Annotated in this window: 54 protein-coding genes and 2 tRNA genes (1 of these 56 cut by a window edge); 18 read left to right on the top strand and 38 right to left on the bottom strand. The window is 65.3% G+C overall.

All coding sequences use genetic code 11. The features are described 5' to 3' along the window. On the bottom strand, nt 1-480 hold the 5' portion of the coding sequence (locus FHG09_RS11120) for a DinB family protein (RefSeq protein ID WP_152347742.1). Its footprint begins 108 nt before the window's first position; 480 of the gene's 588 nt are visible here — the first part of the coding sequence; its start codon is at nt 478-480; its stop codon lies beyond the left edge, outside the window. 51 nt (nt 481-531) lie between these two features. Here FHG09_RS11120 and FHG09_RS11115 point away from each other — a divergent pair, with 51 nt between their 5' ends. The 5 genes from FHG09_RS11115 (at nt 532) to FHG09_RS11095 (ending at nt 4115) form a co-directional block, all read left to right on the top strand. Continuing rightward, complete coding sequence (locus FHG09_RS11115; protein WP_152347741.1) at nt 532-924, top strand: YidH family protein; 393 nt, start codon at nt 532-534, stop codon at nt 922-924. After that, a complete protein-coding gene (locus FHG09_RS11110) occupies nt 924-1337 on the top strand; it encodes a DUF202 domain-containing protein (protein ID WP_227492709.1) in 414 nt (137 codons plus the stop codon). Before FHG09_RS11115 ends, FHG09_RS11110 begins: the two co-directional genes overlap by 1 nt. Before the next feature lie 118 nt (nt 1338-1455). Next, complete coding sequence (locus FHG09_RS11105; RefSeq protein WP_227492708.1) at nt 1456-1773, top strand: hypothetical protein; 318 nt, start codon at nt 1456-1458, stop codon at nt 1771-1773. Between the two features lie 78 nt (nt 1774-1851). Beyond that, complete coding sequence (locus FHG09_RS11100) at nt 1852-2778, top strand: AEC family transporter (protein ID WP_152347739.1); 927 nt, start codon at nt 1852-1854, stop codon at nt 2776-2778. A 161-nt stretch (nt 2779-2939) separates the two neighbouring features. Then, complete coding sequence (locus FHG09_RS11095) at nt 2940-4115, top strand: TIGR01906 family membrane protein (protein WP_152347738.1); 1176 nt, start codon at nt 2940-2942, stop codon at nt 4113-4115. A 182-nt stretch (nt 4116-4297) separates the two neighbouring features. Here the strand turns inward: FHG09_RS11095 and ppk2 are convergent, their stop codons facing one another. Both ppk2 and FHG09_RS11085 read right to left on the bottom strand, forming a co-directional pair. After that, a complete protein-coding gene (gene ppk2 / locus FHG09_RS11090) occupies nt 4298-5200 on the bottom strand; it encodes a polyphosphate kinase 2 (RefSeq protein ID WP_152347737.1) in 903 nt (300 codons plus the stop codon). Between the two features lie 67 nt (nt 5201-5267). Then, nucleotides 5268-6587, bottom strand: coding sequence for an MFS transporter (locus FHG09_RS11085; RefSeq protein ID WP_152347736.1), 1320 nt, complete (start codon nt 6585-6587; stop codon nt 5268-5270). 90 nt (nt 6588-6677) lie between these two features. On the opposite strand from FHG09_RS11085, the gene FHG09_RS11080 reads away from it, so the two are divergent. Continuing rightward, nucleotides 6678-6754 (top strand) — tRNA-Leu (locus FHG09_RS11080). Between the two features lie 124 nt (nt 6755-6878). Continuing rightward, a complete protein-coding gene (locus FHG09_RS11075; RefSeq protein WP_152347735.1) occupies nt 6879-7322 on the top strand; it encodes a hypothetical protein in 444 nt (147 codons plus the stop codon). Between the two features lie 120 nt (nt 7323-7442). Here the strand turns inward: FHG09_RS11075 and FHG09_RS11070 are convergent, their stop codons facing one another. Next, nucleotides 7443-7826: a winged helix-turn-helix transcriptional regulator gene (locus FHG09_RS11070; RefSeq protein WP_152348026.1), complete on the bottom strand. Its 384-nt coding sequence runs from the start codon at nt 7824-7826 to the stop codon at nt 7443-7445. Between the two features lie 55 nt (nt 7827-7881). Here FHG09_RS11070 and FHG09_RS11065 point away from each other — a divergent pair, with 55 nt between their 5' ends. Continuing rightward, the gene (locus FHG09_RS11065; protein ID WP_227492707.1) at nt 7882-8553 is read left to right on the top strand and encodes an NAD(P)-dependent oxidoreductase; all 672 of its coding nucleotides are present in this window, start codon (nt 7882-7884) and stop codon (nt 8551-8553) included. 88 nt (nt 8554-8641) lie between these two features. Here FHG09_RS11065 and FHG09_RS11060 read toward each other — a convergent pair whose 3' ends face one another. The 5 genes from FHG09_RS11060 to FHG09_RS11040 form a co-directional block, all read right to left on the bottom strand. Beyond that, on the bottom strand, nt 8642-10015 hold the full coding sequence (locus FHG09_RS11060; protein WP_152347734.1) for an NAD(P)/FAD-dependent oxidoreductase: 1374 nt from the start codon (nt 10013-10015) through the stop codon (nt 8642-8644). Nucleotides 10016-10106: 91 nt separating this feature from the next. Continuing rightward, nucleotides 10107-11351: a S8 family peptidase gene (locus tag FHG09_RS11055; protein ID WP_227492706.1), complete on the bottom strand. Its 1245-nt coding sequence runs from the start codon at nt 11349-11351 to the stop codon at nt 10107-10109. Continuing rightward, nucleotides 11348-12295 (bottom strand): Ppx/GppA phosphatase family protein, encoded by a 948-nt coding sequence (locus tag FHG09_RS11050; RefSeq protein ID WP_152347733.1) that lies wholly within the window; start codon nt 12293-12295, stop codon nt 11348-11350. Before FHG09_RS11050 ends, FHG09_RS11055 begins: the two co-directional genes overlap by 4 nt. Nucleotides 12296-12303: 8 nt before the next feature. Next, nucleotides 12304-12831, bottom strand: a complete 528-nt coding sequence (locus tag FHG09_RS11045; protein WP_152347732.1) for a DUF501 domain-containing protein — start codon at nt 12829-12831, stop codon at nt 12304-12306. After that, a complete protein-coding gene (locus FHG09_RS11040; protein ID WP_152347731.1) occupies nt 12831-13325 on the bottom strand; it encodes an FtsB family cell division protein in 495 nt (164 codons plus the stop codon). Before FHG09_RS11040 ends, FHG09_RS11045 begins: the two co-directional genes overlap by 1 nt. A 416-nt stretch (nt 13326-13741) precedes the next feature. On the opposite strand from FHG09_RS11040, the gene FHG09_RS11035 reads away from it, so the two are divergent. Then, entirely contained in the window at nt 13742-14749 is a 1008-nt protein-coding gene (locus FHG09_RS11035) for a DUF559 domain-containing protein (RefSeq protein ID WP_152347730.1), read from the top strand. Between the two features lie 492 nt (nt 14750-15241). On the opposite strand, the gene eno is transcribed toward FHG09_RS11035, so the two are convergent. The 5 genes from eno to mfd form a co-directional block, all read right to left on the bottom strand. Continuing rightward, the gene (eno, locus tag FHG09_RS11030) at nt 15242-16522 is read right to left on the bottom strand and encodes a phosphopyruvate hydratase (RefSeq protein ID WP_152347729.1); all 1281 of its coding nucleotides are present in this window, start codon (nt 16520-16522) and stop codon (nt 15242-15244) included. A 76-nt stretch (nt 16523-16598) separates the two neighbouring features. Then, nucleotides 16599-17429, bottom strand: a complete 831-nt coding sequence (locus tag FHG09_RS11025) for a tyrosine-protein phosphatase (protein ID WP_152347728.1) — start codon at nt 17427-17429, stop codon at nt 16599-16601. Then, the gene (locus FHG09_RS11020; RefSeq protein ID WP_227492705.1) at nt 17426-17953 is read right to left on the bottom strand and encodes a MazG nucleotide pyrophosphohydrolase domain-containing protein; all 528 of its coding nucleotides are present in this window, start codon (nt 17951-17953) and stop codon (nt 17426-17428) included. The genes FHG09_RS11025 and FHG09_RS11020 overlap by 4 nt, the downstream gene beginning before the upstream one ends. A gap of 63 nt (nt 17954-18016) precedes the next feature. Next, nucleotides 18017-18211, bottom strand: coding sequence for a CsbD family protein (locus FHG09_RS11015; protein ID WP_152347727.1), 195 nt, complete (start codon nt 18209-18211; stop codon nt 18017-18019). A gap of 120 nt (nt 18212-18331) precedes the next feature. Further along, nucleotides 18332-21934 carry a transcription-repair coupling factor gene (gene mfd / locus FHG09_RS11010; RefSeq protein ID WP_152347726.1) on the bottom strand — a complete coding sequence of 1201 codons (3603 nt, stop codon included), beginning with the start codon at nt 21932-21934 and terminating at the stop codon, nt 18332-18334. A gap of 103 nt (nt 21935-22037) precedes the next feature. Between mfd and FHG09_RS11005 the strand changes: the two genes are divergently transcribed. Both FHG09_RS11005 and FHG09_RS11000 read left to right on the top strand, forming a co-directional pair. Next, nucleotides 22038-23510 carry an arylsulfotransferase family protein gene (locus FHG09_RS11005; RefSeq protein WP_193627363.1) on the top strand — a complete coding sequence of 491 codons (1473 nt, stop codon included), beginning with the start codon at nt 22038-22040 and terminating at the stop codon, nt 23508-23510. Between the two features lie 166 nt (nt 23511-23676). Then, nucleotides 23677-24393, top strand: coding sequence for a rhomboid family intramembrane serine protease (locus FHG09_RS11000; protein WP_152347724.1), 717 nt, complete (start codon nt 23677-23679; stop codon nt 24391-24393). A 7-nt stretch (nt 24394-24400) separates the two neighbouring features. Here the strand turns inward: FHG09_RS11000 and pth are convergent, their stop codons facing one another. The 6 genes from pth to FHG09_RS10970 all read right to left on the bottom strand — a co-directional run bounded on the left by pth (nt 24401) and on the right by FHG09_RS10970 (nt 29750). Then, the gene (gene pth, locus FHG09_RS10995; RefSeq protein WP_152347723.1) at nt 24401-25000 is read right to left on the bottom strand and encodes an aminoacyl-tRNA hydrolase; all 600 of its coding nucleotides are present in this window, start codon (nt 24998-25000) and stop codon (nt 24401-24403) included. A gap of 190 nt (nt 25001-25190) precedes the next feature. After that, nucleotides 25191-25835 (bottom strand): 50S ribosomal protein L25/general stress protein Ctc, encoded by a 645-nt coding sequence (locus FHG09_RS10990; protein ID WP_152347722.1) that lies wholly within the window; start codon nt 25833-25835, stop codon nt 25191-25193. A gap of 149 nt (nt 25836-25984) precedes the next feature. After that, the gene (locus FHG09_RS10985) at nt 25985-27001 is read right to left on the bottom strand and encodes an alpha/beta hydrolase (protein ID WP_152347721.1); all 1017 of its coding nucleotides are present in this window, start codon (nt 26999-27001) and stop codon (nt 25985-25987) included. 223 nt (nt 27002-27224) lie between these two features. After that, nucleotides 27225-28196 (bottom strand): ribose-phosphate diphosphokinase, encoded by a 972-nt coding sequence (locus FHG09_RS10980; protein WP_152347720.1) that lies wholly within the window; start codon nt 28194-28196, stop codon nt 27225-27227. Further along, a complete protein-coding gene (gene glmU, locus FHG09_RS10975) occupies nt 28189-29646 on the bottom strand; it encodes a bifunctional UDP-N-acetylglucosamine diphosphorylase/glucosamine-1-phosphate N-acetyltransferase GlmU (RefSeq protein ID WP_152347719.1) in 1458 nt (485 codons plus the stop codon). Before glmU ends, FHG09_RS10980 begins: the two co-directional genes overlap by 8 nt. Nucleotides 29647-29678: 32 nt before the next feature. Further along, a tRNA-Gln gene (locus FHG09_RS10970) sits at nt 29679-29750 on the bottom strand. A gap of 64 nt (nt 29751-29814) precedes the next feature. Here FHG09_RS10970 and FHG09_RS10965 point away from each other — a divergent pair. Together FHG09_RS10965 and FHG09_RS10960 are read left to right on the top strand one after the other, a co-directional pair. Continuing rightward, complete coding sequence (locus tag FHG09_RS10965) at nt 29815-30204, top strand: hypothetical protein (RefSeq protein WP_152347718.1); 390 nt, start codon at nt 29815-29817, stop codon at nt 30202-30204. A gap of 141 nt (nt 30205-30345) precedes the next feature. Further along, nucleotides 30346-32901: a UvrD-helicase domain-containing protein gene (locus tag FHG09_RS10960; protein WP_152347717.1), complete on the top strand. Its 2556-nt coding sequence runs from the start codon at nt 30346-30348 to the stop codon at nt 32899-32901. Nucleotides 32902-33030: 129 nt separating this feature from the next. Here FHG09_RS10960 and FHG09_RS10955 read toward each other — a convergent pair whose 3' ends face one another. From FHG09_RS10955 to purN, 4 genes are all read right to left on the bottom strand, one after another. Further along, nucleotides 33031-33213, bottom strand: a complete 183-nt coding sequence (locus tag FHG09_RS10955) for an Rv0909 family putative TA system antitoxin (RefSeq protein WP_152347716.1) — start codon at nt 33211-33213, stop codon at nt 33031-33033. A 137-nt stretch (nt 33214-33350) separates the two neighbouring features. Continuing rightward, entirely contained in the window at nt 33351-33692 is a 342-nt protein-coding gene (locus FHG09_RS10950; RefSeq protein ID WP_152347715.1) for a hypothetical protein, read from the bottom strand. A gap of 1 nt (nt 33693) precedes the next feature. Beyond that, complete coding sequence (purH, locus tag FHG09_RS10945; protein WP_152347714.1) at nt 33694-35238, bottom strand: bifunctional phosphoribosylaminoimidazolecarboxamide formyltransferase/IMP cyclohydrolase; 1545 nt, start codon at nt 35236-35238, stop codon at nt 33694-33696. A 48-nt stretch (nt 35239-35286) separates the two neighbouring features. Beyond that, the gene (gene purN / locus FHG09_RS10940) at nt 35287-35910 is read right to left on the bottom strand and encodes a phosphoribosylglycinamide formyltransferase (protein ID WP_152347713.1); all 624 of its coding nucleotides are present in this window, start codon (nt 35908-35910) and stop codon (nt 35287-35289) included. 102 nt (nt 35911-36012) lie between these two features. Here purN and FHG09_RS10935 point away from each other — a divergent pair, with 102 nt between their 5' ends. Further along, nucleotides 36013-36465, top strand: coding sequence for a hypothetical protein (locus tag FHG09_RS10935; RefSeq protein ID WP_152347712.1), 453 nt, complete (start codon nt 36013-36015; stop codon nt 36463-36465). A 158-nt stretch (nt 36466-36623) separates the two neighbouring features. Here the strand turns inward: FHG09_RS10935 and FHG09_RS10930 are convergent, their stop codons facing one another. After that, on the bottom strand, nt 36624-37931 hold the full coding sequence (locus FHG09_RS10930) for a DUF6350 family protein (protein ID WP_152347711.1): 1308 nt from the start codon (nt 37929-37931) through the stop codon (nt 36624-36626). Between the two features lie 115 nt (nt 37932-38046). Here FHG09_RS10930 and FHG09_RS10925 point away from each other — a divergent pair, with 115 nt between their 5' ends. After that, complete coding sequence (locus FHG09_RS10925) at nt 38047-39822, top strand: hypothetical protein (RefSeq protein ID WP_152347710.1); 1776 nt, start codon at nt 38047-38049, stop codon at nt 39820-39822. Nucleotides 39823-39963: 141 nt separating this feature from the next. Here FHG09_RS10925 and FHG09_RS10920 read toward each other — a convergent pair whose 3' ends face one another. From FHG09_RS10920 to clpS, 10 genes are all read right to left on the bottom strand, one after another. Next, complete coding sequence (locus FHG09_RS10920; protein ID WP_152347709.1) at nt 39964-41382, bottom strand: amidase; 1419 nt, start codon at nt 41380-41382, stop codon at nt 39964-39966. Nucleotides 41383-41433: 51 nt separating this feature from the next. After that, entirely contained in the window at nt 41434-43296 is a 1863-nt protein-coding gene (locus tag FHG09_RS10915) for a dipeptide ABC transporter ATP-binding protein (RefSeq protein WP_413773150.1), read from the bottom strand. Continuing rightward, on the bottom strand, nt 43247-44185 hold the full coding sequence (locus FHG09_RS10910; RefSeq protein ID WP_193627362.1) for an ABC transporter permease: 939 nt from the start codon (nt 44183-44185) through the stop codon (nt 43247-43249). Before FHG09_RS10910 ends, FHG09_RS10915 begins: the two co-directional genes overlap by 50 nt. Beyond that, a complete protein-coding gene (locus FHG09_RS10905; RefSeq protein WP_152347707.1) occupies nt 44182-45129 on the bottom strand; it encodes an ABC transporter permease in 948 nt (315 codons plus the stop codon). Before FHG09_RS10905 ends, FHG09_RS10910 begins: the two co-directional genes overlap by 4 nt. Nucleotides 45130-45141: 12 nt before the next feature. Next, the gene (locus tag FHG09_RS10900) at nt 45142-46647 is read right to left on the bottom strand and encodes an ABC transporter substrate-binding protein (RefSeq protein ID WP_152347706.1); all 1506 of its coding nucleotides are present in this window, start codon (nt 46645-46647) and stop codon (nt 45142-45144) included. Between the two features lie 126 nt (nt 46648-46773). Next, entirely contained in the window at nt 46774-47379 is a 606-nt protein-coding gene (gene rdgB / locus FHG09_RS10895) for an RdgB/HAM1 family non-canonical purine NTP pyrophosphatase (RefSeq protein WP_152347705.1), read from the bottom strand. Continuing rightward, nucleotides 47376-48098, bottom strand: a complete 723-nt coding sequence (gene rph, locus FHG09_RS10890) for a ribonuclease PH (protein ID WP_152347704.1) — start codon at nt 48096-48098, stop codon at nt 47376-47378. Before rph ends, rdgB begins: the two co-directional genes overlap by 4 nt. A gap of 138 nt (nt 48099-48236) precedes the next feature. Continuing rightward, nucleotides 48237-49058 carry an MBL fold metallo-hydrolase gene (locus FHG09_RS10885; RefSeq protein WP_152347703.1) on the bottom strand — a complete coding sequence of 274 codons (822 nt, stop codon included), beginning with the start codon at nt 49056-49058 and terminating at the stop codon, nt 48237-48239. Beyond that, nucleotides 49055-49633 carry a DUF2017 family protein gene (locus FHG09_RS10880; protein ID WP_152347702.1) on the bottom strand — a complete coding sequence of 193 codons (579 nt, stop codon included), beginning with the start codon at nt 49631-49633 and terminating at the stop codon, nt 49055-49057. Before FHG09_RS10880 ends, FHG09_RS10885 begins: the two co-directional genes overlap by 4 nt. 3 nt (nt 49634-49636) lie before the next feature. Continuing rightward, nucleotides 49637-49942, bottom strand: a complete 306-nt coding sequence (gene clpS, locus FHG09_RS10875) for an ATP-dependent Clp protease adapter ClpS (protein ID WP_025779886.1) — start codon at nt 49940-49942, stop codon at nt 49637-49639. Nucleotides 49943-49994: 52 nt separating this feature from the next. Between clpS and FHG09_RS10870 the strand changes: the two genes are divergently transcribed. After that, the gene (locus FHG09_RS10870; protein WP_152347701.1) at nt 49995-51314 is read left to right on the top strand and encodes a nicotinate phosphoribosyltransferase; all 1320 of its coding nucleotides are present in this window, start codon (nt 49995-49997) and stop codon (nt 51312-51314) included. A 122-nt stretch (nt 51315-51436) separates the two neighbouring features. Here FHG09_RS10870 and FHG09_RS10865 read toward each other — a convergent pair whose 3' ends face one another. Beyond that, complete coding sequence (locus FHG09_RS10865; protein ID WP_152347700.1) at nt 51437-53230, bottom strand: DEAD/DEAH box helicase; 1794 nt, start codon at nt 53228-53230, stop codon at nt 51437-51439. After that, nucleotides 53231-53485, bottom strand: a complete 255-nt coding sequence (locus FHG09_RS10860) for a DUF3039 domain-containing protein (RefSeq protein WP_152347699.1) — start codon at nt 53483-53485, stop codon at nt 53231-53233. A gap of 31 nt (nt 53486-53516) precedes the next feature. Between FHG09_RS10860 and FHG09_RS10855 the strand changes: the two genes are divergently transcribed. Next, nucleotides 53517-54032, top strand: a complete 516-nt coding sequence (locus FHG09_RS10855; RefSeq protein ID WP_152347698.1) for a flavin reductase family protein — start codon at nt 53517-53519, stop codon at nt 54030-54032. Nucleotides 54033-54257: 225 nt separating this feature from the next. On the opposite strand, the gene gdhA is transcribed toward FHG09_RS10855, so the two are convergent. Then, the gene (gdhA, locus tag FHG09_RS10850) at nt 54258-55604 is read right to left on the bottom strand and encodes an NADP-specific glutamate dehydrogenase (RefSeq protein ID WP_152347697.1); all 1347 of its coding nucleotides are present in this window, start codon (nt 55602-55604) and stop codon (nt 54258-54260) included. 141 nt (nt 55605-55745) lie between these two features. Here gdhA and FHG09_RS10845 point away from each other — a divergent pair, with 141 nt between their 5' ends. Next, the gene (locus tag FHG09_RS10845) at nt 55746-56402 is read left to right on the top strand and encodes a GNAT family N-acetyltransferase (RefSeq protein WP_152347696.1); all 657 of its coding nucleotides are present in this window, start codon (nt 55746-55748) and stop codon (nt 56400-56402) included. Nucleotides 56403-56473 lie beyond the last annotated feature (71 nt).

Here is a 56473-nt window from a genome sequence, read left to right as displayed (position 1 = left end):
TTCGCGGACGATGTCGATCTGGCCCAGATGGCGAGTGAGGTCGACGAGGACGTGGACCGTGATCTGCCCCAGGGTGGTCTCGTCACGACCGTCCGGCCAGTGCGGCACCCGTCCCGGAGCATCGAGGCTGAGGGCGTCGATGGTCTCGTCGGCGAAGTCGGCGACGCGGGTGTAGAGGTCGAGCAGATCCTCGGTCGTCTCTGACTCGGCCGCACACCAGTCGGCCTGCGGGTCCTGGTCGATATCGGCGTCGGTGACGACCTCCTCGGGGTTCGGCCAGGTCCGGCCGAAGGTGTCGCCGAAGTAGACGATCTCGACCTGCGCCATATGTTTGAGTGCGCCGAGGAGGTTGAATCCGGTCGGGGTGCGCGGCCACCTCAGCGACCTCTCGTCGAGCCCGGACAGCTTCCATCGCAGGTCATCGCGACCCCGGTGCAGGGACCGTCGAAGCAGGGACTTCATCGTCTCGTCGTCGCTCATGAGCTCAGGGTTCCACACCCGCCCCGCACCGTCTACCGTTATCCTCGAAGGGTGAGTGACGACAATTCTTCGCAGGACTCCCGCAGCCGCCTCGCCCGTCGGGTCTTCCCCGACGGCGTCGACCCCGATCCCCGCTTCACCTTGGCCAATGAGCGGACGTTCCTGTCCTGGATCCGCACCGCTCTGGCGTTCATCGGCGGCGGAATCGCCGTCGAGGCCTTCACCTCGGAGATCTTCACCGCCGGTCTGCGCGCGACCCTGTCGATCGTGCTCATGGTCATCGGGTTCATCCTCGCGGCCGGTGCCGCCGTCCGCTGGTATCGCATCGAATCGGCGATGCGCCGCAAGACCTCGCTGCCGCTGCCGCTCATCATCCCCATCGTCAGCCTCGCCTCGGCGCTGGGCGCCGGTCTGCTCGTCCTGGTGTTCGCCGACCTGCTGTGATGTCGGAGTCAACCGGGCCCCAGGCGCCAGAGCCCTCACCGCATCGGCGCCCCCGACTGCCCCGGCCCGCTCAGCGCAGTCCCCGCCCGCAGCCGCATGCCGATCCCGCGCTGCAGCCGGAACGCACCGTTCAGTCATGGCTGCGCACGAGCCTGACGATGACGGTCGTCAGCCTCGTCTTCATGCGCTTCATCAACGTATTCCAAGGCTGGTCCGTGGCGATCTTCGTCGTCTGCATGGGCATGGCCATCGTCGCGATCGCGATGCAGGTCAGGCGCTACCGGCTCGGCTCGGTCTCGATCCGGGCCGAACGCGGCCACCCGACCCCGTGGGCCGTCGCCTTCCTCACCACCTCGGTGTGCCTCATCGCGATCCTGAGCATCGCCTCGGTCATCAAGATCAGCCTGCTCTGAGCCTCCACACCCGCGCACCCACGCAGGCTCCCTGACCCGCACCTTTCCCACCCGCTGCGCGTTCCTCCTCATGAGACCGCCGTCCGAGCCGCGGACCTGCACGCCTAAACTGGTGCGCATGAAGGATGCACGCGAAGTCTCCACCGCCCCACTCGTCGCCGTCGGCCTCATCGGCGGCTTCCTCACCGCCCGCGAAACCGGGATCCGCCCTCTCGGCGGAGTCGTCCTCGCCGCGGCCGGCGCCTACGCCGCCCGCTCCTGGTATGCGAAGAAGGGGTGGCCGGCCGCAACCGGGCTGAGTCTGGCCTACCTCGGCGGGTTCGGCGCCTCCCACCCGCTGGCAAAGAAGATCGGCGCCTGGCCGGCCGTCTTCGCCGTCAGCGCGGTCAGCGCCGCCGCGTCCTATGTCGTCTCCGATACCGCCGAGGCGGACTGACACACAGCCCTGGGCTGATCCCGCCCCGGACCGACCCCGACCGTCGCAGACGCAGGAAGCGAGGAGCCCGAGTAGCCCATGCTGGCCGTATTCGAAGGTTTCGCCGTCATCGCCGGAGTCATTCTGGTCGGGTTCGTCCTCGGCCGCTCCGGCGTTCTCGGACCCCACGGCCAGCAGGTCATCGCGAAGCTCGTCTTCTACGCGGGCACCCCGACCCTGCTCTATGTCACGGTCGCCGAGACCGATCTCGGGCTGATCTTCAACACCGCCCTCTTCGCCACCGGCGGTTCGGCGCTCATCGTCGGCGCCGCCCTCTTCGTCCTCACCAAGTGGATCCGGCGGCGCAGCACCGGTGAAGCGATGTTCTCCGCCTGGGCGACCAGCTACGTCAACATCGGCAACCTCGGCATCCCGATCGCCGCCTACGTGCTGCGCGACATCGGATATGTCGCCCCCGTCCTGCTCTTCCAGCTGCTCGTCCTCGCTCCCATCGGCATGGCCGTGCTCGACGGGGCCGGCAAGAAGCAGCATGATTCGCACTGGTATTCCGCGGTCCTCCAAGTGCTCAAGAACCCCATCGTCCTCGGCGCGGCGGCCGGAGTGGCCGCCTCGGCGACGAGCTTCGAACTGCCGCGGTTCATCTTCGAGCCCATCGACATGATCGGCGCGACCGCGGTCCCCGGCGCCCTGCTGGCCTTCGGAATCTCGCTCAAGGACGGGTGGGGCATCCCCGTGAAGGGCAGCCGCGCACAGCTGAGCTTCATCACCGGCGCCAAACTCATCGCCCAGCCGCTCATCTCCTGGGCCATCGGCGGTCCCCTGCTCGGCTACGACGGGATCGACCACTTCGCCATCGTCGTCACCTCCGCCCTGCCGACCGCGCAGAACGTCTACATCTACTCGATGCAGTACCGACAGTCCGAGGCGCTCATGCGCGATGCCGTCTTCATCACCACAGTCCTGTCCGTCCCAGCACTGGTCGTCATCGCCGCCCTCCTCGGCTGACCCGCCAAGTCCCACACCGACACGGCGGGCCCCACCCCGGCCCCGCCCTCACCGTCACGGTGAGGATCACCGCAGCCCCGCCTCGGCGAGGGCTCCGGTGAAATCCGCCGCCGTGGCGTGTCCTCCCCGGCTTGGGCCCCGTGGTCACTGACAATGGGGATGTGTCCAGAGACGAGAAGAACGAGACCGAAGACCTCCTGAGCAGGCGGATGAGTTCAGGGTCTGCCAGTGCTGCCGATAAGCAGTCGCAGGCCCCTCTGGAGGCGGCCAATGATCCCTCGACCGACACCGAGGCGTTCGATCCGATCACGGATCCCATCGCCGAGGATGCCCCCAAGCATTCCGCGGACGCGAAGCCCCAGACGGGCCCGGTGAGGGTGACTCCCGCCCATTCGACGAATCCGCACTCCCAGCCCGCGACCGCGAGCACGCGCGCCGCCGAACAGAACGCCGCGCAGAAGACCGCCGGTGCGGATTCGGCCGCCGCGACCTCAGCTTCGACGGATACCGGAGCCACGCGTGAGGTGCCGCAGAACGCTCGCACCGCGGTGATGAGCGAAGCCGATTGGGCCGCTGTGTCGAAGGCGGCGACGTCGACCGATGCCCGCGACCCCGAGGTGCCCGAGCGACGCCGGTCCGTCCTCGATGTCATCGGCACGATCTGGATCATGCTCGCCACTCCATTCGTCCTGTTGGCCCTGGCGGTGCGCTTCATCGCCTCCGGGATCTTCCTCAAATTCGAGTACTTCCGGCCCGGGTTCCCGGCCGATCAGTTCGGCTTCAGTGCTGCCGATCGTGAGCACTACGGGACCTATGTCGTCGACTATCTGCACAACTTCGATTCCCGGCGCTACCTCGCCGATATCGTCATGCCCAATGGGGAGCCGATCTTCATCTCCGAAGAGCTCAGCCATATGGCTGACGTCAAGGGCCTGATCTCGCTGCTCTACCTCGTGGCGCTCGTCGGCATCATCGGATCTGTGCTCTTCGGGCTCTACATGTGCCGCAAGGGCGGCTCGGGCATCCACACAGGCGTGCGGTTGGGTTCGATCTTCAGCATCATCTTCATGGCAGCTGTCGCCGTTGTCGCTGTGCTCGGCTGGGACAGCTTCTTCCGCGGATTCCACAAGGTGTTCTTCGCGGATGGGACCTGGGAGTTCTACGCCGATGATTCGCTCATCCGCCTCTTCCCGCCCCAGTTCTGGGTCGATGCGGGCATCGCAGGCGGAGGACTGTTCGTGCTCCTGGCGATCCTCCTCTTCCTGTTCAGCTTCGCCGGGCACAGGAAGCGCCGGGCGCTGCGTCAGGCGCGCAAGGACGCCGAAGCAGAAGCCTGATTCACTGCGACTGAGTTGAGTCTCTGCGATCGAATGCGGGTGAGAGTCCCGCTCCACGGTTCCGGCCGGGTGGTCTTTCCCCTTCCACCCGGCCGAATTCCTCCCCTGTGCAGCCGTCGACGGCTGCGGCAGTGCTCCCGGCCGACGTCGGGCCGCCTCGGTGACGGTGGAAGACCGCCGAACTAGTCGTCGACGGCGTCGCGGCCCCGGCGGACGAGCAGCGGGTCGGCGTCAAAGACGACCGAGGGGTCTTTGTCCTCGTAGTCGAACTGGTTGAGGAAGTAGCGCATCGCATTGAGGCGGGCGCGTTTCTTGTCATTGCTCTTGATCGTGATCCACGGTGCGTGGTCGGTGTCCGTGCGGCGGAACGTCTCTTCCTTGGCCTTCGTGTAGTCGTCCCACAGGTCGAGGGACTCGAGGTCCATCGGTGAGAGTTTCCACCGCCGCACCGGGTCGATCTGGCGGATCGCGAACCGGGTGCGCTGCTCTCGTTGGGTCACGGAGAACCAGAACTTGGTGACGTGGACCCCGGAGTCGATGAGCATCTTCTCGAATACGGGGGCCTGTTCCATGAAGGTCTCGTATTCGTCGTCGGTGCAGAATCCCATGACTCTCTCGACGTTGCCCCGGTTGTACCAGGAGCGGTCGAACATGACGATCTCCCCGCTCGTGGGCAGGTGGGCGATGTAGCGCTGGAAGTACCATTGGCCGGCTTCGCGGTCCGAGGGTTTGTTCAGGGCGACGACGCGGGCGGCACGCGGGTTGAGGTGTTCGGTGAAGCGTTTGATCGTCCCGCCCTTGCCGGCGGCGTCACGGCCTTCGAAGACGATGACGTGTTTGGCACCGGTGTCCTGGCCCCAGTATTGGAACTTCAGGAGTTCCACCTGCAGCTTGTACTTCTCGAGTTCGTACTCTTCGCGGTCCATCTGTTCGTCGTACGGATATCCCTCGCGCCACGTTTCGACGGCCCGGCCCATGGGGTCGATGAGATGTGGATCCGTGGTCTGGCTGTCCTCGACGGCGTAGCCTTCGAGGCGGAGTTTGTCGATGTACTCCCGCAGATTCTCTTGGAACAGATTGTTCACGAGACCCTTCCCTTTCGATGACGACACGGTGGCGTGCCTCGTGCACGCTAGCGTGCCCAGGTGAATATCAGGTTATGCGATCGATGTCCCGTCTGGGAATGATGCCGATGCTCAGCAGCGGGGCGAGTGCGATGATGCCGAAGGACAGCGGATAGCCGAAGGCGGTCACCAGGGCACCGAATCCGGGACCGAGCAGAGCCGACATGACGAACTGCCCCGTGTTCTGGGCTCCCAATGCTTTGCCCGACCAGCGAGTCCCGGCGGCCTCTGCCACGGAGGCGAAGGCCAGACCGTTGTCGGCCACGGACACGGCCGATGCGAGGACGAACACGACGGCGGCAAGAGCCGGCAGCTGTGTCAGTGACAGAACAGCGATGGCTGCGACGGAGATCACCGCGGCGACGGCGACGAGGCGCATAAGGCCGACACGGGAGCTGGTGCGGTCGGACAGCCCGCCGACGACCATGCGGCCGACCGCGCCGACGATCTGCGCGACCGCGACGATCGCTCCGGCGGTTGCCGCTCCGATCCCTTGGACGGCGATGAGCCAGACGAGGCCGTAGGTGGAGAACGCGAACTGCGGAACCACGAGGAACGCGGAGACCGCGTGGATCCGCCACAGGAAGGAGTCGCTGCGGTAGGGATTGATCGCCGACGCGGGACTGGGCTTCTCCTCCCCCGCAGAGACGGTTCCCGGTTCGGACTGTCCTTGACCCGCCCCAGCCGGATCGGCTGGGTCGGTTGCGGCTGCGCTGTCAGGTGCATGGGCGTGGTCGAGGTCGGCCACCTCGGCGCGGGTGGGAGCCTGTTCCGGTGGATTGCGGATGAGGGCGAAGCAGATGAGGGCGAGCGCCCCGGTCACGGCGGCGACGAACCACAGGTAGGCGGGGAATCCGCCGGCCGCGGCGATCGCCGGGATGGTCACGGCGGCCACGCTCGTGCCCAGGGGTTGGGACATCTGGCGGATGCCCATGGCCAGTCCGCGGCGGTGGCGGGGGAACCAGCCCATGACGACGCGTCCGCTCGCCGAGTTCACCGAGGCGGCGGCGGCACCGGAGGCGGCGATGACGATGACCATCCAGATCGGCGAGTCGACGACGAGGATCGCGGCGGCCGAGAACACGGCGGTCAGCCCGATCCCCAAGGTCATGGCCAACCGTTCCCCGTACCGGTCGGCGAACGCGCCCCAGGCAATGAGGGTGAGGATGAGTCCGAAGCTCGGGGCAGCTGCGACGGTGCCGGCTTGGGTGAGTGTGAACCCGAGATCGGAGTGCATATACGGGATGAGGAAGGCAGGTCCGGCGATCGCGATGGTCGCCGCCATCTGCGTGAGGACCCCGACGACGAGGATCACCCAGGCCTGCCGGATCGGTCCGTTCGACGTCATCGCTCCAGGTTAACCGTGAGGCCGCATTGTTCGCGGAATGTCTCAGATCGCGGTGGCCCCGGTTTGCCGATAAGGTGTCTTCTGAGCATTCCCCCTATAGCCCAATCGGCAGAGGCAGTCGACTTAAAATCGATTCAGTGTGGGTTCGAGTCCCACTGGGGGGACCATTCTTTTCCGATGCTGAGCGATGACCGGCCACGGACCTTCTGCAATACTCCCCCGAGGAGTCTTCGCCTCGACTGCGTACCGACCGAGATCGCCGAATTTCACCGTTTGCGGCATGATCGTCCTATGCCGTTCCTTCTTTTCAGCCCCGGTCAGGCCACGCAGCCGATCGCCACCGTCGACGACGAACTCGCCCGCGCACAGCAGGGCCCCGCCGTCATCATCGCCTCCCCCGAGGCGGCTTCCCCCACTGGGGCCGACGAGTCCACCACGACCGAAGTCCCGTTGCATGGCCGTCCGGCCGCTTTTCGCGAGGCCGGAGGGAACTGGACGGAGGTCGACTTCGAGGCTGCCGATCATTGGGTGCAGATGGGATCGGAGCTGCGTGGCCGCCTCGTCGCCGATCATCTGGCGACGCTCGACGTCGCCGAGTTCAAGACCGCGACGAACGGCGGCAGCGCCTCGATCATCACGAACAATTGGGTGTACTCCGGGTCGCCTCGGGCCTATCGCGTCGCCGGAACGTTGCGCGACTTCGTCACCGTGCTCGGAGAACTCACCCGAGCCTGACCATCCTCTCGCTGAGCTGCCTCGGCGATCCGGAAGGCGAAGGCACTCTGCGTATTGCGGAGGAGTCACACGACTTCGCCTTCAACGGCTGAACATTCGACGTTGCGTTCACGGGAACACTCACTTGGGTGCGGACATATGTGCCCCATCGTGGCGATCCCGGTTCTCGGCGATCTCAGCGACGTTGGCCTCTGCCCACTTCCGGAGTGCGGCCACAGGCTCCTGCAGCGACCGCCCGAGGCCGGTGAGCGAGTACTCCACACGCGGCGGCACCTCAGCGAACACCTCCCTGTCGACGAGCCCGTCGGCAACGAGGGAGCGCAGGGTCGAGGTCAGCACCTTCGGGGTGATCCCGCCGATAGCCAGACGGATCTCATTGAACCGCTTCGGACCCGAATCGAGGATGTTGACGATGAGCACCGTCCACTTGTCCCCGACTCGGTCGAGAACCACTCGCGTCGGGCACTCGGGATCGAAGGCGTCGCCTTCCCAGTGAACTCTCATGGCCATACCCCAATAGTATCTTTGAGGTACTCGATATCCCAAAGATACCTTAGGAATGTCAGACTACGACTTCCACCGTGCATCGCTGCTGCGCCGCACGAAGAACGAAGGGACTCTTATGAAGATCGCACTCTTTGGGGCATCGGGAATGATCGGCTCTCGCGTCGTCGCCGAGGCGGCCGCCCGCGGGATCGAGGTCACCGCCATCACCCGTTCCGGCACCGAGGTGGCAGGAGCCAGCCGCTCGCTCACCGGCGATATGGCCGACGCCGATCTCGCTGCGCGCATGGCTGCCGAGCATGATGTCATCGTCTCGACCACCGGCCCCAGCCGGACCGGCGGAGACCACCAAGAATGGCTCGACGCACTCGACACCTTGGCCGAGATCAGCGGCGACACCCGCCTATTCATCGTCGGCGGCGCCGGTTCCCTGTTCGCCGGGAACACGATGCTCAAGGACACCGAGGGCTTCCCCGACGCCTACAAGGCAGAGGCCGAGACCGGCACGAAGGCCCTCGAACTGCTGCGTGCGAAAAACCCCTCACCGTGGACGCTCATCTCCCCCGCCCCGGAGATCGGCCCGGGTGAGCGAACCGGGAAGTACAGCTCAGAACTCGAGGTGCCTGCGGGCGACTTCATCTCTGCCGAGGATTTCGCCGTGGCCATGGTCGACGAGATCGCCGACCCCATACACATCGACGCCCGATTCACCGTGGCGAACCGCTGAGACGAGACTGACGCCGGGGATGCATCTGCATCCCCGGCGTCAGTCGTCTCATCAGGGCTTGTCGCCGGATGGCGCCGGCTGCCTCGAATCAGGCCTTAGCAGGTTCCTTCTTCGGAGCCGGCTTCGAGTTGGCGGCCTCGACGAAGTTCTTGCGCGGGACGTCGAGGTCTGCCAGGGGCATGACGTCGCGGCCGAGGACGGCGTTGAGGAACCAGTTGCCGAAGACCTTGACCTTGCGGTCCACGGTCGGGATGGCGTAGCCGTGGTACGCCCGGTGCATGAGCCAGGCGAGGATTCCGCGGGCTTCGAAGTCGCCCATCTGCGAGACGCCCTTGTACACACCCAGACCGGCAACCGTCCCGATGGTCTTGTGGAAGTACTGCTTGAACTCGGTCTCACCGCGCAGGGCTGCGAGCACGTTGGCGGCCAGCACGGGAGCCTGACGCACGGCGTGCTGGGCGTTGGGCACGCAGAAGCCTGCCACGCCGCCGCCGGACAGGTCGGGAACCGCAGCGTTGTCGCCGGCTGCCCACGCACCCTCGACGACTCCGTCTTCACCCTCGACCCGCAGGTCGGCACGAACCGTGACATTTCCGCGCTCGTTGATCGGCAGGTCGGAGTCGATGAGCATCGGGTTGGCCTTGACGCCGGCGGACCAGACGATGGTGTCGGCGTCGAACTCTTCACCGTTCGAGAGCTTGATGTGCTTGTCGGTGCAGTCCTGGAGGAAGGTCTCGAGGTAGACGTCGATTCCGCGTTCGCGCATGTGCTCGACGACCCAGCGGGCCTGAGCCTCGCCGACCTCGGGCATGACGCGCTCGAGGGCTTCGACGAGGACGAAGCGGACATCGGCTTCAGTCAGCGTCTCGTACTGGGCGATGGCCGAACGGACCATGTCCTCAAGCTCTGTGAGAGTTTCGATGCCGGCGAAGCCGCCGCCGACGAAGACGAAGGTCAGAGCCTTGCGCCGCTCCTCATCATCTTCCATGAGAGCGGCATCGGCCAGGCGGGAGAGGAGGTGGTCGCGCAGGGCGACGGCCTCTTCGATGCGCTTGAGCGCGATCGCGTTCTCCTTCAGGCCCGGGATCGGCAACGCACGCGCGACCGAACCGGAGGCGAGGATGATGTGGTCGTAGTCGAGTTCGAAGGCCTCATCGTTCTCGGGTTCGATGGTGGCGAACTTCTCGGCGTGGTTGATCGAGGTGACCTTCGCGGTGATGACCTCGGCACCCGGCAGATTGCGGCGCAGCGGCACGACGGCGTGACGGGGCTCGATCGAACCGGCTGCCACCTCGGGGAGGAACGGCAGGTAGGTCATGTACGGGTTGGGGTCGACCACGGTGACGGTGGCTTCGCCCCGACCGAGGTTCTTCAGCAGATTCTGAGCGGCGAGGAGACCGACGGAGCCCCCACCGACGACGAGGATACGTGGACGCAGTTTTGAGTTTCTGATGAGTGCCATATTCCCATGCTAGACCCTTGTGAAAACTTTCACTAATTGTCTGTCACGCGGACGCGAACGCCCCAGATCAGAGCCGATCCGAGCCTAGGATTCAGCGGCGACGACGGGCGAAGAAGACGATCGAGGTGATCACGAGAATGAGAGCGATCAGGGCACCGGTGCCGAGGAGGGAGAAGCCGAGGATCGGTCTCGACTGCGTGGCGGCGATATCAGTCGGCGCGAGAGCCTTCGGACTCTCGGTCTCATCCGGGGCGGCCGTTTCGGTCTCTTTGGCCTTCGCATCCCCGCGGCGATGCATCTTCACCCAATCCGCCAGCTCATCCTCGGCGGAGGACACGTCCTTGGGCATCTTCGCCTTGACGGCGGCCTGCGGGTCGACGCGACCCCAACCGACGATCGGGTCGGGTTCGTCCTTCTTGCTCACGCCCTTGTGGCCGTCCACCGGCTCGGCGCTCGACTGCAGCTTGGCTCGGACCTCATCGGCGCTGAGCTTCGGATTCTCGGCGCGGATGAGTGCTGCGACACCGGAGACGACCGGTGAGGCGAAGGAGCACCCCTGGCCTTCGGCGTAGCCGCCGCTGTAGTACGGAATGGGGATGTCCTTGGCCGGGCCCATGAGGTCGACGGCGGTGCCGGGTGCGGTGGAGTCGTTGAGGACCTTGCCGTTCTTGTCGAGTCCGCCCACTCCGATGACGCCGGGCACCGTCGACGGCGACCACGCCTGGGTCGCCCCCTGTGAGGCATTGCCGACGCAGGCGACGACGAGGACGTCCTTCTCGTAGGCATAGGCGAAGGATTCGTCCCAGCTCTCCGGCCAGCCCGGATCGTCCCAGCCCAAGGACATGTTGATGACCTCGGCGCCGGAGTCGACGGCCCACCGGATGGCTTCGTCGGCCTGTTCGCGAGTCGATCCGGATTCCTTCGGACGGTCGGGGCCGAGCCACATCGACGCCGATAGGATCTCTGCGTCCGGGGCGACTCCGGTCGGGCCTGCGCCGACTCCTCGCCCGGCGATGACTCCGGCTACGGCGGTTCCATGGTGGATCGTGGTCTTCCCGCCGATCGGGGTCTTTCCGTCCTTGCCCAGTCCGCTGAAGTCCTTGGACTTCTTCACCACGCCCTTGAGGTCTTCATGGTCGGTGTTGACCCCTGAGTCGATGACAGCGACCTTGACACCCTTGCCGGTGGACTTCTTCCAGACCTTGTCGATTCCGTAGTCCTTGATGAACCACTGGCCTGGCCCGGCCTTCGGAGCGGCCATGACCGGTTGTGTGGTGCCGACGACCAGGCCGAGGACGACGGTCGTGACAGCGAGGAGTCTGGCGGCGGCTCTCACGAGCTCGTCAGCGCAAGGTCGAGCGCGGTTCCATCGAGGATGTCGGTTTCGGAGATCCGAATGTCGAGCGTCCCTCCGGCGGCGGCCACAGCGTGGTCGAAGCGGGCGGCGATCCGGGCGAAGAGGAGGGATCCGGCTCCGATGACGTCGACGCGCCCCGGATGCATATACGGCAGGTCCGTGCGTGCCTGACGGTCCATGGCCAGGAGTCTGCGGGATTCGGCTTCGACATCGGCGACGCTGATATGTGCTCCGTGGATGCGTTCTCTCTGATAGCTCTCGAGCCCGAGGATGCCCGCGGTGATGGTGGTGACGGTTCCGGCGACTCCGATGAACGTCTGCGGGGCGGAGAAGTCGACGATCTGGGCAGCCTGGTCGAGCTGAGCGTCGATATCGGCGATCGCTGCCTGGATCTGGTCCTCGCTGGGAGTTTCGACCGGCATGTGCCGTTCGGTCAGGCGCACCGAACCGATGTCCATGCTCACTGCCGCGTCGACCTCGTCCTGCCCGAGGACGAGTTCGGTCGATCCGCCGCCGAGGTCCATGACGACGAACGGACCGTCTGCGGCACCAAGATCGGCGGTGGCGCCGAGGAAGGACAGTCGGGCCTCTTCCTCACCGGCGATGACGTCGGGGACGACGCCGAGGATCGAGAAGATCCCAGCGAAGAACTCATCGCGGTTCTTCACGTCACGGCTGGCCGAGGTCGCGACGAATCGCAGTCTCTCCGGCTGGTACTCCGCGGCCACCTCGGCGAATTCCTTCGTCACGGCGAAGGTGCGCTCCAGTGCTTCGGGGGCGAACTCGCCGGTGGCGTCGACGCCTTGGCCGAGGCGGACGATCCGGGTTTCGCGGCGCAGATCCGTCAGGGTGCCGTCGGCGGCGACATCGGCGATGAGCAGGCGCAGGGAGTTCGTCCCGCAGTCGAAGGCAGCAACTCGCATGGCAGGTCCTAGTCGGTCGGTTCGGTGGTGACGGCGGCTTCGGCGAGGGGCGGCACATCGTTCATGAACGACAGCGCACGGTCACCGATCGGGTTGACGCCGGGCCCGGCGGACAGCGAATGGCCGACGAGGGCGTGCAGACATTTGACCCGGGTCGGCATTCCGCCGGCGGAGTAGTCCTTGATCTCTTCGACTTCGCCAAGGCCCCCTGCAGAGCCGATCTCCGAGCGGACGTCGAGGTAGGCCCTGTGCGCGGAGGCATAGGCGGCGGCGAGCTCTTTGTCCTCGCTGAGCTCAGCGGTCCATTCGGCCATGATCCCCGATGCTTCCAGTCGTGAGCATTCGGCCACGTAGGCGGGGTGGGTGAGGTAGAAGGTCGTCGGGAACGGCGTACCGTCCTCGAGGCGCGGAGCCGTGGCCACGACGAGGGGTTCACCGGAGGTGCTGCGGGCGGCGATGCCGACGACGCCTCGGGGAACGCGTCCGAGTTGGTCTCGGAGGACAGCGAAATCCGCCTCGGTGCACTCTGTGATCATCAGCTCTTCTCCACGGTGTTCCCGGTTTCCTGAATGGACTCCAGCAACTCAAGGTACCAGGCCTGCTTGCGAACCGGCCGTTCGGACTCGGATTCTTCGTCCACGGCCTCTTGGTTCGTGACGATGACCGCGTTCTTGCCCTTTTCCACGTAGTACTGGTCCTCGCGGGCCTTGCGCTTGATGTAGTCGGGGTCTTTGAGGTTCTCGTTCTTCTCTTCGAGGCTGTTGACCTCGGCTTTCGTCGTCTCGATCTCATCATTGAGGGCCGCGATCTGCTGGGCCTGCTTGAGCGCGGAGTTCAAGGGCGAGAGGAATGCGAAGAGGACGATGGCGATGACGAGAAGGAACAGGCCCGTGCGCCAGGACATACGACGTCCCCGCGCCTCGGCGTCCAGATCGGCGTCGGCTTCGATGACCGGCTTCGGGCGTCGACGAGGGGCGGCCTTGCCAGGAGCCGATTTCGGGGCGCTTCTTCTGGGCTTGCTCGGGACCATGCTTCTTTCCTCTGCGACTGGGGATCGGGGAAGAGTGTCGCAACATCTCCAAGTGTGCCGTGTTCGCATTCTCGGCGCGAGGATTTCGAGCCCGTGGCGTGTTCGAATCTCAGGTCTGCTCCGTCACGTCTGCTCCCCTCGCCCGACCTTCCGCAGGGCATCACTCACCCGTACGGCCGTTTACTCCACGCAGCCGTTTCTCCTACATCTGCTGACGCATCTCTCACCTATTGCGACAATCCACCCCGCTCCTGCAGGGCGTTTTGCCGCGACCAGTGACCGATGCCCCGGAAGCCTCGACATCTGCTCCCGATTCACGCCCCAATCCACGCTCGAAGCGACTTCTTTCCACAGGCTTATCCACAACTTGACCGTGCTCTATTGCCTTTAATGTGCGTTTACTGCATTTTATATGCATGTACAAACTCTTGAGCACTGATGACATCATTCGACTCGGATTCAATCATGGCGACATCAGACGCGCCCGCCAATGCTGTCTGCGTCGGCTGTCGCGTGGCACATATCTCGTCCGGCGTGTCTGCGAGCAGGACTTCCATCGCCCGCTGTGGGCGAGCATCGACGAGCAGATCCACCAAGTCTTCATCGAACACGGAGACATCCGCGACGAGATCAACAACCTCAACGCCTCGGTGATGGCTCATTTCGCCCGACGTGCCGATCAGAGAACCGACGAGGCGAAGACGAATCCACCGCCGGAGGTCTTCTCGCACATCTCTGCGGCTCTCATCCACAATCTGCCCATCTCCCACCCTGTCACGCACCAGGTCGAGGTCGTGCGACCAGGCACAAATCGCAAGTTCAAAAGCATCCACGTCCGCGGCAATCTCATCCCGAAAGAACATCGCGCAACGATCAACGGCGCCGAAGTGACCACGCTCGAGCGCACACTCATCGACGTCGCCCGCAGCTACAACCTCGACGTCTCGGTGCCTATGATCGACGATGCACTGCACCGACAGCTGACGACCAGAGAGAAGATCCTCGCGACCCTCGCCCAATGCCTGGAAAAACGCAACGCCGCGAAAGTGAGGTTGGCCATCGATCTCGCTGATTCCCGTCGCGAATCCCCCGCCGAGGCGGTCGCCGCTGTGCGATTCTACGAACATGGGATCACGGGATTGGAACCGCAGGTCACGTTCCGTGCCGACAGCGTGAACCGCGAGATCCGCGTCGACTTCTGTCACCGCCAGGCTCGACTCATCATCGAGATCGACGGCATCGGCAAGCTCTATCTCGGCTCAGGTGTCCCCCGCCAAGAGCTCGAAGAGGAACGCCGCCGCGAGCAGTGGCTGCGCGACCAGGGCTGGCGGGTGATTCGGATCAGCTGGAAGGAACTGTTCCAGGAGGCGAAGTTCTATGACATCCTCCGCGCCATCCGCCGCACGCAGAACGCCACCGCCTGACCTCGCTGCGAGCATTTTCACCGTTGGCGCGTCCGTCACGATAGCCGCCTCCGGCACCGCCTCCGCCTCTGGCACCGCAGCCGCACCCGAACCGCTGGCGCACACTGCATCCCACACGGTTGCTGTCACACACTCTCGTTGCGTCGAGCACACCGTCGCGAATGGCGCGATATTCGAAGTTTCATCCCGCCTCGTTGCTGGCAGTTCCTACAGTTGCTCAGCCATCCCTCACCGATAGCGGCTCGTCAGAGTGGTGCATCGGTGTCACATGCGGGGAACGCGCGGGTCCGCCGCTCATGGGCCGAATTGAGACGACTGGTGACAGATGGTGACGACAACAATCCGAGAGTCGCCGAGGCGGGGCCGGGCGATCGATGATGATCGTCCGGCCCCGCCTCGTGGAGTTCGGTGGCTGCCGGCCTGCGGTCAGTCCGGGTGCCTCCGGATTGAAGCAACCCTGATGAAGCAACCGGTCCCGCTGTCCGGCGTGCCTCAGGCTTCGAAGCGCGGGAAGGCGCTGCGTCCGGCGTAGCGCGCGGCGTCGCCGAGCTGCTCTTCGATGCGCAGCAGCTGGTTGTACTTCGCGACGCGTTCGGAGCGTGCCGGGGCTCCGGCCTTGATCTGACCGGCGTTGGTGGCCACGGCCAGGTCGGCGATGGTCGTGTCCTCGGTCTCACCCGAACGGTGCGAGATCATCGTGGTGTAGCCGTTGGTCTGTGCCAGCGACACAGCGTCGAGGGTCTCGGTCAGGGTGCCGATCTGGTTGACCTTGACCAGCAGAGAGTTCGCGGTGGCGTTGTCGATTCCGCGCTGCAGACGCTCGGGGTTGGTCACGAACAGGTCGTCGCCGACGAGCTGGACCTTCGAACCGATCGTCTCGGTCAGGGTCGCCCAGCCGTCCCAGTCGTTCTCGTCGAGGGGGTCCTCGATCGACACGAGCGGGTACTTCGCCAGCAGCTCTTCGTAGTAGGCGGCCATCTCCTCGGCCGTCTTCTTGCCGCCTTCGAACTCGTAGGCTCCGTCGGTGTAGAACTCCGAGGAGGCCACGTCGAGGGCCACGGCGATATCGCGTCCGGGGCGGTGCCCGGCGATGTCGATGGCCTCGATGATGAGGTCGAGTGCGGCGGCGTTCGAGTCGAGGTTCGGAGCGAATCCGCCCTCATCGCCGAGTCCTGTCGACAGTCCGCGTTCCTTGAGCACTCCCTTGAGCGCGTGGTAGACCTCGACGCTCCACTGCAGTGCTTCGTGGAAGCTGGCGGCGCCGATCGGGGCGATCATGAATTCCTGGATGTCGACGTTCGAGTCGGCATGGGAGCCGCCGTTGAGGATATTCATCATCGGCACGGGCATGACGTGGGCGTTCGGTCCGCCGAGGTAGCGGTAGAGGGGCAGATCTGCCGAGACCGCTGCCGCGCGGGCCACGGCCAGAGAGGTGCCGAGCATCGCGTTCGCGCCGAGGCGGGACTTGTTGTCGGTGCCGTCGAGTTCGATGAGCGCCTGGTCGACGAGACGCTGATCGTCGCTTTCGAGCCCGACGATGACTTCGTGGATCTCGTCGACGACGGCGTCGACGGCCTGGGTGACACCCTTGCCCAAGTAGCGCTCCGGATCTCCGTCGCGCAGCTCCACGGCTTCGAACTCACCGGTGGAGGCGCCGGAGGGAACACCGGCACGACCGACGGATTCATCGGCCAACAGCACTTCCACCTCGACGGTGGGATTTCCCCGGGAATCCAGGATTTCACGGGCGTTTGCGGCAACGATCTCGGCCACTGAGTACTCCTTAGCGTTTGGTTTCACATGGGGAACATGTGCCTGCACGACAGCTTAATGCACCGCGGGGCCAGGCTCACCCTCTGTCCGAGGCGGACTCGAGCAGGCATTCGCGCAGTCGCTCGGGCGTTGCCGGGTCCATCCCGTGCGCGAGCAGATAGGCTTCCACTCCCCCGGGCTGTTCTCCGTCCTTCGCCGAGGCGGTCCCGTGCTCGGCGTCGATCCGGTCGAGGATCTCGTGCATGAGTCCGGGAGGAGCGGCTGTGGCGGTCTCGGCGAGGTTGCCGGAGATCCCGGCATCGGAGAAGTTCCGGGTGATCGCTTCGAGGAATCCCCCAGACAGGTGGGTGGAGGTGATCGCGTATTCGTCGACGATCTCCTGCCGACCCACACCGAGGAGGTCGAGCAGGAAGGCTCCGATCACACCGGTGCGGTCTTTTCCGGCCGAGCAGTGGAAGACCACACCGTCGGTGCAGTGTTCGGCGATCAAGTCGACGGCGGCGGCCAGCCGGTGGCCGAAGTGAGTGATCATGAGTTCGTAGATGCGGTTGAGGCTCCGGTCGCTGAGGTCCATTCCGGTCGCCTCGGCGGCGGCCTTCATCTCTTTGCGGCTCATCGGTCGGCTGGGGAAGAAATGGTCGTCGAAGACAGGCAGCTCGATGTGACGGACGGCGAGGCCCTCGAGCGCATCGGGCAGCTTCGCCCGTTCGCCGATATCGCGCAGATCGATGACCGTGCCGATGCCGAGTTCGCCGATGTCGGCGCGCGCCCGATCGCTCAGCTGGGCCAGCCCGTCGGCGCGGAACACCTTTCCGGATCGCACGAGACGATCCCCCGCCTCGGTGGCGGGTCCTCCGATGTCTCGGAAGTTGAAGGTGCCGTCGATCTCGAGCCGCTCCAGACTCATTCTGCGCTGTCCTCTCCCCGCACCGTGGTCTTCTCCTCTGCTTTGATCCGGTGGTATTCGCGTTCGACGTCTTCCAGCGACGCCTTCTCGTCCCCGGAATCGTCGGTGAAAGCCAGGGGGTGGCGGCGGATGAGCTTGGCCTCCAGACCGTCGACGATGGCGCCGAGGCTGTGACCGTAGGCGTGCCCGCTGCTCTCATCGAGCAGCGCGGAGTGGAAGAGCACTTGGTAGAACACATCGCCGAGTTCTTCAACGACGGCCGCCCGGTGATCTGCGGTGGGTGTCGTGGTGAAGTCTTCGAGAGCGACGATGAGTTCGTCGGTCTCTTCCCGAGCGTACTTCTCGAGGCTCCGGTGGTCCTGTCGGCTCGACCAGGGACAGCGTCGCCGCAGGGTCGCCATGGCGTCGATCACCGGTTGCAGCCGAGGTTCGACCTGCTCCGCTCCAGTTTCGGCGTGCTCCGCTCCAGTTTCGACCTGGTCTGCTCCCCGTTCGACCGCACTCTGCTCGTCACGTTCACCCACGAAATATCCTCCTGCCGGCACGAAAGACCCCCACCGCAGAAACGGTGAGGGCCGATTCGTCGGTCACTTCGAGAATTTGTCCTTGACCGATGAGCCGAGGTCCTTGACCGACTCGCCGACATCCTTGGCCTTGGCCTTGAGCTGGTCGGTGGCGCCTTCGGCCTTGAGCTTGTCGTCATCGGTCGCATCGCCGATGGTCTCCTTGGCCCGACCGCTGAGGTCCTCGGCCTTGTTCTCGAACTTGTCGTCAACGCCCATGGGGATTCTCCTTAGCAGATAGCTGAGTGATGTGCACTTGCTGCGGATGCCTCCGCGCTTCGCACTCTACGCCACTGCCCTGGCCCGTGGGCCGGTCAGCGATGAACAGTCGGGGAGTTCTCAACCGTTCTTCGCAACTCCGGCCTCGCTGTCCTCCGTGACTTCGGACCCGATGACGGGCAGGATGGCGTCGAGGAACTGGTGTGCCCACCGCAGGATGTCCGAATCGGTCATCTCCTTGGAGTCGAATCCGCTGCCGGCCATCGGTTTGGGAACGAGGACCGAGCGCAGCGCCGGTTTGAGCAGCGACTTCGGGTACAGGCGTTTGAGCCTGACCACCTGGGAGTCGGAGAGTTCGACGGGTCCGAAGCGGATGAAGTTGCCCTGCATGACGATGTCGTTGACCCCGGAGGCCCGGGCGCGAATGCGCAGCCTGGCCACGTCGGCGAGGACGCCGACGGGTTCCGGATAGGGGCCGTAGCGGTCGGTGAGTTCGTCGAGGACTTCCTGCAGCTGCGCTTCGTCGGCCGCCGCCGCAAGCTTTCGGTAGGCCTCGAGACGCAGCCGTTCGTGGTCGACGTAGTCGGCCGGCAGGTGGGCGTCGACGGGCAGTTCGATGCGCATGTCCGCCTCGGGTTCGGTCTCCTCACCGCGGAACTTCGCCACGGCCTCACCGACGAGGCGGACGTAGAGGTCGAAGCCGACGCCTTCGATATGCCCGGACTGCTGACCGCCGAGCAGATTGCCGGCTCCGCGGATCTCGAGGTCCTTCATCGCCACCTGCATTCCGGCACCCAGTTCGGTGTGCGCGGCCAGGGTCGTCAGACGGTCATGTGCGGTCTCGGTCAGCTGTGTGTCCGGCGGGTAGAGGAAGTAGGCGTAGGCGCGTTCGCGTCCTCGTCCCACACGTCCGCGCAGCTGGTGGAGCTGGGAGAGTCCGTAGCGGTCGGCGTTGTCGATGATGAGGGTGTTCGCGTTGGCGATGTCGATTCCGGTTTCGACGATCGTCGTGCACACGAGCACGTCGTATTTCTTCTCCCAGAAGTCGACGATGACCTGCTCGAGTCGGGTCTCGTTCATCTTGCCGTGGGCGATGGCGATCCGGGCCTCGGGCACCATTTCGGCGATGTGGCCGGCGACGGCTTCGATATCGCGGACCCGGTTGTGGATGTAGAAGACCTGGCCCTCGCGCATGAGTTCGCGGCGGATCGCGGCCTTGATCTGCTTGTCTTCGCGTTTGCCCACATAGGTCAGCACCGGGTGCCGCTCTTCCGGCGGCGTGGCCAGGGTCGACATCTCACGGATGCCGGTCACGGCCATCTCCAAGGTGCGCGGGATCGGGGTCGCCGACATGGCGAGGACGTCGACGTTGGTGCGCAGCGCCTTGAGCGTCTCCTTGTGTTCGACGCCGAAGCGCTGCTCCTCGTCGATGATGACCAGCCCGAGTTCCTTGAACCGCACTTCGCCGCTGAGCAGCCGGTGGGTGCCGATGACGAGGTCGAGTTTGCCGTCGGCCAGATCCTCTTTGACCTTCTCCGATTCCTGTTTGGTCTGGAACCGGGAGAGGGCGCCGATGGTGACGGGGAATCCCGAGTAGCGTTCGGCGAAGGTCTCGTAGTGCTGCTGGACGAGCAGCGTCGTCGGCACGAGAACGGCGACCTGTTTGCCTTCCTGGATCGCCTTGAACGCGGCGCGAACCGCGATCTCGGTCTTCCCATAGCCCACATCGCCGCAGATCAGACGGTCCATCGGAACCGTCTTCTCCATGTCCGATTTGACCTCGTCGATGGTGGTCAGCTGATCGGCGGTCTCCACATAGTGGAAGGCGTCCTCGAGTTCGCGCTGCCAGGGTGTGTCCGGTCCGAAGGCATGGCCGACGGTGGCTTGCCGTGCCGAATAGAGGCGGATGAGTTCCCCGGCAATCTCCTTGACGGCCTTGCGGGCCTTCGCCTTCGTCGTCTGCCAGTCGGCGCCGCCCATCTTGTTGAGGTTCGGGCTCTCCCCGCCGACATAGCGGGTGACCTGGTCGAGCGCATCGCTGGGGACGTAGAGGCGGTCGCCGGGCTGTCCGCGTTTGGCCGGCGCGTATTCGATGATGAGGTATTCGCGGGTGTGCTTGTTCGCTCCCCTGCCCGTGGTCCGCTGCGTCATTTCGACGAATCGTCCGACACCGTGCTGGTCGTGGACGACATAGTCGCCGGGCGCCAGGTTGAGCGGGTCGACCTGGTTGCGTCGGCGTCGGGTGGGCAGCTTGCGCATATCCCGCGTCGAGGTGGCCGCCGCCCGACCGAGCACATCGGCCTCGGTGAGCACGGCGAGCTTGAGATCGTCGAAGACGAATCCGCCGAAGGAGGCGGCCGTCGTCACTGTCACCAGCGCTTCGGTCAGATCGGTCGGGTCATCGACGAAGGAGGCGGGCACTCCTGCTTCGGAGAACACCTCGACCATGCGCCGGCCCGGCCCCTGACCTTCGGTGAGCACGAGGATGCGCCACTTGTCGTGGATGAGTCCCTTGACGTCGGCGAGGATCGCTTCGACGTCTCCGGCATAGCCCTTCGGGATGCGGGCGGGCACAGAGAAGATGTTCTCTTCGGGACCGGCGAGCTCCTCATCGGTTGCGAATCCACCGATCTCCCACCACGCCAGACCGATGAGGCGAGCGCCCTCCTCCATTTCGGCCACGGTGCGGAAGCTCGCGGCCGACAGGTCGATCGGGGTCTCTCCCCCACCGGCTGCACCGGTCCAGGCGGCCTCGAGGAATTCGTTCGTCGTCTCCACGAGGTCCGCCGCGCGGGCGTCGACGCGTTCGGGTTCGGTGATGATGATCTTCGACGCGGGCGGCAGCAGAGCGATGATCGGCTCCATTCCGTCGGCGAGGACGGCGGAGAGGGATTCCATGCCTTCGACGGCGACTCCGCCGGCGATCTTGTCGAGCATATCGGCGGCGCTGGGCACCTCCTCGGCGAGTTCTGCCGCCCGCTTCCGCACCGAATCGGTCAGGAGCAGCTCCCGGCACGGCGGTGCCGACAGTTCCAGCGGTTCATCGCCGTCTGCGGCGGGAATGGAACGCTGATCGCTGACGGAGAATTCGCGGATCTCATCGACTTCGTCGCCGAAGAACTCGACGCGCAGCGCCCGCTCCGAGGTGGCCGGGAAGATATCGACGATTCCGCCGCGGACCGCGAATTCGCCGCGTCTGGAGACCATGTCGACACGGGAGTATGCGAGTTCGGTGAGCCGTTCGGCCACGTCGTCGATCTCGGACTCGTCGCCGACGGCCAGCTGGACCGGTTCGATGTCGCCGAGACCCTTGGCCAGAGGCTGGAGGAATGCGCGCACGGGCGCGATGACGAAGGTCAGCTCCCGACCGGGGGTGGGATGGGTCAGACGGCGCAGCACCTCGAGACGCTGGCCGACGGTGTCCGAACGCGGCGACAGCTTCTCGTGCGGCAGGGTCTCCCAACTGGGGAAGATCGCGATCGACGCCGACGGCACCCAGTCGGCCAGCGCCTGAGCAAGGTCTTCGGCCTCACGTGTCGTGGCGGTGACGATGAGCTGCGGCGCCGAGGCCGCCCCGCCGGTCGTGACGGTTCGACGCAGAATCGATGGCCACAGTCCCTTGATCGCATCGATCGTGCCGCCGTCGGTGTTCGGGTCGTTGAAGGCCGCGACGAGTTCGGTGATGGTGGGATTCCGGCGGGTGAGATCAAGTCCGTTGAGCACCCGAACAGTCTAGGCCACACAGCTGACATGGCCCATCCGGTGCCCCTGCAGGCACCGATACCGCGCGCGTGGGCCGAAAACATGTGAGGATGAGCATATGGTCATGAAGAGAACTGTCCTTGCAGGATTGGCCGCAGCGGCGCTCCTGCTCACAGGGTGCACGGCCGATGCCGATGATGACATCGCCGTCGCCGAACGGTGGGACTTCCACTCCCGCCCCGAGCTCGCCCCGCCGAAGGTCGATATCGACTCCGGATCCTTCCCCGACGACAACGGCGATCTGGAGACGTTCCTGGCTCCGAAGGGACAGACCCAGACCGATGACAAGTCCTGGGTCGGCGGTCTCATCCTCGACTCCGCCGGTGACCCGCTGTGGATTCGGGAGAACACCGGTGCCCTGTGGGATCTGCGCGTCCAGGAATATCAGGGACAGCCGGTGCTCACATGGTGGGAGGGTCTGGCCGAAACGCCGCACACCGCCGGTGAGGTCGTCATCCTCGACACCTCGTATCAGGAGATCGCGCGAGTGGGCATGGGCGGGGAACTTCCCAAGGACACCTCCGACCTCCACGAAACGACCATCACTGCCGATGACACCATGTTCCTCATCTCCTATGTGAAGACCCAGACGGACCTGAGCTCGGTCGGCGGAGACGAGGACGGCTGGGTCTGGGAGGGAATCGTCCAGGAGGTCGACATCGAATCCGGTGATCCGCTGTTCGAGTGGCGCACCCTCGACGCCGTGCCCGTCGACCAGTCCGAGGCGGAGCTCAAGGACGGTGAGGGCACGAAGGACGAACCCTTCGACTATATCCACCTCAACTCCGTGTCCGAGGACGATGATGGCAAGGCTCTGCTCGTCTCGGCACGCAATACCCATGCGGTCTACCAGCTCGATCGCAAGAGCGCCGATCTCAACTGGGTCCTCGGCGGCAGGGCCTCGGACTTCGAGATGGGCGACGGCGCCCAGTTCGCCTGGCAGCACGATGCTCAGCGTCGTTCCGATGGAACGCTGACCCTGTTCGACAACCACGCCGCTCCCCGTCTCGGCGATACCCGCGGTCTGCGTCTCGACGTCGATGAGGAGAAGCAGCGCGCCGAGGTGGTCACGGAGTATCCCGCTCCCGACGACCGCTCCTCGGGCAGTCAGGGGAACTTCCAGGAGCTGCCCAACGGCAATGTCGTCCTCGGCTGGGGTTCGGAACCCTATGTCTCGGAGTTCACCAAGGACGGGAAGCTGCTCTCCGACCTCACCTTCACCGGCGGATCGAACTACCGGGCCTACCGCTTCGACTGGCATGCTCAGCCGACCGCTCCCCCGACCGCGACGCAGTCGCAGCCCCAGGCGGACCTCACTCGCGTGCACATGAGCTGGAATGGCGCCACCGAAGTGGCCTCGTGGAGGGTGCTCAGCGGAGACGACGAGGATCATCTGGTCGAGAACACCGAGGTCGAGCGCACCGGGTTCGAGACCGCGGCAGACATCACCCCGAACGGCTCGACGATCATCGCCGAAGCTCTCGACGCCGACGGCGGATCCCTCGGTTCGACTCGAGTGCACCCACGAAGCGAATAGCTCGGCTTCGCTCCCGGTGAGGCACGCCGCGGGGCGGACCTCGAGCGGGAGCACGGACTCACTCAGTATTATCTCAGGGCGATAACGGGCCTAACGGAACGATCACGATTGGTCGGAGGGCCCGGATATTCGGGGTTCTCCAATCTTCATCGCCCACAATTGGGACATGACCGACCACTCCCCACGTTTCTCCGCCGAGGAATCCCGCCTCCTCTTCGGCTCCGACTCCTCCGACTCCGGATCTCCCCGTTCCGGCCGTTCGGCGAATCCCCCGGTCGCACACCTCAACACCACCGTCGACCGATCGCACCTGCTCTCCCGGTTCACTCCGGTGCTGATTGTGCTGGCGGTCATGTGGGTCGTCGAGATCGTCGATGCGATCCTCCCCCTCGACCTCGACATGTTCAGTCTGCAGTCGTGGAACCCGCTGTCGCTCTACGGCCTGGTCACCTCGCCGTTGCTGCATTCGGGATTCGGCCATCTCCTGGCCAATACCTTCCCGTTCCTCGTCCTCGGCATCGTCATCGCTTTCGAGGGCCGACGGCGCTTCTGGATGGTCACGGGCATCACGGCCCTGAGCTCCGGGCTCGGCGCATGGCTGACCACTCTGCCCGGCCAGCACATCGTCGGTGCCTCCGGCATCGTCTTCGGCTTCTTCGGCTACCTCGCAGTGCGCACCTGGTTCACCGACGATGTGCTGCGCAAGATCGTCTACTTCGCCATCGGCCTGTTCATCTTCGTCACCTACGGTGCATCGATGATCTTCGGCATGCTGCCGCAGACCAACGACATCTCCTGGCAGGGCCACCTGTTCGGTTTCGCCGGCGGCATCGTCGCCGCATGGTGGCTGCACCGGCGCTCGGAGAAGCAGAAGACGGCCTGAGCCCTGATCAGCGGGAGTGGAACTTCTGCTGCATGTCGGTGAGCCCGTTGATGATGAGCTCTTCGACGGCGTCGGCGAGGTCGGAGATGAAGATCGGCAGGGTCGTCCGTTCGTCCTTCGAGAAGGGACGCAGCACATGGTCGGCGGTGTCCTGTCGTCCCGGTGGGCGTCCGACTCCCGCACGCACCCGCAGATAGCTCTTCGTCCCCAGCACCGCGGTCATCGAGCGCAGGCCGTTGTGTCCGCCCTCTCCTCCGCCGAGCTTGGCTCTGATCGAGTCGAAGGGCAGGTCCACATCGTCATGGACGGCGATGATGCGGTCGGTGGTGATTCCGTAGAAGTCGGCCAGTGCGCGCACCGGCCCGCCGGATTCGTTCATATACCCCGTCGAGGTGGCCAGCACCACCCGCGGACCGGGCAGTCCCGGAACGCGGCCGGCGGACAGACGCCCGGTGCCGACGTTCGAGCGCAGCTTCGTGCGCGTCAGAGTGGTCCCGATGCGGGAGGCGAGTTCGCTGACGACCATCTGTCCGATGTTGTGCCGGGTCGTTTCGTATTTGGGTCCGGGGTTGCCCAGTCCGAAGACCAACCATGCTTCGTTCGACATTGCCGTCCTTGTCCGTCGTGTCCATGTCCGCCGACCGGGCGGTGATGCTGCTGCCTTCGCTCGCGCGAGACACGTGAGCCGGGGTTCTCTCCCGTGAGACGAATTCGGTGGGCCGCCCGACAGGCGACCCACCGAACAGCGTAGTCAGCAAGTGCTCCTCACGGCATCTCGGTGCAGTGAGGAGAGAAGATCACTCCTCTTCGGAGGCCTCTTCCTCACCGGACTCCGCAGCAGCCTCTGCCTCGGTCGACTCTTCAGCGGTCTCTTCCTCGGCATCGGACTCGGTGTCCATCTCGGCCTCTTCGGAGACGTTGACGATGAGCTGCTCTTCGTCGGCGACGAGCTCGACGCCTGCCGGCAGCTCGACCTGACCGGCCAGCACGTGCTCGCCGGCGGGACGGCCTTCGATGGTGACCTCGATGAGCTCGGGCAGCTTCGTCGCATCGGCCATGACGGCGATGGTCGACTCCTCCTGCGAGACCATGGTGCCGGGAGCGGCTTCTCCGACGACGTGGATGGGCACGTCGACCTCGATCTTCTCTCCGCGCTTGACGATGATGAGGTCGAGGTGCTCGATGTCACGACGCACGGGCTCGATCTGGACGTCACGCGCAATGGCGAGGACGTTCTTCGATCCGTCGGTGCTTTCGATCTCGAGCAGCGCGTTCGCGTGCTTGAGAGCCAGCATGGTGGCGTGGCCCTCGAGCGACACGTGAACGGGGTCTCCGCCGTGACCGTAGATGACAGCGGGGATGCGACCCGCGCGGCGGATGCGGCGCGCTGCGCCCTTGCCGAACTCATTGCGAGCTTCGGCCAGAAGTTTGAAGTCAGCCATTTTCTCTCCTTCGTGGTGAACTTACCTTCGAGCACCACGGCGAAACAGCCTGAGAACCCACGCGAACCTCGAACCCTGTGGGCTTGAGTTCGTGGGACAGGACCGCGTCGATCACGGAGACATCAGTCTCCCTCGCCGAGGCAACCCGGCTATTCTACGGCACCGTCCGTTTCGGCACCAATTCGAGAGGTCACGGCTGCGGCGCAGGCATCGATCCCGGTCTCGGTGAGGAGGATGTCGTAGTGATTGGTCCCCTGCACATCGACCATGCCCATCCGCGGCCATCGCCGGGCGAAGTCGGCGGTCAGCTCGGGCGGGTAGAGGCCAGGTTCGGCGGCGACGAGGTCGCGTCCGGCGAAGAGGAAGACCACCTCGGCCTGGGAGTCGTCGCTGCCCATGATCGTCTCCAGCGCCTCACGGTAGGCCGACCCGGTGTACATGTCCGCCGAATCGGCCTGCATCGCCTCCACCGAGGTCGACGGCTGGAACGAATGGTCGTCCTTGGCCGCCAGGTCATAGACGAAGCTCTCGGTGGCCACGGTGTCGAGCCCGTCGACGAAGGCGGGGTGAGCGGCGAAGTACGCCAGGTACTCCTCGACGCTGCCGAAGCTCATCGACAGCCGCTCGGCTGCCGGGCCGAGGACGGCGGCGATGAGGTCGTCGGTGTCGAGATCCTCATCGTTGAGGTCATCGACGGGACCGTCGCCATGGGGCTGTCCCACGGGCAGGGGAAGCCCCCCGTCGATGAGGACGGGACCGCGGAAACGGCGGGCCGCCTCGGCGCCGGCATCGGTGTTCTGCTCAGCCGACATCCCGGCCAGGGTCACGGCGACGAACCCGCCCATGGAATGCCCGACCAGGGTGACGGGTCCGTCCGGGGCGAAGGTGTCGACGGCGGCGAGGACGTCCTGGGCGTGGGCGGCCATTCCGTACGGGCCGGGCAGGGTGCGGGAGTCGGCCCGCCCGCGCAGGTCGGGGCCGATGACGCGGACGCCGGGCAGGGCGGAGACGAGGCCCGCGAAGAACAGGTGGTTGGAGGTGATGCCGTGGATGACGCCCACGGTGGGCACACGCCCGGGGCCGGTCGCCACCGGCTCCCACACTCCCACGGACAGCTGCCCTCCGGGAACGTCCACGCGGTACCGGTTGTAATCGTGTGAGGACATCGTCCCTGATCCCTTCGCTTAGGCGTTGTCTCCAGTGTAGGACCTCCCAGCAGCGACGACGATGGGGTTCCGCGCATGGGACCGACCGGGCCGCCGACTCCGGCCTGCCCGAATCACCTGGTCCGAACGCGGCGGAGCCCCGAGACGATGATCGACTCGGGGCTCCGTCGGTGTCAGCGGCCGCACCTTCGTGCGGACGGTCGTGGTCTCGGACCTCGTGGACTCAGACCTCGAAGAGGCTCGTGACCGATCCGTCCTCGAAGACCTCGTGCACGGCACGGGCGATGAGCGGGGCGATCGAGAGCACGGTGAGCTTGTCGAACTTCTTGTCGTCGCTCAGCGGCAGGGTGTTGGTGACGATGACCTCTTCGGCCACGGAGTTCGACAGGCGTTCGACGGCCGGGCCGGAGAACACGGCGTGGGTGGACACGACGATGACGCCCTTGGCGCCGGCCGCCATGCAGGCCTCGGCGGCCTGGACGATGGTGCCGCCGGTGTCGATCATGTCGTCGACGAGCACGCAGGTGCGGCCCTCGACCTCACCGACGACGCGGTTGGCCTTCGTCTCGTTCGGTCGGGTGATGTCGCGGGTCTTGTGGATGAAGGCCAGCGGCACTCCGCCCAGTGAGTTCGACCAGTTCTCGGCGACCTTGATGCGCCCTGCGTCGGGAGAGACCACGGCGAGATCGCCGGGATAGTTCTCCTTGACGTATCCGGCGAGGATCGGCATGGCGATGAGGTGGTCGACAGGGCCGTCGAAATACCCCTGGATCTGCGCGGTGTGCAGATCGACGGTGATGATGCGGTCGGCACCGGCGGTCTTGTACAGGTCGGCGACGAGGCGAGCGGAGATGGGCTCACGGCCGCGGTGCTTCTTGTCCTGCCGTGCGTACGGGAAGAACGGAGCGATGACGGTGATCCGCTTGGCCGATGCGCGCTTGAGCGCGTCGACCATGATCAGCTGCTCCATCAGCCATTCGTTGATGGGAGCACAGTGGGACTGGAGTACGAAGACGTCGCTGCCGCGGACCGACTCTGAATAGCGGACGTAGATCTCACCGTTCGCGAAGTTGTAGATGTCGGTGGGGAGGAGTTCGGTCCCCAGGTTCTCCGCGACTTGTTCGGCGAGTTCGGGGTTTGCCCGACCGCTGACCAGGACGAGCTTCTTATCGCCCGTCGTCGTTATCTCATTCACTAATCCGTTCCCCTTCGGACGCGTTCTCGGCGGCCTGCGCTGCAGGCGTGCCCGGACGGTTTGTCTGGACCCAGCCCTCCAGGTTGCGCTGCGGGGCCACGGAGATGGCCAGCGCTCCTGCAGGGACATCCTTGCGCACCGTCGTGCTTGCACCCGAATAGGCGCCGTCGCCCACGGTGACAGGGGCGACATACATATTGTCCGAGCCCATGCGTGCATGCTTGCCGATGACGGTGCGGTGCTTGTTGACGCCGTCGTAGTTGACGAACACCGAGGCGGCTCCGATGTTCGAACCCTCCCCGATCTCCGCATCGCCGACGTAGGAGAGGTGGGGCACCTTCGCACCCTTGCCGATATCGGCTTTCTTCGTCTCCACGAAGGTGCCGATCTTTCCGGACTCGCCGAGCTTGGTGCCCGGACGCAGATAGGCGAACGGTCCGACATCGGCCTTCGGACCGACGACGGCGAGCTCACCGTGGGTGCGCACAACCTGTGCGCCCTCTCCCACCTCGGTGTCCTTGAGCGTGGTGTCGGGGCCGACGATGGCACCGGCTCCGATGTCGGTGGCGCCCAGCAGCTGGGTGCCCGGCAGGATCGTCGCATCGGCGGCGATGGAGACGTCGACGTCGATCCACGTGGTGTCGGGGTCGATGATGGAGACTCCGGCGCGCATGAACTTCTCGCACTGGCGCCGGTTGAGTTCCTTGCCGAGGTTGGCCAGCTGCACGCGATCGTTCGCTCCTTCGACCTGCCACAGGTCGTCGGTGGCGGTGGCGGCAACGGACAGCCCGGCCTCGCGGGACGCTCCGATGACGTCGGTGAGATACTTCTCACCTTGGGCGTTGTCGGTGGTCAGAGACGCCAGACCCTGCCGCAGCGCGGAGGCGTCGAAGGCGTAGATCCCGGAGTTGATCTCGCGGATGGCCCGCTCGGTCTCGCTCGCGTCCTTCTGTTCGACGATGCTCAGCAGGGCGCCGTTCGCGTCGCGGACGATGCGGCCGTACCCGTTGGGGTCGTCCACCTCGGCGGACAGGACGGTCACGGCGTTGGCGTCGGATTCGTGGATCTCGACGAGCCCGGTGATCGTCTCGGTCGTCAGCAGCGGCACATCGCCGTAGGTGACGACGACGGTTCCGCTGAGGTCCTCGGGCAGCTGGGTCAGCGCACATTCGGTGGCGCGTCCGGTGCCGGGGAGGTCATCCTGGTCGGCGATGAGCAGGGTCCGCTGGGAGGACACGGGGAGGGAGTCGAGGTGGGCGACGAGCTGATCGCGCTCGTGGCGGACGACGACGATGAGGTGTTCGGGAGAGGTTCCGGCCGCAGCGGCGACGGAGTGATGGAGCAGGGAGCGTCCGCCGATGGGATGCATCACCTTGGGAAGAGCCGACTTCATTCGAGTGCCTTGGCCCGCTGCCAGTACGATGACGGCGGTCGGATGAGTCTGCGACATAGTTGAATCCTTCGCATGTCGGGTTGGGCCAGCTCCGCCCATAGGATTCGAACCTATACTGCACGGCTCCAAAGGCCGGCGTGCTGCCATTACACCAGGGCGGAACAGCGTGCACCAGTAGAGGGGCCCGCGCTCACGAGACACCATCATGCCACTACGATTAACTGTATGGAAATTCTACGCGAGATTCTTCTGACCCTGCATCTGCTGGGCATGGCGATCATCGTCGGTGGCTATTTCACCGTCATCCGCTCCCCCAGAGTGATGCCGGGAATGCTGCATGGCGCTTATCTGCAGCTGCTCACCGGCCTGCTGCTCATGGGCCTGGCCGAGATGGGCGATGGCACCGTCAATCATATGAAGATCGGGATCAAGCTGGTCGTGGCGATCCTCGTCACGGTCTTCGCCTTCATCGGCAACAGGAAGCAGAAGGCCTTCGCAGCGTCTGCCCCCGCCGAGGGCGGTGCCGTGGCGGTGAAGAATCCGTCGGCGACCATGGCGCACCTGGTCGTCATCTTCGCAGTCATCAACGTGATCGTGGCCGTCTTCGTCCACTGATAACCCCCATTTGCTACCTGACGGCCCAGCAACCTCGTGCGAGGTTGCTGGGCCGCCGTCAGGTAGTTCTGAGGGGTGTGGGACGCGTGGGGAGGGACCGATCGTGTCGTGTCCGGGGCTGACGGTATCGTGGGGGGCGACATGACTGCTGCAGCTGAACACACCGACCATGCCGCCGGCGCCGACTCCCGAGCGGCCGAACTCCTCACCGGACTCAACCCCAGGCAGCGCGAGGCCGTGATCCACACCGGGTCCCCGCTGCTCATCGTCGCCGGAGCCGGATCGGGCAAGACGACCGTGCTCACTCGACGCATCGCCTATGCGCTGGCCACCGGTCGCGCCCACCCCGGCGAAGTCCTGGCGATCACATTCACGAACAAGGCCGCGAAGGAGATGGCCGAACGCGTGTCCTCGATCGTCGGCCCCGCTTCCCGCGCCATGTGGGTCTCGACCTTCCACTCCTCGTGTGTGCGCATCCTCCGCCGCGAGGCGAAGGTGCTGGGCATGAAGTCGAACTTCACCATCTACGACGCCCAGGATGCTCAGCGACTCGTCGCTCAGATCCTCAAGGAGCTCGGCCTCGACACGAAGAAATACGCACCGCGGGCCATCCTGCACCGGATCTCGAACCTCAAGAACGAGCTGCAGACCCCCGATGACTTCATCCCGCGCCCCAACAACCCCGCCGACGAGGTGCTCGCCGACGTCTTCAAGCGCTACACCTCTCGCCTGCGCCTGGCCAATGCCTTCGACTTCGACGACCTCATCGCAGAGACCGTCCATCTCTTCGGCGCCTTCCCCGAGGTGGCCGATTCCTACCGTCGCCGGTTCCGCCACATCCTCGTCGACGAGTACCAGGACACGAACCCGGCACAGTACGCTCTGATCAAGGCCTTGGCCGGTGATGGCGCCGGAGGTCCCACGGGAGCCGAACTCACCGTCGTCGGCGACGCCGACCAGTCGATCTATGCCTTCCGCGGTGCCACTGTCCGCAATATCGTCGAGTTCGAGAAGGACTTCCCGAATGCGGACACCATTCTGCTGGAGCAGAACTACCGCTCGACGCAGAACATCCTCGACGCGGCCAATGCCGTGATCGCGAACAACGACGACCGTCGGGAGAAGAAGCTGTGGACCTCGGAGGGAACGGGCGAGCAGATCGTCGGCTGGGTGGCCGAGAACGAGCAGGGCGAAGCCCGGTTCATCGTCGACCGCATCGACGACCTCATCGACGAAGAGAAGTACACCTACGGTGATTTCGCAGTGTTCTACCGCACGAACGCGCAGTCGCGTGCCATCGAAGATGCGCTGGTCCGCTCCGGAATCCCGTACAAGGTCGTCGGCGGCACCCGCTTCTACGAACGCAAGGAGATCAAGGACGCCCTCGCCTACCTGCGCGTCGTCTCGAACCCCGATGACGACGTCAACCTGCGCCGCATCCTCAACGTGCCCAAACGCTCCATCGGCGACCGCACCGAAGGCCTCATCGCCGACTTCGCCGAGCGGGAGAACATCAGCTTCTTCACCGCTCTGGGCCGCCTCGACGAGATCCCGCACCTGAGTTCGCGCGCCCTGACCTCGGTGAAGAAGTTCTTTGACCTCATGCAGGATCTGCGCTCGACCGCCGAGTCCTCTCCTCTCTCCCGCGTCATCGAGGCGATCCTCGAACAGTCCGGGTACCTCGAATCGCTGCAGAAGAGCACCGATCCGCAGGACGAGTCCCGCGTCGACAACCTCGCCGAGCTCGTCGCCGTGGCCGAGGACTTCGTCGCCACGCGCGAGGCTGCCGCGGTTGCGGAACCAGGCACACCAGATGATGCTGACACCAACACAGGAATCGACACCGAGGTGACCGTCGCCGAAACGGCGACCGAGGCAGGGAGCGAAACCGCCGCCGAGGCGGCCGCTCCCGACGCCGATGACACCGGTTCCGCTGACGCCTCCGCCGCTCCGGGTGTCGGGCCCGCGGCGATCGACCAGTTCCTCGAACAGGTGGCTCTGGCCTCGGACACGGATCAGATTCCCGATGCCGAACTCGGCCAGGTCACGCTGATGACTCTGCACACGGCCAAGGGCCTGGAGTTCCCGGTGGTCTTCCTCACCGGACTCGAAGACGGCGGGTTCCCGCATTCGCGGTCGTTCGAGAATCCGCAGGAGCTGTCGGAGGAGCGACGTCTGGCGTATGTCGGGCTCACGCGTGCCCGGCAGCGGCTGCTCGTCACCCGCGCGGAGACCCGCAGCATGTGGGGTCAGCCTCAGTACAATCCGCCGAGCCGGTTCCTGTCCGAGATCCCGGAGAACCTCATCAGCTGGGAGAACACAGGCAGCTTCTCCGGAGGATTCTCCGGCGGCTTCGGCTCGGGAGGGTTCGGGTCCGGCGGGTACGGCTCCAGCGGCTATTCCTCCGGATACTCCGGAGGCTCACGCGGCTTCGGGTCGTCGCGCTCGTCCGGCAGCGGATCCCGCTCGAGTGCGAGTTCATCGGCCCCGGTAGCCGGATTCCCCAACCGAATCCGCCCCAACCGCGAGGTCATCTCCGTCGAGGTCGGCGAAAAGGTCTCGCACGAGTCCTTCGGGCTCGGTACCGTCACCGAGGTCAACGGCGTCGGCGACAAGACCGTGGCGGTCGTCGATTTCGGTTCGGCCGGGTCGAAGCGACTGCTGCTGCGCTACGCCCCGATCGAGAAGCTCGGCTGAGTCGACCGCGGCGGCGGATGCACGGTTCAGCCGTGCTGCTCCACCGCTGCGGCAGACAAGAAGGCGCCGAGGAGAATCTGAGTTCTCCTCGGCGCCTTTTCCATGCCGGACGCGGCTATGGAGTGAAAGTCAGTCGTTGCCGATCTTGCCATCGGCTCCGTCGCGACCCTTGTCGATCTGGTCTTCGAACTTGCCGCCGGTGGCGTTGTTGGCGGCGTCAGCAGCCTTGTCCAGGCCCTGGTCGCTGATCTCTTCACCCTTGTCGCTATTCATGGCGTCCTTGGCTTTGTTTGTCAGATCGTCCAGTCCCATGCTGTCTCCTTTCATCGGAAAAGGTTCTCAGCGAACCTCTTGACGCCACTCACCTTGCCATTGTTCCCGACGTGACGACACCTGTCGGTCCCATTTCTCAGCAAATGCACATACTGCGTTTTTCCGAGGTCGACCCGTCACCTGCTCAGGGGCACGAGGAAGGCCAATCCGACAAGCAGTCCGGCGAACAGCAGACAGGTGGTGATGTCGACGGCCTTCGACCGGTTCGTCCACACTTCGGTCCACGGCGGGGGCATCGCGCGGAACCCGGAGAGACCGGCGGGCACGATCGCCAGGACGACAGCGCCGAGGCGGAAGTCGACAACCGAGCATGCCGCGGCGGCGGCGACTCCCAGGAGACAGCCGAGCAGCACCCAGTCACGCCGGGTGGGATGGGCGTACCGGCGTTTCCAGTAGATCCATCGCTTGGCGATCGGCCCTCTCCCCCGCCGTGCATGGCGGGGGTGGGGTCGTTTCATCTCAGTGGAAGAAATGGCGGCTCCCGGTCAGGTACATCGTGATGCCGGCCTCCTCCGCGGCCGCGATGACCTCATCGTCGCGGATCGATCCGCCCGGCTGCACCACGGCGGTGACCCCGGCGTCGATGAGGATCTGCAGACCGTCGGGGAAGGGGAAGAAGGCGTCCGACGAGGCGACCGCACCCGCGGCGCGCTCGGCACCGGCCCGTTCGACGGCGAGTTTGGCCGAGTCGACGCGGTTGACCTGGCCCATGCCCACCCCCACCGAGGCGCCGCCCTTGGCGAGCAGGATCGCGTTGGATTTCACGGCCCGCCCGGCCTTCCACGCGAATTCGAGGTCGGCGAGGACCTCCGGGGTTGCTGCCGATCCTGCGGCCAGGGTCCAGTTCTCCGGGGAGTCTCCCTCGGCCTGGAAGGCGTCGCGGTCCTGGACGAGGAAGCCACCGCTGATCGGCTTGATCTCGACGGTGGGCACATCGATGTCGCCGAGTTCGAGCAGACGCAGGTTCTTCTTCGTCGTGAGGATCTCGAGGGCCTCGGCGCTGAAGGACGGAGCAGCCAGGCACTCTGTGAAGATCGGCTTGATCGAAGCGGCCAGCTCGGCGTCGACCTCACGGTTCGTGGCGATGACACCGCCGTAGGCCGACAGCGGATCGCATTCGTGGGCGGTCTTGTGCGCTGCGGCTGCGGTCTCACCGACGGCGATTCCGCACGGGTTCGCGTGCTTGATGATGGCCACGGCCGGCTGGTCGAAGTCGAAGGCTGCGCGGATCGCAGCATCGGTGTCCGTGTAGTTGTTGTACGACATCGCCTTGCCGCCGAGCAGCTCTGCACCGGCGATTCCGGCAGTGCCGTCGGAGTACACGGCGGCGGCCTGGTGCGGGTTCTCTCCGTAGCGCAGGTCGGCGATCTTCTCACCGGTGAGTCCGGCGAATGCGGCCTTCTCTTCGGTGGCGAGTTCTGCGGCGAACCAGGACGCGACAGCCGAGTCGTAGGCCGCGGTGTGGGCGAAGGCTCTTGCTGCGAAGGAGCGTCGGGCCTCGAGGTCGAAGCCGTCTCCGGCAGCGGAGTCGAGCACGGCCGAGTAGTCGGTCGGATCGGTCACGACGGTGACCGTGGGGTGGTTCTTCGCCGCCGCGCGCACCATCGAGGGCCCGCCGATGTCGATCTGCTCGATGCAGTCGTCGAAGCCGGCACCGCTGGCGACGGTGTCGGCGAACGGGTAGAGGTTGACGACGACGAGGTCGAAGGGTTCGATCTCGAGTTCGGACAGCTGTTCCAGGTGCTCGGGTTTGCGGGAGTCGGCGAGGATGCCGGCGTGGACGCGCGGGTGGAGGGTCTTGACCCGTCCTTCGAGGCATTCGGGGAACCCGGTGAGCTCTTCGACCTTCGTCACTGCGGCCCCCGCCTCGGCGATCTTCGCCGCCGTGGATCCGGTCGACACGATCTGGACTCCGGCTGCGTGGAGGCCGCGAGCCAGCTCCTCCAGTCCGGTCTTGTCGTAGACGCTGATCAGCGCTCTCTTGATCGCGCGGGTTCCTGTCACAGATCCTCCTTGAGGTTCGGTCGCCGGTCGGTTCTTCGCACGGCGGGGTCAGTGGGCGGTCATCGCCGAGGCGGCATATCCGCGGACATGCCGACCGTCGACGACGAGGTCGGTGTGGGCCAGGTGCGCGAGCAGACGCACGAGCTCTTCGCGTTCACGGGCTTTGATGTTCTCGTGCACGGTCTCCTCGGTGTCGTCATCGCCGATGGGCACCGCGTACTGGGTGATGATCGGTCCTGTGTCGACTCCGGTATCGACGAGATGGATGGTTCCGCCGGTCAGCTTCACCCCATGGGCGAGCGCGTCGCGGACTCCGTGTGCACCCGGGAACGACGGCAGCAGCGCCGGGTGGGTGTTGATGATCCGGGAGGGGAAGGCTTCGACGAAGCTGGCGCCGAGGATGCGCATGAACCCGGCGGAGACCACCCAGTCCGGGGCGAGTCCGGCCACCGTGTCCTTCAGGGCCGCGTTCCACTCGTCACGGTCGGCGAAGTCCTTGGGCCGGACGACGAAGGAGGGAATCGAATGCTGCTCGGCTCGGGCCAGGACTCCGGCCGTGGCCGAATCGGCTCCGATGGCGACGATGTCGACTCCGCGGGCCCCGTCGGCGAAAGCGTCGATGACGGACTGCGTGAGGGTCCCGGATCCTGATGCCAGAAGAACGATGCGCACCCGCACAGTCTAACGTCTGCCGCGCACGGACGATGCCCGGCTGTCATCGTGCGGACACGGCCCGCCGAGGCATTTGTCAGTCGACTGTGAGAAACTGGCGTGGTGACGTCACCGCAGAATACCGAAGAGAAGAAGGCGCCGACCCCCGAAGAGGAGGCACAGGCCGCACCGGCACGACATGGGCTCGTCCTGATCCTGCTGATCCTCGCCTCGGTGCTGACGTTCACCTATCAGCTGCCATTCAAGCTCGCCGCCATCGGCTTCGCCATCGCCGCGGTCGTGTGGTCGGTGAAGTACATCGTCGCCGTGGTCAGGACCAAGCAGCGCCGGAACATGTCCTTGGGCATCCTCGGCGGCCTGCTCAGCGTCTATCTCATCTTCTCCACAATGTCCTCGGTCGTCCTCTGGCCGGTGCAGTCGAAGTACGAGGAATGCCTGCGCGATGCGATCACGCAGCAGGCGCAGCTGTCCTGCACCAGCGAATATCAGTCGGGTCTGGGTGACTGGTTCAAGCAGATCACCGGCCAGGAGCTCGATCTGCCCGGGACCAACTGACCCACGTGGTCCGATCCCCGATCGTTCGGCGCTGATCTCCTCACCGAGGATGCCCTCTACTCACGTCTGAGACCGCCTCCAAGTCGGCGTGCAGTTCACGCCGCAATTGCGGCGAGTGCGCTTCCCCTCTCCAAGGGGCACCGAGGCGGCCCACCCGTCTATCGCAGTTCGTCTTCGTCGACGAAGTCGTCGGCGACCGGTTCCGGCACGTCCTTGTCGAAGGCATCCGCTGTGTCGCCCTCGCCGAGTTCTTCCTCTTCGTCATCATCGGCGAAATCGGAGTAGACGGTGTGCAGACCGGAGAGTCTGATCAGCAGCAGGCCGGCGACCGTCCCCATACCGATCCACCCCGTGATTGCCAGCGCTGACGTCAGCGCCGAGGGCCCGAATCCGGACAGGCCCAGCGGCCCCAGGGCTCCGCCGGCGAAGAGTGCGAGGATCTCGAAGGTGACGAACAGGAGTCCGATCGCGATTCCGAGCCCCGTCCACGACTGTGCGGCGATTTCGCGAGCTCGGACACGACCGAGGATGACGCACAGCAGACCGACCAGCACGAGAAGTGCCGGTGCGGCCGCCGTCCACGCCGGATAGTCACCGGTGAGCAGCCGCAGCACGTGCACATCGGGAACCGGTGCGGACGTCGACCTGAATGCCGAGCTCGTCCCCGCCCCGCCGATGCTCACCCCTGTCCCGGCGGTCCAGGACAGAGCCGAGTAGAAGACGCTCGGTGCGAAGAGCACCTGGACGATGATGAGACCGATGCCGGCGGCGACCGGTGAGCTGTAGACCTGCGCAGTGTCGGCGACGTCGTTCCAGCGGAGGACGATGCCGACGACGATCACGATCGCAGCAGCGGCCACGGCCGCCCACAGCAGACGACGGAGGAGTCTGGAGGCGACGCTCCAGGCGTCGATCCCGAGCATGGACAGCCCGGGAATGTCACCGATTCCACGGACACGAACGAATCCCCACGCAACGGCCGAGGTGAGGAAGAGGACGATTCGGAGGAATCCGCCCGGAGTCACTGTGGCCTGACCGACCAGGATCGCCAGCGCGAGCAGAGGACAGGCGTAGGCGACGACGAAGGTGCCCACAGCTGTGCCCATGAGAGCCCACCACCCACTCGGATCGTCCTCACTCTCCGTCTGACTGGCTGCGGCTGTGCTGTCGACCACTCGCTTGGCGGCCGCCGCCACGAGGAACCACAGCCCCAGAGTCACGAGGCTCGGAGCCAGGGAGAAGTCGAACCCCAGAGTCGAGACGCTCAGCCCCGAGACCGTCGCCCACAGCGCGAACGCCCATTCGGGAATCGCCGAATACGGCAGCTGTGAGCCGAGACCGATGATCCAGAAGACGGTCGAGACGACGAATCCTGCGGGCACGACGATGAGGTCGATCTTCACGACTTCCATGAGGGCTGTGAAGATCGTCCGACGGTACGGCTGAGGGTGTGGAGAAGTGTGCATCAGGACCATTTTCGCTTAACCCGGCTCGGGTTCCCGGTATTGACCACGCGATTCCCTGTTCCGGGAAGTACAATTGCGCCAGGACAGGCTTGTACATGCAAAGGATGACCCCACGATGAGCAACGGGAACGATCACCCCAATTTCCCGCCACCACCCAGCGAGCCTCCGGAGAACGGCAGATCGAAGCCGGAGTCGGAGCCGCCGACGGATGAGGGCCTTCCGGATTCGACTGACGCTGCAGGCGATGAGACTCCGTCCTCGGTGCCCGATGACCAGGCACCTCCATTGGGGGCTCCCGGTGACGATGCACCGTCACGCCCCACGGTCGCCCCGGCTGCTTCTCAGCAGAACCAGCCGCCTCAGTATTCGGGACCCGGCGCCCAGAACGACCAGTCCTTCGGCCCCGGTCAGCAGAGCGGCTCGAATGCTCCGGGCGGCCCGCAGGCAGGTCCCTATCCCGGCTCGCAGTCCCAGAGCGGACAGTCCCAGAACGGTCAGTACCCGAACAGCCAGTACCAGAACCCGCCGCAGCCGAACGGCGGCTACCCCGGCGGTCAGCCCCAGGCTGGTCAGCAATCGAATGGCCAGTACTCGAACTCGCCCTACCCCGGAGCTCAGAACCAGCCGGGCACTCCCTATCCCGGAGCCCAGAACCAACCCGGTCAGTACAACGCCGCACACAACCAGTCCGGGCAGTACCAGACGGGGTCGGGCCCGAACACCAACCAGACCGGCTCCGGCCCATCGCAGGCGATTCCGCAGCCGGCTCCGGCTCCGGGCTTCGCCGGCGCTCAGAGCAGCGCGACGCGTGCCGAGAATCGCCCCGGGAAGAAGAAGGGGAAGCTCCCCCTCCTCATCACCCTCGGTGCGGTCGCGCTCGTCATCATCCTCGTCCTCGTCGGTTTCTTCGTCATCGGCAGTGTGAACAAGAACAAATACGGGCCTGACAAGGTCGCCGAGGACTACGTGGCAGCCCTGAACAAGGGTGACTTCGCAGCCGCGGAGAAGATCGCTCCCTCAACACGGCCGGAGGGCACGAACCTCGATCTGCTGCAGAAGGAATTCACCGATTCCTCCTCGGCGAAGATCGAGAAGGCCAAGGTCGAATCGTCGAAGACCGACGGGGACAAAGGAACCGTCGTCGTGTCCTACGAACTCGACGGCAGCCCCTACAACGTCGAACTCTCCGCGAAGAAGGACGGCAAGCAGGACCTGTTCTTCGACAAGTGGACGATGACCGGCCCCGACCTCAATGTCATCTCCCTCGATATTCCCGCCGCCGACGGTCTCTCCGTCAACGGCAAGGACTACAAGGCGAAGTCGGGGACCACCTCGTTCGCCGTCTACCCCGGCAGTTACGATTTCACGATCCCGAAGAGCAAGTGGGTCTCCGAGGCCTCCGATACGGCCAAGGTGAACTTCCCGAAGGCCTTCGCTCCCGGTGGGCAGCCGAACAAGGGACAGGTGGCGCCCACCACCCTCAACCTCGATCTGTCCCCGACCGGCGATTTCGACAAGGAAGTTCAGAAACAGGTCGAGAAGGAACTCAAGAAGTGCTTCGACACCAAGAGCATCGAACCGAAGTGCGACTTCATCAAGTACGACCCGACCGAGATTCCCGTCGGCGGTTCGGACAAGAAACTCGATGATCTGGCGAAGAAGAACACCGCCAAATGGGATATGAAGGAGATGCCCGAGGTGAAGGCCAGCTTCGGCACCGGAGACACGAGCACCGGCTCCTTCTTCACCGACAAGCCCGGCAAGTTCAACTTCTCCGTCGAAGGCAAGAAGGCCGGATCCTCGTACTTCTCCAACGGAAACTCCCTGTCGGTGTCCGGAAGCGTGAAGATCGACGGAGACAAGCTCACCGTCGAATTCTTCGACTTCTGATCCCGGTGTCCGCCGTCGGTGTTTCGGTGACCTCGCCTCGCCCGAGGTGAGGCAAAACCGTCACCGAGGCGGCACTGTCCGACGAGAGCGGGCCTGTGACGACCGATTCCCGGTCATCACAGGCCCGCTGTCGTTCTTCTGTCAGCTCGTCACCGACCGTGTCGGCAGGTCGAGGTCGGCCGCGGCCTCGAACCACGTGCCGGCGGCCATGACGAGTTCGTCGGCGAAGCGTCGCCCTGCGATCTGCGCACCGATGGTCCGACCGTCGTCCATGAATCCGGCCAGCACCGTTGCCGCCGGCTGTTCGGACATGTTGAACGGCATCGTGAACCCGACATGCCCCATCGGTTCGTGCACCTGCGGGTACGGCATGGGCTGTTCGGCCGGGAATGCCGCATCCGGAGCCGTCGGCGAGATCACCAGGTCGAACTCGGCGGTGGCGGCGATCGTCCGACGCCGGATCTCCTGGACACTGTGATAGCAGCCCATCAGATCGACTCCGCTGGTGTCGGCCCCATCCTGAGCCCACTGCTGGATATACGGCAGGATGAGCGCCTGCTCCTCGACGGGCAGTGCTTTGAGATCGGCCCACGACCGCACCCGCCAGAACAGGTCCACGTCACGGAGCAGATCATCGTCGATGAACGGATCAAGCGTGACGACTTCGGCGCCGGCCGCTAAGAACCGGTCGGCCGCCTCGGTGATGGCCGAGCGCACCTGCGCATCGGCGGCGACCCCGCACCCGGCGTCGAGCTGCAGACCGATGCGCAGTCCCCGCGGGTCGAAGGTTCCCTTCGCGTCGCTGCCCGGCAGCGACTGTGCGTCATCGGCGGCGAAGCGCGGCAGCCGCGAATAGTCGCGGTCGTCCGGGGCGGAGATGATGTCCATGGCGGCTTTGACATCGGCCATCGTCTGCGCGAGCGGTCCCGCACACCTGCCCAGGTAGGGGGCGTCGAGCGGAACTCGGCCGAAGCTGGGTTTGAGTCCGGCCAGACCGAGCCAGGTGCACGGCAGGCGGATGGACCCGCCGATGTCGGAGCCGATGTGGATGGGTCCGTATCCGGCGGCGGCCGCAGCACCGGCACCGGCGCTCGAACCTCCGGTCGTCAGGCTCGGGTCCAGAGGTGAGCGGGTGATTCCGTGCAGGGAGGACACCCCGGATGAGAGCATTCCCCAGTCGGGCATCGTGGTCGACCCGAGGATGACGGCACCGGCTTCTTCGAGGCGCTGGGTGATCGGGGCATCGTGCTCGGCCACCGGCATCTCCACCCAGGCGTGGCCGCTGGGCAGCGGGACTCCTCGGCGGGCGATGTTCTCCTTGATCGTCACCGGCACACCGTCGAGGTCGCTCAGCGGTCGGCCCTCACGCCAACGTGCGGCGCTGGCCGCGGCGGCTTCCCGGGAGCGTTCGTCGTCGCGGTGGAACAGGGCGTTGATGGTCGGTTCGCATTCGTCCATGCGATCCACGACCGCGGAGTGCACCTCGATCGGGTCGAAGTCTCCGCCGGCGAATCCGGCCGCCAGTTCGGCCGCACTGTGGTCGGCAAGCGATGTGGTCATGTGCTGCCCTTTCTCTCGATGGTTCGTCGGTCCAAACGCACGCCGGCCGGGCTATCCGGCGGCGAGCGCCTCGGCCAGGCTCGGGGTGGCGGCGATGAGACGCCGCGTGTACTCCTCCTGCGGGTTCGCGTAGATGTCCTCCGTCGCACCGGATTCGACGATCTGCCCGCCTTTCATCACGATGACGTCGGAGCACAGGTGTCTGACGACGCCGAGGTCGTGGGAGACGAAGAGGAGGGTCAGCGCGTATTCGTCGACGAGGTCGGTGAGCAGGTTGAGCACCTGCGCGCGCACCGAGACGTCGAGGGCGGAGACCGGTTCGTCGGCGACGAGGATCTGCGGTCGGGTGACCAGGGCCCGGGCGATCGAGATGCGCTGTCTCTGCCCGCCCGAGAACTGGTGCGGGTACCGACGCAGGGAGTCCGCATCGAGGTCGACGGCTGCGATCATCTCCTCGACCCGTGCGGCGCGTTCGTCGTTGTCAACTCCGGCGGCGATGAGCGGTTCGGCCACGATATCGACGATTCTCATCCGCGGGTCGAGCGAGGCGAACGGGTCTTGGAACACGATCTGCAGGTTCTCTCGCAGGCGGCGCAGAGCCTGCGAGTTCGCTGCCTCGACCCGGATGTCGCCGACGCGCACATGTCCGGTGGTCGGGCGGTCGAGGCCGGAGAGGATGTTCAGCAGAGTCGACTTCCCCGAGCCCGACTCCCCCACGATGCCCAGCCGTGCTCCGGCCACAACGGTGAAGTCGATCCCGCCCAGAGCGGTGACGTCCGATCGTCTGCGCCCGAACAGTCCCCGTCCGCGGAAGACCCGGGTGACGTCCGAGACCTCGATGAGCGGTGCCGAATCCCGCGCCGAGGCGGCCCTGTCGTCGTCCCTCACCGAGGCGGTCCCGACGCTGTCATCGTCCACCGCCCCCACGACGGACGTGCCGGTGTGCTCCGGTCGGGTCGAGATCTGCGGTTCGTCGCGAAGATCCCCCGGCTTCCCCGCGTCGGCCGAATCCTCCACTCCCTCGACCTGCGGCCCCGAGTAGGCGAGCGCGGTCTTCAGCGTGAAGAGTCGTCCGCGGTCGTCGGTGGCCTCGAGATCCGAGGACGCAAGGAGTCCGCGCGTGTACTCGTGCTTCGGCGCGGTGAAGATCTCGTTGACGCTGCCGGTCTCGACGATGCGGCCGCGGTACATGACGATGACCCGGTCGCAGACTCCGGCGACGACGGCGAGGTCGTGGGTGATGAACAGCAGTCCCGCCTCCACTGCCGATACCCTGTCGGCGATGAGGTCGAGCATGTGCTTCTGCACGGTGACGTCGAGAGCGGTGGTGGGTTCGTCGCAGATGAGCAGCCTCGGCGAGTTGGCCAGAGCGATCGCGAGCATGACGCGCTGTCGCTGCCCGCCCGACATCTGGTGCGGGTAGGCGAATCGGGCACTGTCCGGATCGGGCATGTGGACGTCGCCGAGCAGTTCGCGTACGCGCGCCGGGATCTGCCCCCGCGGCACCTTGCCGTGGATGCGCAGGACTTCGGCGATCTGGTCGCCGATGCGCATGAGTGGGTTGAGTGCGCTCATGGGTTCCTGGAACACCATGGATACGATGTCCGAACGCAGCCCGGCCAGGGTCTTCTCGTTCGCCTCGAGCAGGTTCCCGGAATGTCCCTGCAGGTGCATCTGCCCTCGGGCGTGCAGCTCTTCGGGCAGCAGGCCCATCACGGACTGCGCGGTCAGAGATTTGCCGGAGCCGGATTCGCCGATGAGTCCGACCCGCTCCCCCGGTGCGAGGCTGAGGCTGACGTCGTGGAGCACCGGTGCGTTTGCACCGGCGGGGGTGATGGTGAGATCACGGACCTCGAGCAGGTTCTCAGGCACCTCTGGCCTCCATCTTCGGGTCGAACCGGTCACGCAGCCCATCGCCCAAGAGGTTGAATCCGAGCACTGCGAGCGCAATGAACACTCCCGGCCACAGTGCGAGTTCGGGGTGGGCGGACAGGTACTGCTGGGACTCCTGAAGCATCCGGCCCCACGACGGGGTCGGGGCCTGGGTGCCGAGTCCGAGGAAGGACAGCCCCGCCTCGGCGAGGACGGAGATCGCGAACGCCACGGAGGCCTGGACGATGACCATTCCGGCGATGTTCGGCAGCACGTGGACGACTGCGACGGCCGGGACCCGACGGTTCGAAGCCCGGGCGGCGCGGACGTATTCGGAGCCGAGGACCTGCAGCGTCGCGGACCTCGCGACTCGGGCGAATCCGGGGATCGCGGCGATGCCGACGGCGACCATGGCCGGTCCCGTCCCCGGTGAGTAGACGGCGGCGAAGATGATCGCCAGCAGCAGGGCGGGGAAGGCGAGGAGGATGTCGTTGGCGCGCATGATCACCGCGTCGATCCACATTCCCCACGGCTGTTTCGCGAAGAATGCGGAGATGATTCCGATCGGGGTGCCGATGAGCAGTGCGATGCCGACGGCGACGACCCCGACGAGCAGCGTGATCCGTGCCCCGACCATCACCCAGGTCAGCGTGTCCCGACCGAAGGTGTCGGTGCCGAACGGATGGGCGAGACTGCCGTTCTGGAGGCGGGCGGCAGGATCGATCGCGTTCGGATCGTACGGGGTCCACACGAAGGAGACGAGGGCGAGCCCGACGATGAGGACGACGAGTGCCGAACCGATGATCATGGACGCGTTCGCCCGTCGTCCGCCCTTGTGGGGCCGGGCCGTTCCGCCCGTCGCCGAGGCGGTCGTGCCGGTCACGTCGACGCGATCGCGGGGGTTCGGGGCACCGGTCGGGGTCGGGTTCATGCGGCGTTCCTGATGCGGGGGTCGACGACGGGCACGAGGATGTCGACGATGAGGTTGATGATGAGCACGAGCAGGACGAGGACCATGACGATGCCCTGGACGGCGACGAGGTCGCGGTTGGCCACGGCGCGGACGAGTTCGGAGCCGATTCCGGGCAGAACGAAGATCTGTTCGATGATCACGGCTCCGACCAGCAAGGTGGCCAACTGGACTCCGGCGACGGTGATGACAGGGATCGCCGCATTGCGCAGTCCGTGCACGAACAATGCCTTCGTCCTGGTCAGTCCCTTGGCGCGGGCGGTGCGGATATAGTCTTCCCGCATCACGTCGAGCACGGCCGAGCGGACGTAGCGGGTGAGGATCGCCGCCTGCACGAGCGCCAGCGACACGACCGGCAGGACGAGGCGGAGCAGAAAGCCGCCGAGGCCTTCGATCGGGGCCATCCAGCCTTGGGACGGGAACCATCCGAGGGTCAGCGAGAAGATGATGACGAGGATGATCGCGGCCAGGAAGTTCGGGATCGCGATGCCGACCTGGCTGATCGCCGAGATCGTCACACCGATCCAGTTGCGCTGTTCGAGTGCGGCGAAGGTGCCCAGGGGCACAGCGATGAGGATGGACAGGACGATGGCGGCGACGACGAGGATCGCGGTGACCTGGACGCTGTCGATGATGACGGGAGTGATCTCGGCGCCGGTGACGTAGGAGGTGCCGAAGTCTCCGGTGAACATTCCTCCCATCCAGTCGAAGTAGCGGATGAGCGGCGGCCGATCGAGCCCGTACTGGGCTTCGAGTGCCGCCACCGCCTCCGGGGTGGCGTTCGTTCCCAGTGCCACCTGTGCCGCATTGCCCGGCAGCAGACTCATCAGGGCGAACACCACCACCGAGGCGACGAGGAGGGACAGAGCGAACTGGATCGCACGGCTGATCGCGTAGGTGAGCATGGACGTGTGCGGTCAGGCCCAGGCGAGGTCGGCGATCTTGAACGCGTCGGAGACCCGATTGGCGGGGATCCCCTCGACATCGGACTTGGCGATGACGAGGTTCGGGAACAGGAACAGGAAGTCCGAGGCGGCATCCTCGGTGATCGTCCTCGCGATCTCCTTCATCCCCGAGATGTACTCCTCTTCCGTGCCGGTATCGGCCTTCTCCGCGATCTTCTTGATCGTCGAGTCGTCGTAGCCGATGTAGTAGTCCTCGGAGAACACGGTGAGGATATCGCGCGGTTCGGCGTGGTTGATGACCGACATGTCGAAATCGTGTTCGGTGAACGTCTTGTCCAGCCACACGGCCGGAAACTCCTGAGTCGAGATCTTCGCCTTCAGCCCGACCTCTTCGAGCTGGGCGGAGACGATTTCGGAGATCGCTTTCGCATAGGGCAGGTTCGGCACGGTGAAGGAGAACTCCTCGCCCTTGATTCCGGCCTCGTCGACGAGCTGCTTGGCCTTCTTCGGGTCGTACGTCCATACCCCGGTGAGATCTTCGTAGTACGGGTCGGTCGGGGGCACCATCGAGCCGATGAGTTCGCCGTAGCCCGCCCATGCGGTGTCGAGGACGGCCTTGCGGTCGATCGCGTGCATCACGGCTTCGCGGGCCTTCTTGTCTTTGAAGATGCCCTCGGCGTTGTTCATCGACAGCACCACTTCGCCGTTCGTGGTGCCGGAGACGATCTGATAGTCGTCGCTTTGGAACTCTCCGGCCAATTCGGGTGCCTGGAGGTTGGAGACGAGATCGATCTCTCCGGACTTCAGGGCGTTCGACGCCGAGACCGCGTCCTTGAAGTATTTGAACTGGACCGTGTTCAAAGACGGCTTCTCGCCCCAGTAGTCGTCCCGGGCGGCGAAGTCGATGGACTGTCCGCGCGTGAACTTCTCGATCTCGAAGGGTCCGGTGCCGATGGCTTCGTTCGCCAGGTCCGTGGTTCCCTCGGTGTCGAAGACGGCGCCGACGAGGCTGGTGAGATTGAACAGCCAGGTGTTCGACGGCTTCTTCAGTTCGATCGTGACGGTGGAATCGTCCGGGGTCTCGATGGACTCGACGATATCCATCTTCGACTTCAGCGCGTTCTTCCAATCCTCCTGCACTCGTTCATAGGAGTACTTCACGTCTTCGCTGGTGAAGTCCGCACCGTTGGAGAACTTCACACCTTCCTGGAGTTCGAAGGTGTAGGTCTTGCGGTCATCGGACAGCGACCAGTCCTCGGCCAGGGCGGGCTGGATCTCACCCTCGTCGTCCAGGCGGACAAGCGATTCGTAGACGTTCTCCATCAGCGCTTCGGGAATGGCGACTCCCGAGGTGGAGGTGAAGTCGAGATTGACGGGTTCGGCGGTGAACGCGATGGTCATCGAGTCCTTCTTCTGCGCATCGCCTCCGGTGTCGGAGGCTCCGGCCGAACAGCCCGTGATCAGCAGGCTCGTGGCGGCCGCTGCCGCCACCCACGTCATGATGCCCGGAGTCTTCATTGTTCTCCTCGATTTCGCCGACCACGAAGAGGGTCGTTCGCCAACACTCAAGCATCGTCAGTGTATCCGAAGTTCTCAGCTGGTGAGGCGGCTGTGTTCAGATGCCGGGCGTCTTTAGCAGACGGTTCAGAGGTTCGGCTCGTCGGCGAGGATCGCGGCCAGTGCGTCGAAGGCGATCCGGCGGTGGGAGCGGGAGTTCTTCTCCTCGGCGCTCATCTCTGCGGCACTGAGCTCTGAGCCGTCGGGGACGAAGATCGGGTCGTATCCGAAGCCCTTCCCACCCTTGGGGTCGGTGGCCAGCCGCCCGGGCATCACGCCCTCGGCGGTGAACTCGCGACCGTCGGCGGTCACAGCGGCAGCTGCGCAGCGGAACTGTGCTCCGCGGTGTTCGGCCGCGATATCGCCCAGCTGGGCGAGCAGGAGTTCGAGGTTCGCCCGGTCGTCGCCGTGTCGGCCGGCCCAGCGGGCGGAGAAGATCCCCGGTGCACCGCCGAGGACGTCGACGCTGATGCCTGAGTCGTCGGCGATGGCGGTGTGCCCGGTCGCGGCGGCCATGGCACGCGCCTTGATGAGGGCGTTCTCGGTGAACGTGATTCCGGTTTCGGCGACATCGCCGAGTCCCGCCTCGGCGGCGGTGAGCACCTGGGTGTCTGCACCGAGGACGGGGCCGAGGATGGCCAGCAGCTCCCGCTTCTTGCCCTCATTGTGAGTGGCGAGGACGAAGGTGATCATCCTGCGAGCACCTCGGACTGGATGCGGGTGAGTTCGGTGCAGCCGTGAGCGGCGAGGTCGAGCAGCTTGCCGAGCTCATCGCGGTCGAAAGGTGCTCCCTCGGCGGTGCCCTGGACTTCGATGAACTTTCCGGAACCGGTCATGACGACGTTCATATCGGTTTCGGCGCGCGAGTCCTCGACATAGGGCAGGTCGAGGAGGGGCTGTCCGTCGATGATGCCGACGCTGACGGCCGACAGCGAGTCGATGATCGGCTGGTGGGCGGCGGGGATGAGCCCGGTCGAGCGTCCCTTGTCGATGGCCTTCGCCAGGGCCACATAGGCTCCGGTGATCGAGGCGGTGCGGGTGCCGCCGTCGGCTTGGAGGACGTCGCAGTCGAGGACGAGGGTGTTCTCGCCGAGCTTGTCCATGTCGATGACCGCGCGCAGGCTGCGGCCGATGAGGCGGGAGATCTCGTGGGTGCGTCCGCCCTGTTTGCCTTTCACGGACTCACGGGTGCTGCGGGAATCGGTGGCCCGCGGCAGCATGGCGTATTCGGCGGTGACCCATCCGCGGCCCTGGCCCTTGAGCCAGCGCGGCACGCCTTCGGTCAGCGAGGCCGCGCAGAGGACGCGGGTGTTGCCGAATTCCACGAGTGCGGAACCTTCGGCGGTGTTGATCCAGTCCGGGGTGATCCTGACTTCACGGAGTTCGTCTGCTGCACGGCCGTCTGCTCGCACTGTCTGCCTCTTTCGTCTCGGTGTAGCTGGTTCCTGTGGGCTGCCGGTGTCTCGGACCGTCGGCGGATCTGGGTCGTCGACGCCCTGCTGGTTGTTCGGTTGTCTGGTCGGGGTTGCGTCTCGGACGGCGGAGCCGGTTCACACGGTCCAGGTGGCTCCGGGCTTCGCGAGCTCGATGGGTCCACGGTACTCGCCGGCGGCTTCACCGCGGACGATGGAGCAGTCGGTCCAGATCGGGATATGGGTGAGCACGAGCGCTGCCGCCTCGGCGTTCTGCGCCACCCGGCCGGCGCGTCTGCCCGTGAGATGGATGCCGCGCGCGGTGTCACGGTCTTCCTGGAAGGCGGCCTCGCAGAGGAACAGGTCGGCGCCCTTCGCTGCTTCGACGAGGTTGTCGCACTCATCGCTGTCACCGGAATACGTGATGACCTTGCCGGCCGCGTCCGTGATCCGCAGGGCGTAGGCCTCGACGGGGTGGTCGACGAGGAAGGCTTCGATGGTCAGCGACCCGATCTGGTGCCTGCTGCCGTGGTCGAGGTCGGTGAACTCGAAGGCGTGGTCGAAGTCCGAGTCGTCTCCTCCATTGGCGACCGGGGACTTTCCGGGATCTGTGTAGTAGGCCCGGTACAGGCGCTCCTTCGCACCGGCCGGAGCGAACACCGGGGTGCGGGTGCGGATCGTTCCCGTGTCGGAGATGTCGCCGTTGAAGAACTTGGGGTCGAAGCAGTGTTTGACGTAGAGCCCGGTCATGTCCATGCAGTGATCCGGGTGGAGGTGGCTGAGCACGATCCCGGAGAGACGATCGGTGTCGATCGTCTCCTGCAGGGGACTGAGCGCACCGGACCCGAGGTCGAGGATGATGCGAGTGGGTGTGTCCTCGTCGGTTTCGATGAGGTAGCAGCTGGCGAGGGCGCCGCGCCCCGGAAAGGACCCGGCGGTGCCGATAGCGGTGAGTCTCATATCTCGTCATCCCCTTGCGTCTGGTCGAGCAAGGTCGTCGTCAGTCGGTCCTGAATCCAGGTCAGGAAGTCGTACAGGGTCAGGGTGAGGTCTTCCGATTCGGAGAGGTCCTCGCGGTGGTCGTACTTCTCCTCCTGCGCCTCCTCGGTGTCGATCCCGAGGCGGACGGCGAGGACGAGTCGCAGATCGTTGAGACCCTTCATCCATGCCAGCACCTCATCGCGGGTCAGGGAGATGTCGTTGCCCTTGCTCAGTCCCAGCAGCACGATGCGCACATTATGTGCCTTGGCCTGTTTGAGATCGAACTCGGTGAGGCGGCGGAACTCCGCTGAACGCTCTGCGTCTTCGGGATCGACGTCGGGCAGCAGCCGCAGCAGCGCCGGGTCCTCCGGGCGGGGCCGGTCGACGAGTCCGAGTCGGGCTTCCCAGTTCTCGGAGTCCGGACGGTCATCATCGCCGTCACCGTCTTCGGCCAGCAGAGCTGCGAGATCGGTGAACACGGTGAGCATGAGCGAGCGTTCGTTGTCCTGCAGGGTGAGGACGACGTCGTCCCCTCGTGCGTCGATAGCAGCCATGTGTCAGTCGGATCCTGAATCGGGTTGGCACGCGGCCCACAGGCCGTATTCGTGCATCGCTTGGGTGTCTCGTTCCATGGCTTCGCGGCCTCCGGTGGCGACCACGGAGCGGCCGTTCTCATGGACTTCGAGCATGAGTGAGTGGGCCTTCTCCTCGGAGTATCCGAAGTAGGTCTGGAACACGAAACTGACATAGCTCATGAGGTTGACCGGGTCGTTGAAGACCACGGTCCTCCAGGGCTTGGCCAGGTCCTCGGCGGGTCGGACGTCGACCTCCGGCTCCAGGACTGGTGTCGTTGGATTGCTCACGTTTCCAGCTTACGGCAGAACACTGACGCTGTCGTGACGTAAGATCGCGCCTATGAGTGATCTCACACGGACCGATTCGACGGCATTCTTCACGGATCAGTACGAATTGACGATGGTGCAGGCCGCCTTGGAATCCAGCGCCGCCCACCGCAAGAGCCTCTTCGAGGTATTCGGTCGCAGTCTTCCCGCAGGCCGCCGCTACGGAGTCGTCGCCGGTACCGGTCGGATCCTCGAGATGATCCGCGACTTCCGCTTCGGAGATGCCGAGCTGTCGTTCCTCAGCCGGGAGAACATCGTCGACTCGCGCACCATCGACTGGTTGGCGAACTATCGGTTCTCCGGCAATATCCGCGGCTATGCCGAAGGCGAGATCTACTTCCCGGGGTCTCCGCTGCTCACGATCGAGTCGACGTTCGCCGAGGGCGTCATCCTCGAGACGCTCATCCTCTCGGCGATGAACTACGACTGTGCGGTCGCCTCGGCGGCATCCCGGATGGCCCAGGCGGCCGGCGATCGGCCCTGCGCGGAGATGGGCGGACGACGCACGAACGAGCACGCGGCGGTGGCTGCGGCTCGGGCCGCTGTCATCGGCGGCTTCGCTTCGACGTCGAACCTGGCGGCGGGCCTGCAGTACGGTCTGCGCACGATCGGCACCTCGGCCCATTCGTTCACTCTCCTCCACGATTCCGAACGGGAGGCCTTCGCCGCCCAGCTGAAGTCCTTGGGCACCGATACGACTCTGCTCCTGGACACCTACGACGTCGAGGAGGCGCTGGCCACGGCGGTCGAGCTGGCCGGGGCGAACCTCGGCGGTGTGCGCATCGATTCCGGTGACCTCATCGAACAGGCCAGCGAGGTTCGGGAGAGCTTGGACCGTCTCGGAGCCCGCGACACGACGATCACCGTCACGAGCGACCTCGACGAGTATGCGATCGCCGCCCTGGCCGCCTCCCCTGTCGACTCCTACGGTGTCGGTACGCGCGTGGTCACCGGTTCCGGTGCCCCCGCCGCGGGGCTGGTGTACAAGCTCGTGGCGCGAGCCGATGAAGCCGGCGAGTGGACCTCTGTAGCCAAACATTCCTCCGGCAAGCCCTCCCGGGGCGGGCACAAGGAGGCGCTGCGCCTCATCGACGGCCCGATCGCGGTGGAGGAGGCGGTCGGCATTCCGGCTCTGCCCGATGACCTCGGTGAAGGGCGTCGGCTCAGCGTCGATCTCGTCGTCGACGGTGAAGTCGACGAATCGTTCATCGGTGCGGCAGGCGTGAGGAAGGCCTGCGCCCGGCACGACGAATCCCTGGCGGAGCTGCCGCGTTCAGCCCGCCGCCTCCAGGACGGCGAACCCGCCATCCCCACCGTGTTCTATTCCGCCTGATCCGCATCTGCTGAACGGGCCCGGCCCTGTCACCGACAATGCCGCCGAGGCGGCCGCACCGGCTGCCTCGGCGGCTTCGCTGATCTCACGCCCGGCGGGTCTGCCCGACCGGCGTCCGGATCTCACTTCTTGCCGATGAACCAGCCCTGCAGCTTCGTGATCCGCGCCTGAATCTGCTCACGTGTGGCTTGGGCGACGGCCGGTCCCCCGCAGGCTTTGCGCAGTTCGACATGCACGTTCTGGTGGGGTGTGCCGGTACGTCTCGACCATGCGCCGACGAGGCTCTGGAGCTGGTTGCGCTCTTCCTTCATCGCCCGGTGCTCGAGTTCGCTCGTCTCCGCCTCCGGGGCCGGAGGCGCCGCAGCGGTCTTGCGCTTCGCCTGCCGGGCCTGCTGGGTGCTCAGCAGCTCACGCACCTGATCGGGTTCGAGTAGACCGGGGATGCCGATGAAGTCGAGTTCGTCCTCGGAGCCGATCGCGCCGCCGGTGCCGAATTCGCCGCCGTCGAAGAGCACACGGTCGAACAGGGCTTCGGCGCCGAGGGCTTCGAACGACCCCAGCTGGTCGGAGGAAGCGCTGTCGCTGCGGTTCGCCTGCTCCATGGCTTGGTCGTCGAAGACGACGACGTCGTTCTCGTCCTCGTTCTTCGGCCGGTCGAGGGCATGGTCGCGTTCGACCTCCATCGTGTTCGCCAGTGCCATGAGGATCGGCACCGAGGGCAGGAACACCGAGGCGGTCTCGCCGCGTTTGCGGGCACGCACGAAACGTCCGATCGCCTGGGCGAAGAACAGCGGGGTCGCCGAGGAGGTCGCGTAGACGCCGACACACAGTCGGGGAACGTCGACGCCTTCGGACACCATGCGCACTGCGACCATCCACCGGTCGGTGGAGTTCTGGAACTGTTCGATCCGTTCCGAGGCTCCCGCTTCGTCGGAGAGCACCACGGTCGGCTTCTCTCCGGTGATGTCGTGCAGGCGCTTGGCATACGCGCGCGCCGCCTCCTGGTCGGTGGCGATGACGAGGCCGCCGGCATCGTGGACGGTGCGACGGACTTCGGTCAGTCGCATATCGGCGGCCTTGAGGACCGCGGGGATCCAGTCGCCCTTCGGGTCGAGGGCCGTGCGCCAGGCCTGCGAGTTGATGTCCTTCGTCGTCTCCTCGCCGAGGACATGCGACATTTCGTCGCCGGCCTTGGTCCGCCACGTCATGGCGCCGGCGTAGGCGAGGAAGAGAACAGGGCGGACGACCCCGTCCTTGAGCGCACGACCGTAGCCGTAGGAATAGTCCGCCACCGAGGTGCGGATCCCGTTCTCGTCGGGAGCGTAGGTGACGAACGGGATCGGTGAGGTGTCCGAACGGAACGGAGTTCCGGTCAGGGACAGGCGGCGGACCGCGGGACCGAAGGCCTCCCGCACGGCATCGCCCCAGGACAGGGCGTCACCGCCGTGGTGGACCTCGTCGAGGATGACCAGCGTTCGGCCGGCGGCGGTGCGATTGTGGTGGAGCACCGGTTTGGCCGCCACCTGCGCATAGGTCAGAGCCACACCGTGGTATCCGGGTGCGTGCTTGCCCTGGGAGTTCTTGAAGTGCGGGTCGAGCTTGATGCCCACACGTGCCGCCGAGTCGGCCCACTGCACCTTGAGGTGTTCGGTGGGAGCGACGACGGTGACTCGGTTGACGACTCGCTGGGCCAGCAGTTCGGCCGCCAGTCGCAGAGCGAAGGTGGTCTTACCGGCGCCGGGTGTCGCGACCGCGAGGAAGTCCTTGGGCTGCTCCTGGAAGTAGAGTTCGAGAGCCTCCGCCTGCCAGGCACGCAACTTTCCGGCCGTTCCCCAAGCCGCGCGCTCGGGGAAAGCCGGTGGAAGTTGTTCTGCAGCGGAAGTCCCTGGTGCTGTTGGGAGACGATCCGCAGACATCTACTCCTGTGGTCCTTCGGACATCGACGCGTAGATCTCTTTGCATTTGGGACAGATCGGGAACCGCTCCGGGTCACGCGTGGGGACCCACACCTTTCCGCACAAGGCGATCAGCGGAGTCCCGGTCACCATGGACTCCATGATCTTGTCCTTGGGCGCGTAGTGGCTGAAGCGCTCGTGGTCGCCGGGCTCGACTAGCTGCTCGGACTGCTCGCGCTCGATCGTTGCTGAACCGCCTGAAGCTGGAATGGTCATGGCTCCATTGTAGTTCCCTAGAATGAGAGTCATGGACCAGGCCTACGACGATTCCCTCACAGAACGCTATCGCGAGCTCAGCGATGACATCGCCGCTGCGGTCGCCGTGGTCTCCGCCACCCGGGGCAGTGCACTGCATGCGATCACGGTCGATTCGTTTCTCGACGTGTCGTACGATCCCCCGACGATGGCGGTGAGCGTCTACTCCGGCTCACGGATGATGGAGACCCTGGAGACGACTTCTCACTGTGCGATCTCGCTGCTCAATTCCGATCAGCGCGACATCTCCGAACGCCTCGGTGCCTCGGGCCAGCCGCTGTACGGATCGCTCAAAGGCATCGACACCTTTCCCGCCCCGCAGGCCGGGCAGCCGGTGCTCACCGAGGCGATCGCCTGGTTCGAGCTCGAACTCACCGAGGTGCTCGAGGTGGCGACTCACAATATCGTCGTCGGTGAGGTGGTGTCCCTGGGTGCTGGGGCGAACGCGGGAACGAGCCGTCCTCTGCTGCGGTGGCGCAAGGCCTACGGGACCATCGGAAAGCGCTGACCAGCCGAACGCGCACCCGGTCCAGCCCGACCGAGGCCAGCCCGACCGAACCCACCGGGGACGACCGGAGCCCGGCAGGCACAACAGAGGCCCTGCCCTGAAGAGATGCGCTTCGCAGAGAAGCGAATCCGTCCCGAGCAGGGCCTGCCGCAGTGCACAGCGCCGTCGGCCGCAGCCTGTCAGCGCACAGCGCGGTCGGTCCCCCGACGCTTCTGGATCAGACGATCACACGACTCCTTGGGCGAGCATCGCCTCGGAGACACGGATGAAGCCTGCGATGTTGGCTCCGGCGACGTAGTCTCCGGGCGAACCGAATTCGTCGGCAGCGGCCGCGCAGCTGTCGTGGACATCTCCCATGATCTCGGCCAGGCGGGCCTCGGTGAAGTCGAAGTCCCAGGAGTCGCGGCTGGCGTTCTGCTGCATCTCGAGGGCGCTGGTGGCGACGCCGCCGGCGTTCGCGGCCTTGCCGGGGGCGAAGAGCACACCGGCGTCGGCGAAGATCTTCACGGCTTCCGGGGTGCAGGGCATGTTCGCGCCTTCGGCGAGGGCGATGACGCCGTTCTTGACCAGGGTCGCCGCCGATTCTCCGTCGAGTTCGTTCTGAGTCGCACACGGGAGTGCGACGTCGACCTCGACATCCCAGACGTTCCCGCCCTCGTGGTAGGTCGCGCGCCCGCCGCGCTGCTCGACGTATTCGGAGATGCGTCCGCGCTCGTCGAACTTGATGCGCTTCACGAGCTCCGTGTCGATGCCGTCCGGGTCATGGATGAAGCCGGCCGAGTCGGACATCGTGATGACGGTGCCGCCGAAGGCCGCGACCTTCTCTGCGGCGTACACGGCGACATTTCCCGAACCGGAGATCGAGACGGTACGGCCGTCGATGTTCTTCTTCGCGGCGGCGAGCATGTCCTTGAGGAAGTACACGACCCCGAATCCGGTGGCTTCGGTGCGGACCATGGAACCGCCGTAGGACAGTCCCTTGCCGGTGAGCACTCCTGCCTCATAGGAGTTCGTCATTCTCTTGTACTGCCCGAAGAGGTAGCCGATCTCCCGCCCGCCGACGCCGATGTCACCGGCGGGCACATCGCGGTATTCGCCGATGTGACGGGACAGCTCTGTCATCAGCGACTGACAGAAGCGCATGACCTCTCGGTCGCTGCGGCCCTTCGGATCGAAGTCGGCTCCGCCCTTGCCGCCGCCGATGGGCAGGCCGGTGATGGCGTTCTTGAAGATCTGCTCGAAGCCGAGGAACTTGACGATGCCCAGGTTCACCGAGGGGTGGAAGCGCATTCCGCCCTTGTACGGGCCCAGAGCCGAGTTGAACTGCACCCGGAAGGCACGGTTGATCTGCACCTCTCCGGAGTCGTCGATCCAGGGGACCCGGAAGATGATCTGGCGTTCGGGTTCGCACAGGCGTTCAAGCGCTGAGAGTTCCAGGTATTCGGGGTGCTTGTCCACGACGGGGCCCAGGGAATAGAGAACTTCCTGTACCGCTTGGTGAAACTCCGACTCTCCAGGGTTGCGTTGGAGCACAGTGTCGAAGATTGGCTGCAGTGATGGATGTAGACTCATGCGCACAAACATACCGTGACCCCCATAGCAACAATCCGAGCGACCAGATAATGGACAGCGTTGTCCGCTCACTTCAAGTGGGATATAAGTCTTCCGCGCAGTCCGGTGGCAGCAGAACAGGAAAGAATGAGCACAAGGCGGATGGAAATCTCAGAGATCTGGCCACCGTTCGCACTTCATCTGCGATCCGGTGATATGGAGCTCACCCCAGTGCGGGACGCCGACATTCCCGAGCTCGCAGAGATCGCTCGAGGCGGAGTCAGACGAGATGGAATCGAGGCGTTCCTCGTCGATTGGGACTCGGGTAGCGATGACCAGGTCGCGCGCAGCCTCGCTCAGTATCACTGGTCGACACGCGTGAACTTCAGCGTTGACGATTGGACGATGGAATTCACTGTCAGAGTCGGGGGCCGCGCCGTGGGCGTACAGGGCGTGAACGGGCATCGGTATCCGCTGACGAGGACCGTCTCGACCGGATCGTGGCTGGCGCTTCCTGAGCAGGGCCATGGGTACGGCACCCGAATGAGGCGGGCCGTCATCGAAGCCTTCATCGGACACTTCGGTGCTGCTCGATTCGATACAGCCTATTTCCAGGGCAACCACGCGAGCCGGCGGGTATCGGAGAAGCTCGGGTATTCGCCCAATGGCAACCGCACCACCGTCGGCCAGAACGGGTCGGTGCTGACCGAGCAGCAGATGGTTCTCCACGCTGAGGACTATGAGTGCGCGGACACCGAACTGCTCGTCATCGGCGACGACGCAGTCCGAGAGTTCCTCAACCTCCCTTTTGCTCCCTGACGGGGGTCCAGCAACCTCGCGCGAGGTAGCTGGACCCCCGTCAGGCAGCACCAACACACCACCACCGGTGA

This window comes from Brevibacterium sp. CFH 10365 (genome assembly GCF_009299785.1).
In the GTDB taxonomy this organism is placed as follows: Bacteria; Actinomycetota; Actinomycetes; order Actinomycetales; family Brevibacteriaceae; genus Brevibacterium; species Brevibacterium limosum.
Note: the sequence above shows the minus strand (reverse complement) of the source record. Positions and strands in the feature narration are given on the sequence as shown.

Coding starts and splice junctions, on each gene's coding strand:
- FHG09_RS10910 (WP_193627362.1), bottom strand. CDS start 44,185: ATGAACCCGACCCCGACCGGTGCCCCGAACCCCCGCGATCGCGTCGAC.
- FHG09_RS10900 (WP_152347706.1), bottom strand. CDS start 46,647: ATGAAGACTCCGGGCATCATGACGTGGGTGGCGGCAGCGGCCGCCACG.
- FHG09_RS11100 (WP_152347739.1), top strand. CDS start 1,852: ATGCTGGCCGTATTCGAAGGTTTCGCCGTCATCGCCGGAGTCATTCTG.
- gdhA (WP_152347697.1), bottom strand. CDS start 55,604: ATGAGTCTACATCCATCACTGCAGCCAATCTTCGACACTGTGCTCCAA.
- FHG09_RS11050 (WP_152347733.1), bottom strand. CDS start 12,295: ATGCGAGTTGCTGCCTTCGACTGCGGGACGAACTCCCTGCGCCTGCTC.
- FHG09_RS10880 (WP_152347702.1), bottom strand. CDS start 49,633: ATGGCTGCTATCGACGCACGAGGGGACGACGTCGTCCTCACCCTGCAG.
- FHG09_RS11035 (WP_152347730.1), top strand. CDS start 13,742: ATGTACAAACTCTTGAGCACTGATGACATCATTCGACTCGGATTCAAT.
- FHG09_RS10965 (WP_152347718.1), top strand. CDS start 29,815: ATGGAAATTCTACGCGAGATTCTTCTGACCCTGCATCTGCTGGGCATG.
- rdgB (WP_152347705.1), bottom strand. CDS start 47,379: ATGATCACCTTCGTCCTCGCCACTCACAATGAGGGCAAGAAGCGGGAG.
- FHG09_RS10885 (WP_152347703.1), bottom strand. CDS start 49,058: ATGAGACTCACCGCTATCGGCACCGCCGGGTCCTTTCCGGGGCGCGGC.
- FHG09_RS10985 (WP_152347721.1), bottom strand. CDS start 27,001: ATGTCCTCACACGATTACAACCGGTACCGCGTGGACGTTCCCGGAGGG.
- FHG09_RS11105 (WP_227492708.1), top strand. CDS start 1,456: ATGAAGGATGCACGCGAAGTCTCCACCGCCCCACTCGTCGCCGTCGGC.
- glmU (WP_152347719.1), bottom strand. CDS start 29,646: ATGTCGCAGACTCATCCGACCGCCGTCATCGTACTGGCAGCGGGCCAA.
- FHG09_RS10905 (WP_152347707.1), bottom strand. CDS start 45,129: ATGCTCACCTACGCGATCAGCCGTGCGATCCAGTTCGCTCTGTCCCTC.
- FHG09_RS10960 (WP_152347717.1), top strand. CDS start 30,346: ATGACTGCTGCAGCTGAACACACCGACCATGCCGCCGGCGCCGACTCC.
- FHG09_RS11110 (WP_227492709.1), top strand. CDS start 924: ATGTCGGAGTCAACCGGGCCCCAGGCGCCAGAGCCCTCACCGCATCGG.
- FHG09_RS11040 (WP_152347731.1), bottom strand. CDS start 13,325: ATGGTCCCGAGCAAGCCCAGAAGAAGCGCCCCGAAATCGGCTCCTGGC.
- FHG09_RS10860 (WP_152347699.1), bottom strand. CDS start 53,485: ATGACCATTCCAGCTTCAGGCGGTTCAGCAACGATCGAGCGCGAGCAG.
- FHG09_RS11070 (WP_152348026.1), bottom strand. CDS start 7,826: ATGAGAGTTCACTGGGAAGGCGACGCCTTCGATCCCGAGTGCCCGACG.
- FHG09_RS11015 (WP_152347727.1), bottom strand. CDS start 18,211: ATGGGCGTTGACGACAAGTTCGAGAACAAGGCCGAGGACCTCAGCGGT.
- FHG09_RS10955 (WP_152347716.1), bottom strand. CDS start 33,213: ATGGGACTGGACGATCTGACAAACAAAGCCAAGGACGCCATGAATAGC.
- FHG09_RS10845 (WP_152347696.1), top strand. CDS start 55,746: ATGGAAATCTCAGAGATCTGGCCACCGTTCGCACTTCATCTGCGATCC.
- FHG09_RS10915 (WP_413773150.1), bottom strand. CDS start 43,296: ATGGGCTGCGTGACCGGTTCGACCCGAAGATGGAGGCCAGAGGTGCCT.
- FHG09_RS10930 (WP_152347711.1), bottom strand. CDS start 37,931: ATGCACACTTCTCCACACCCTCAGCCGTACCGTCGGACGATCTTCACA.
- FHG09_RS10870 (WP_152347701.1), top strand. CDS start 49,995: ATGAGTGATCTCACACGGACCGATTCGACGGCATTCTTCACGGATCAG.
- pth (WP_152347723.1), bottom strand. CDS start 25,000: ATGTCGAACGAAGCATGGTTGGTCTTCGGACTGGGCAACCCCGGACCC.
- FHG09_RS10950 (WP_152347715.1), bottom strand. CDS start 33,692: ATGAAACGACCCCACCCCCGCCATGCACGGCGGGGGAGAGGGCCGATC.
- FHG09_RS11000 (WP_152347724.1), top strand. CDS start 23,677: ATGACCGACCACTCCCCACGTTTCTCCGCCGAGGAATCCCGCCTCCTC.
- FHG09_RS11060 (WP_152347734.1), bottom strand. CDS start 10,015: ATGGCACTCATCAGAAACTCAAAACTGCGTCCACGTATCCTCGTCGTC.
- FHG09_RS11075 (WP_152347735.1), top strand. CDS start 6,879: ATGCCGTTCCTTCTTTTCAGCCCCGGTCAGGCCACGCAGCCGATCGCC.
- FHG09_RS11085 (WP_152347736.1), bottom strand. CDS start 6,587: ATGACGTCGAACGGACCGATCCGGCAGGCCTGGGTGATCCTCGTCGTC.
- FHG09_RS10855 (WP_152347698.1), top strand. CDS start 53,517: ATGGACCAGGCCTACGACGATTCCCTCACAGAACGCTATCGCGAGCTC.
- FHG09_RS10925 (WP_152347710.1), top strand. CDS start 38,047: ATGAGCAACGGGAACGATCACCCCAATTTCCCGCCACCACCCAGCGAG.
- FHG09_RS10920 (WP_152347709.1), bottom strand. CDS start 41,382: ATGACCACATCGCTTGCCGACCACAGTGCGGCCGAACTGGCGGCCGGA.
- FHG09_RS11045 (WP_152347732.1), bottom strand. CDS start 12,831: ATGATCACAGAGTGCACCGAGGCGGATTTCGCTGTCCTCCGAGACCAA.
- FHG09_RS11005 (WP_193627363.1), top strand. CDS start 22,038: ATGAAGAGAACTGTCCTTGCAGGATTGGCCGCAGCGGCGCTCCTGCTC.
- FHG09_RS11065 (WP_227492707.1), top strand. CDS start 7,882: ATGTCAGACTACGACTTCCACCGTGCATCGCTGCTGCGCCGCACGAAG.
- FHG09_RS11025 (WP_152347728.1), bottom strand. CDS start 17,429: ATGAGTCTGGAGCGGCTCGAGATCGACGGCACCTTCAACTTCCGAGAC.
- FHG09_RS10865 (WP_152347700.1), bottom strand. CDS start 53,230: ATGTCTGCGGATCGTCTCCCAACAGCACCAGGGACTTCCGCTGCAGAA.
- FHG09_RS10990 (WP_152347722.1), bottom strand. CDS start 25,835: ATGGCTGACTTCAAACTTCTGGCCGAAGCTCGCAATGAGTTCGGCAAG.